Annotated in this window: 58 protein-coding genes (2 of these 58 only partly in view); 33 read left to right on the top strand and 25 right to left on the bottom strand. The window is 53.1% G+C overall.

What is annotated here, in order from left to right; genetic code table 11:
* From phoR to NDQ72_19930, 3 genes are all read left to right on the top strand, one after another.
* Positions 1-97: the 3' portion of a phosphate regulon sensor histidine kinase PhoR gene (phoR, locus tag NDQ72_19940; GenBank protein ID WKD28282.1), read on the top strand. It extends 1,220 nt beyond the left edge of the window; 97 of the gene's 1,317 nt are visible here — the last part of the coding sequence; its start codon lies off the left edge, out of view; the stop codon is at positions 95-97.
* Positions 98-397: 300 nt separating this feature from the next.
* Positions 398-700, top strand: a complete 303-nt coding sequence (locus tag NDQ72_19935; protein WKD28281.1) for a hypothetical protein — start codon at positions 398-400, stop codon at positions 698-700.
* Positions 701-1,094: 394 nt separating this feature from the next.
* The gene (locus tag NDQ72_19930; GenBank protein ID WKD28280.1) at positions 1,095-1,415 is read left to right on the top strand and encodes a hypothetical protein; all 321 of its coding nucleotides are present in this window, start codon (positions 1,095-1,097) and stop codon (positions 1,413-1,415) included.
* 98 nt (positions 1,416-1,513) lie between these two features.
* On the opposite strand, the gene NDQ72_19925 is transcribed toward NDQ72_19930, so the two are convergent.
* The 7 genes from NDQ72_19925 to NDQ72_19895 all read right to left on the bottom strand — a co-directional run bounded on the left by NDQ72_19925 (position 1,514) and on the right by NDQ72_19895 (position 8,079).
* Entirely contained in the window at positions 1,514-1,993 is a 480-nt protein-coding gene (locus NDQ72_19925; GenBank protein WKD28279.1) for a copper chaperone PCu(A)C, read from the bottom strand.
* A gap of 125 nt (positions 1,994-2,118) precedes the next feature.
* Positions 2,119-2,853: a sulfate transporter CysZ gene (gene cysZ / locus NDQ72_19920; protein ID WKD28278.1), complete on the bottom strand. Its 735-nt coding sequence runs from the start codon at positions 2,851-2,853 to the stop codon at positions 2,119-2,121.
* 68 nt (positions 2,854-2,921) lie between these two features.
* Positions 2,922-3,647, bottom strand: coding sequence for a phosphate signaling complex protein PhoU (gene phoU, locus NDQ72_19915; GenBank protein WKD28277.1), 726 nt, complete (start codon positions 3,645-3,647; stop codon positions 2,922-2,924).
* Positions 3,648-3,677: 30 nt separating this feature from the next.
* Positions 3,678-4,493, bottom strand: a complete 816-nt coding sequence (pstB, locus tag NDQ72_19910; protein WKD28276.1) for a phosphate ABC transporter ATP-binding protein PstB — start codon at positions 4,491-4,493, stop codon at positions 3,678-3,680.
* Positions 4,487-5,911 carry a phosphate ABC transporter permease PstA gene (gene pstA / locus NDQ72_19905; GenBank protein WKD28275.1) on the bottom strand — a complete coding sequence of 475 codons (1,425 nt, stop codon included), beginning with the start codon at positions 5,909-5,911 and terminating at the stop codon, positions 4,487-4,489. The genes pstB and pstA overlap by 7 nt, the downstream gene beginning before the upstream one ends.
* Positions 5,911-7,029, bottom strand: a complete 1,119-nt coding sequence (locus NDQ72_19900; protein WKD28274.1) for an ABC transporter permease subunit — start codon at positions 7,027-7,029, stop codon at positions 5,911-5,913. Before NDQ72_19900 ends, pstA begins: the two co-directional genes overlap by 1 nt.
* 96 nt (positions 7,030-7,125) lie before the next feature.
* Positions 7,126-8,079, bottom strand: coding sequence for a phosphate ABC transporter substrate-binding protein (locus NDQ72_19895; protein WKD28273.1), 954 nt, complete (start codon positions 8,077-8,079; stop codon positions 7,126-7,128).
* Between the two features lie 84 nt (positions 8,080-8,163).
* Between NDQ72_19895 and NDQ72_19890 the strand changes: the two genes are divergently transcribed.
* A complete protein-coding gene (locus tag NDQ72_19890; protein ID WKD28272.1) occupies positions 8,164-8,577 on the top strand; it encodes an acyl-CoA thioesterase in 414 nt (137 codons plus the stop codon).
* A gap of 79 nt (positions 8,578-8,656) precedes the next feature.
* Here the strand turns inward: NDQ72_19890 and NDQ72_19885 are convergent, their stop codons facing one another.
* The 3 genes from NDQ72_19885 to hexR form a co-directional block, all read right to left on the bottom strand.
* Positions 8,657-9,745, bottom strand: coding sequence for a TRAP transporter substrate-binding protein (locus NDQ72_19885; GenBank protein WKD28271.1), 1,089 nt, complete (start codon positions 9,743-9,745; stop codon positions 8,657-8,659).
* A gap of 136 nt (positions 9,746-9,881) precedes the next feature.
* Positions 9,882-12,080 carry a DNA helicase II gene (gene uvrD, locus NDQ72_19880; GenBank protein ID WKD28270.1) on the bottom strand — a complete coding sequence of 733 codons (2,199 nt, stop codon included), beginning with the start codon at positions 12,078-12,080 and terminating at the stop codon, positions 9,882-9,884.
* Positions 12,081-12,161: 81 nt separating this feature from the next.
* On the bottom strand, positions 12,162-13,016 hold the full coding sequence (gene hexR / locus NDQ72_19875) for a transcriptional regulator HexR (GenBank protein WKD28269.1): 855 nt from the start codon (positions 13,014-13,016) through the stop codon (positions 12,162-12,164).
* A 217-nt stretch (positions 13,017-13,233) separates the two neighbouring features.
* On the opposite strand from hexR, the gene NDQ72_19870 reads away from it, so the two are divergent.
* Positions 13,234-13,446: a hypothetical protein gene (locus NDQ72_19870; protein WKD28268.1), complete on the top strand. Its 213-nt coding sequence runs from the start codon at positions 13,234-13,236 to the stop codon at positions 13,444-13,446.
* Between the two features lie 114 nt (positions 13,447-13,560).
* Here the strand turns inward: NDQ72_19870 and NDQ72_19865 are convergent, their stop codons facing one another.
* The 6 genes from NDQ72_19865 to hemC form a co-directional block, all read right to left on the bottom strand.
* Positions 13,561-14,904 (bottom strand): sodium-dependent transporter, encoded by a 1,344-nt coding sequence (locus NDQ72_19865; GenBank protein ID WKD28267.1) that lies wholly within the window; start codon positions 14,902-14,904, stop codon positions 13,561-13,563.
* 153 nt (positions 14,905-15,057) lie between these two features.
* Complete coding sequence (locus tag NDQ72_19860; GenBank protein WKD28266.1) at positions 15,058-15,912, bottom strand: DUF72 domain-containing protein; 855 nt, start codon at positions 15,910-15,912, stop codon at positions 15,058-15,060.
* A 293-nt stretch (positions 15,913-16,205) separates the two neighbouring features.
* Complete coding sequence (locus NDQ72_19855; protein WKD28265.1) at positions 16,206-17,471, bottom strand: tetratricopeptide repeat protein; 1,266 nt, start codon at positions 17,469-17,471, stop codon at positions 16,206-16,208.
* Positions 17,468-18,946, bottom strand: coding sequence for a uroporphyrinogen-III C-methyltransferase (locus NDQ72_19850; GenBank protein ID WKD28264.1), 1,479 nt, complete (start codon positions 18,944-18,946; stop codon positions 17,468-17,470). Before NDQ72_19850 ends, NDQ72_19855 begins: the two co-directional genes overlap by 4 nt.
* Before the next feature lie 16 nt (positions 18,947-18,962).
* Positions 18,963-19,742 carry a uroporphyrinogen-III synthase gene (locus tag NDQ72_19845; GenBank protein ID WKD28263.1) on the bottom strand — a complete coding sequence of 260 codons (780 nt, stop codon included), beginning with the start codon at positions 19,740-19,742 and terminating at the stop codon, positions 18,963-18,965.
* Positions 19,739-20,683, bottom strand: coding sequence for a hydroxymethylbilane synthase (hemC, locus tag NDQ72_19840; protein WKD28262.1), 945 nt, complete (start codon positions 20,681-20,683; stop codon positions 19,739-19,741). Before hemC ends, NDQ72_19845 begins: the two co-directional genes overlap by 4 nt.
* Positions 20,684-20,820: 137 nt before the next feature.
* Between hemC and NDQ72_19835 the strand changes: the two genes are divergently transcribed.
* The 8 genes from NDQ72_19835 to NDQ72_19800 all read left to right on the top strand — a co-directional run bounded on the left by NDQ72_19835 (position 20,821) and on the right by NDQ72_19800 (position 29,389).
* Positions 20,821-23,271 carry an EAL domain-containing protein gene (locus NDQ72_19835; GenBank protein WKD28261.1) on the top strand — a complete coding sequence of 817 codons (2,451 nt, stop codon included), beginning with the start codon at positions 20,821-20,823 and terminating at the stop codon, positions 23,269-23,271.
* A gap of 114 nt (positions 23,272-23,385) precedes the next feature.
* Complete coding sequence (argH, locus tag NDQ72_19830; protein WKD28260.1) at positions 23,386-24,789, top strand: argininosuccinate lyase; 1,404 nt, start codon at positions 23,386-23,388, stop codon at positions 24,787-24,789.
* Positions 24,786-24,917, top strand: coding sequence for a lipoprotein (locus NDQ72_19825; GenBank protein ID WKD28259.1), 132 nt, complete (start codon positions 24,786-24,788; stop codon positions 24,915-24,917). The genes argH and NDQ72_19825 overlap by 4 nt, the downstream gene beginning before the upstream one ends.
* Positions 24,917-26,188: a diaminopimelate decarboxylase gene (lysA, locus tag NDQ72_19820; GenBank protein WKD28258.1), complete on the top strand. Its 1,272-nt coding sequence runs from the start codon at positions 24,917-24,919 to the stop codon at positions 26,186-26,188. The genes NDQ72_19825 and lysA overlap by 1 nt, the downstream gene beginning before the upstream one ends.
* A complete protein-coding gene (dapF, locus tag NDQ72_19815; protein WKD28257.1) occupies positions 26,188-27,021 on the top strand; it encodes a diaminopimelate epimerase in 834 nt (277 codons plus the stop codon). The genes lysA and dapF overlap by 1 nt, the downstream gene beginning before the upstream one ends.
* A 16-nt stretch (positions 27,022-27,037) precedes the next feature.
* Positions 27,038-27,748, top strand: a complete 711-nt coding sequence (locus tag NDQ72_19810; protein ID WKD28256.1) for a DUF484 family protein — start codon at positions 27,038-27,040, stop codon at positions 27,746-27,748.
* Positions 27,741-28,649, top strand: coding sequence for a tyrosine recombinase XerC (locus tag NDQ72_19805; GenBank protein ID WKD28255.1), 909 nt, complete (start codon positions 27,741-27,743; stop codon positions 28,647-28,649). Before NDQ72_19810 ends, NDQ72_19805 begins: the two co-directional genes overlap by 8 nt.
* Positions 28,650-28,651: 2 nt before the next feature.
* Entirely contained in the window at positions 28,652-29,389 is a 738-nt protein-coding gene (locus NDQ72_19800) for an HAD family hydrolase (protein WKD28254.1), read from the top strand.
* 85 nt (positions 29,390-29,474) lie between these two features.
* On the opposite strand, the gene yihA is transcribed toward NDQ72_19800, so the two are convergent.
* On the bottom strand, positions 29,475-30,110 hold the full coding sequence (gene yihA, locus NDQ72_19795) for a ribosome biogenesis GTP-binding protein YihA/YsxC (protein WKD28253.1): 636 nt from the start codon (positions 30,108-30,110) through the stop codon (positions 29,475-29,477).
* A gap of 310 nt (positions 30,111-30,420) precedes the next feature.
* On the opposite strand from yihA, the gene NDQ72_19790 reads away from it, so the two are divergent.
* The 9 genes from NDQ72_19790 (at position 30,421) to dtd (ending at position 38,544) form a co-directional block, all read left to right on the top strand.
* Positions 30,421-31,050 carry a cytochrome c4 gene (locus tag NDQ72_19790; GenBank protein WKD28252.1) on the top strand — a complete coding sequence of 210 codons (630 nt, stop codon included), beginning with the start codon at positions 30,421-30,423 and terminating at the stop codon, positions 31,048-31,050.
* A gap of 109 nt (positions 31,051-31,159) precedes the next feature.
* Positions 31,160-31,792, top strand: a complete 633-nt coding sequence (locus tag NDQ72_19785) for a thiol:disulfide interchange protein DsbA/DsbL (protein ID WKD28251.1) — start codon at positions 31,160-31,162, stop codon at positions 31,790-31,792.
* 47 nt (positions 31,793-31,839) lie between these two features.
* Positions 31,840-32,625, top strand: a complete 786-nt coding sequence (locus tag NDQ72_19780; GenBank protein WKD28250.1) for an endonuclease/exonuclease/phosphatase family protein — start codon at positions 31,840-31,842, stop codon at positions 32,623-32,625.
* Between the two features lie 101 nt (positions 32,626-32,726).
* Positions 32,727-33,287, top strand: a complete 561-nt coding sequence (locus tag NDQ72_19775) for a TRAP transporter small permease subunit (protein WKD28249.1) — start codon at positions 32,727-32,729, stop codon at positions 33,285-33,287.
* Positions 33,287-34,690: a TRAP transporter large permease subunit gene (locus NDQ72_19770; GenBank protein WKD28248.1), complete on the top strand. Its 1,404-nt coding sequence runs from the start codon at positions 33,287-33,289 to the stop codon at positions 34,688-34,690. Before NDQ72_19775 ends, NDQ72_19770 begins: the two co-directional genes overlap by 1 nt.
* Before the next feature lie 185 nt (positions 34,691-34,875).
* On the top strand, positions 34,876-35,985 hold the full coding sequence (locus tag NDQ72_19765) for a TRAP transporter substrate-binding protein (protein WKD28247.1): 1,110 nt from the start codon (positions 34,876-34,878) through the stop codon (positions 35,983-35,985).
* 156 nt (positions 35,986-36,141) lie between these two features.
* Positions 36,142-36,972 (top strand): bifunctional hydroxymethylpyrimidine kinase/phosphomethylpyrimidine kinase, encoded by an 831-nt coding sequence (gene thiD / locus NDQ72_19760; GenBank protein ID WKD28246.1) that lies wholly within the window; start codon positions 36,142-36,144, stop codon positions 36,970-36,972.
* Positions 36,973-37,129: 157 nt separating this feature from the next.
* On the top strand, positions 37,130-37,975 hold the full coding sequence (locus NDQ72_19755) for a universal stress protein (protein ID WKD28245.1): 846 nt from the start codon (positions 37,130-37,132) through the stop codon (positions 37,973-37,975).
* Positions 37,976-38,106: 131 nt separating this feature from the next.
* Positions 38,107-38,544, top strand: coding sequence for a D-aminoacyl-tRNA deacylase (gene dtd / locus NDQ72_19750; GenBank protein ID WKD28244.1), 438 nt, complete (start codon positions 38,107-38,109; stop codon positions 38,542-38,544).
* Between the two features lie 50 nt (positions 38,545-38,594).
* On the opposite strand, the gene NDQ72_19745 is transcribed toward dtd, so the two are convergent.
* Positions 38,595-40,541, bottom strand: coding sequence for an ATP-binding cassette domain-containing protein (locus tag NDQ72_19745; protein WKD28243.1), 1,947 nt, complete (start codon positions 40,539-40,541; stop codon positions 38,595-38,597).
* Here NDQ72_19745 and NDQ72_19740 point away from each other — a divergent pair.
* From NDQ72_19740 to NDQ72_19710, 7 genes are all read left to right on the top strand, one after another.
* Complete coding sequence (locus tag NDQ72_19740) at positions 40,540-41,142, top strand: TIGR02444 family protein (GenBank protein WKD28242.1); 603 nt, start codon at positions 40,540-40,542, stop codon at positions 41,140-41,142. The genes NDQ72_19745 and NDQ72_19740 overlap by 2 nt on opposite strands.
* 227 nt (positions 41,143-41,369) lie before the next feature.
* Complete coding sequence (gene dctP, locus NDQ72_19735) at positions 41,370-42,416, top strand: TRAP transporter substrate-binding protein DctP (GenBank protein WKD28241.1); 1,047 nt, start codon at positions 41,370-41,372, stop codon at positions 42,414-42,416.
* Positions 42,417-42,711: 295 nt separating this feature from the next.
* Positions 42,712-43,290, top strand: a complete 579-nt coding sequence (locus NDQ72_19730; GenBank protein ID WKD28240.1) for a TRAP transporter small permease — start codon at positions 42,712-42,714, stop codon at positions 43,288-43,290.
* Positions 43,291-43,318: 28 nt separating this feature from the next.
* Complete coding sequence (locus NDQ72_19725) at positions 43,319-44,602, top strand: TRAP transporter large permease (GenBank protein WKD28239.1); 1,284 nt, start codon at positions 43,319-43,321, stop codon at positions 44,600-44,602.
* A 21-nt stretch (positions 44,603-44,623) separates the two neighbouring features.
* Positions 44,624-45,067: a universal stress protein gene (locus NDQ72_19720; protein ID WKD28238.1), complete on the top strand. Its 444-nt coding sequence runs from the start codon at positions 44,624-44,626 to the stop codon at positions 45,065-45,067.
* Between the two features lie 135 nt (positions 45,068-45,202).
* Entirely contained in the window at positions 45,203-45,883 is a 681-nt protein-coding gene (locus tag NDQ72_19715) for an FKBP-type peptidyl-prolyl cis-trans isomerase (protein ID WKD28237.1), read from the top strand.
* The gene (locus tag NDQ72_19710; GenBank protein ID WKD28236.1) at positions 45,884-46,933 is read left to right on the top strand and encodes an alpha/beta hydrolase-fold protein; all 1,050 of its coding nucleotides are present in this window, start codon (positions 45,884-45,886) and stop codon (positions 46,931-46,933) included.
* A 42-nt stretch (positions 46,934-46,975) separates the two neighbouring features.
* On the opposite strand, the gene NDQ72_19705 is transcribed toward NDQ72_19710, so the two are convergent.
* On the bottom strand, positions 46,976-47,584 hold the full coding sequence (locus NDQ72_19705) for an SCO family protein (protein WKD28235.1): 609 nt from the start codon (positions 47,582-47,584) through the stop codon (positions 46,976-46,978).
* A gap of 5 nt (positions 47,585-47,589) precedes the next feature.
* Positions 47,590-48,093, bottom strand: coding sequence for a hypothetical protein (locus NDQ72_19700; protein WKD28234.1), 504 nt, complete (start codon positions 48,091-48,093; stop codon positions 47,590-47,592).
* Between the two features lie 106 nt (positions 48,094-48,199).
* On the opposite strand from NDQ72_19700, the gene NDQ72_19695 reads away from it, so the two are divergent.
* Positions 48,200-49,114 carry an AEC family transporter gene (locus NDQ72_19695; protein WKD28233.1) on the top strand — a complete coding sequence of 305 codons (915 nt, stop codon included), beginning with the start codon at positions 48,200-48,202 and terminating at the stop codon, positions 49,112-49,114.
* A gap of 444 nt (positions 49,115-49,558) precedes the next feature.
* Positions 49,559-50,560 carry a 2-hydroxyacid dehydrogenase gene (locus tag NDQ72_19690; protein ID WKD28232.1) on the top strand — a complete coding sequence of 334 codons (1,002 nt, stop codon included), beginning with the start codon at positions 49,559-49,561 and terminating at the stop codon, positions 50,558-50,560.
* A gap of 30 nt (positions 50,561-50,590) precedes the next feature.
* Here NDQ72_19690 and trmB read toward each other — a convergent pair whose 3' ends face one another.
* Genes trmB through thiS form a run of 3 tightly spaced genes read right to left on the bottom strand, consistent with a single transcriptional unit; the run spans position 50,591 to position 52,429 of the window.
* Positions 50,591-51,361 (bottom strand): tRNA (guanosine(46)-N7)-methyltransferase TrmB, encoded by a 771-nt coding sequence (gene trmB / locus NDQ72_19685; protein ID WKD28231.1) that lies wholly within the window; start codon positions 51,359-51,361, stop codon positions 50,591-50,593.
* Positions 51,362-51,373: 12 nt separating this feature from the next.
* A complete protein-coding gene (locus NDQ72_19680) occupies positions 51,374-52,168 on the bottom strand; it encodes a thiazole synthase (protein ID WKD28230.1) in 795 nt (264 codons plus the stop codon).
* 39 nt (positions 52,169-52,207) lie between these two features.
* Entirely contained in the window at positions 52,208-52,429 is a 222-nt protein-coding gene (gene thiS / locus NDQ72_19675; protein ID WKD28229.1) for a sulfur carrier protein ThiS, read from the bottom strand.
* A gap of 203 nt (positions 52,430-52,632) precedes the next feature.
* On the opposite strand from thiS, the gene NDQ72_19670 reads away from it, so the two are divergent.
* On the top strand, positions 52,633-53,010 hold the full coding sequence (locus NDQ72_19670) for a DUF423 domain-containing protein (GenBank protein WKD28228.1): 378 nt from the start codon (positions 52,633-52,635) through the stop codon (positions 53,008-53,010).
* Between the two features lie 8 nt (positions 53,011-53,018).
* Here NDQ72_19670 and NDQ72_19665 read toward each other — a convergent pair whose 3' ends face one another.
* Positions 53,019-53,441 (bottom strand): PaaI family thioesterase, encoded by a 423-nt coding sequence (locus NDQ72_19665; protein WKD28227.1) that lies wholly within the window; start codon positions 53,439-53,441, stop codon positions 53,019-53,021.
* Positions 53,442-53,508: 67 nt separating this feature from the next.
* The gene (locus NDQ72_19660) at positions 53,509-55,683 is read right to left on the bottom strand and encodes a malate synthase G (protein WKD28226.1); all 2,175 of its coding nucleotides are present in this window, start codon (positions 55,681-55,683) and stop codon (positions 53,509-53,511) included.
* Between the two features lie 206 nt (positions 55,684-55,889).
* Between NDQ72_19660 and NDQ72_19655 the strand changes: the two genes are divergently transcribed.
* On the top strand, positions 55,890-56,650 hold the 5' portion of the coding sequence (locus NDQ72_19655; GenBank protein ID WKD28225.1) for an alpha/beta hydrolase. It continues 220 nt past the right edge of the window; 761 of the gene's 981 nt are visible here — the first part of the coding sequence; the start codon lies at positions 55,890-55,892; its stop codon lies beyond the right edge, outside the window.

Here is a 56,650-nt window from a genome sequence, read left to right as displayed (position 1 = left end):
AATTGAATCTCGCCCTGGCGAAGGAGCCCTCTTTCGCTGTGTTTTTCCGTCTTCACGTGTTGTCAAAAGCGAGTCCGCCTCGCGCAATTCTGTTTAAGTACAAGTGATGTATAGGTGTGTCATGCTTGTCATACAAGTATGGTCACATAATACTCATGTGCCATTTCTAACCACTTTCCCTGCTTGATCTGCAAACGCTTTAAGCGCCCTTTCTATTATTTTTTATTGACTAAGTGTTTGTTTTGTTTGATTTTTTATATAATTTTTGATTTTTTGGCACATCGTCTGCAAGTGTCTTGGTACTTGGTAAGAGAGAAAACCATAGGATTTGGTAAGCCGAAAGGCCGTCTTTCTTACTATTTAAGCAGTACCTGAACAGCGATCTAGGAGACGGAACATGATGTCCAAGGAACTACTCAAGAAAGCTGGTATTTTAAGTGTAGCGTTCGGTTTAGTGGCTAGCCCTGCAGCATTCGCTCAAGAGCCAGCAGACCCCGCGAACAATATTTCCCCTGACGAGCAGCCTGTTGAGACTCAATCCGAAAGTACAACAGATTCAAGTGATTATGATAGCCAAGAGCTGACTCATGACGAAGGCGATAACGCCAGCGACATGGAACCTAGTTCAACTAGCCAGGACGATTCAGAGTCTGGCTATGACAGCACAGATGAGTTGCCTGAAGAAAATAGCGGAATGTAACATTAACTTTGGTTACTTATCTTTTCAAAAGGTACTATAACTCTTACGCTTACGGATGAGCTATTCAGAGGCATGGATGTCAAATTGCATGGATGCTCCTAGATTCAAGGATTGAATCTTTCGACGGTCAACACGCTAGTTAGGGTTAATTCCAAGGCTGGAGCCCCTCAAACGGATAGGAAGCTAGTGTTACGTATCGCGATACTAAGAGTGCTCAAGACCCCACTTCGGTGGGGTCTAATTTTTTGTGTATAGTATAATCATTGTTACGTTGCCCACTGTTTCTTGGTGTTAAAAATGCAATTATTCAGATGACACGTTTTGCGATTGGCAAAAGAAGGTACCTTGTATCATTGCATTGTCGGTTGCTCCATATAGCAAGGAGTTTTTATTTATGTTGTTGAAATCATTTGTTAAAAGCACTGTGGTTGTAGGCTTATCGTTGGGGCTTATCGCAAGTCCATTAGCGTTTGCACACTCTTCCATTGAGCTGAATCAAGGACGTGCTGAGAACCAAGAAATTATTCAACCTCAATCTCGTAACACATCGGGCCCTGCAACCTATTCAGCTAAAGATTTGATCAATGATAATGAGAATACTCTGATATATGCTCCTTCAAGCCGTGCCAGTGACGCTGATGATGACTCTAAAGAGCGAGCAGGTTATCGCGCTGAAGAACTCAACCGTGAAGAAGGTAGCAGTACACGCTGGTAAAGAGGGCGATGGTTAAACGTGTGTGACAAATAAGTTTTATAGCAAAAACCCCGCTTCGGCGGGGTTTTTGTGGTTAAGACGGTGATCGATTGATCCTGTTAATGCTGGTGATGGCGGTCAGCGGCGGTGCTTCCTTCTTGGGCGCTTTGAACCCAAACTTCTATTTCAATAGCGTCTTGCTGGGCAAATTCGAGCGTGATGGGAAACCGGTCACCTTCTGCCAATGGCTGATGTAATCCCATTAGCATTAAGTGATAGCCGCCACCTGGGCGCATTGTTAGCGTTTCATCTTTAGCGATTTCGATAGCACTGACGTGGCGCATTTTCATCATATCGCCTTCCATCTGCATATCATGTAGCTCAACACTTTCGCTCACAGGTGTCTGCGCGCTGACCAGTGTGACGGACTCTGTATGAGCCGTAATATCCAGATAAGCGGCACCATTTGCCACACCGGGGGGAGTTGGCGTGGCAAAAGGATGAGCGATCCTTAACTGGTCGGTTTGAACGTCGTGAGCCGACGCGAAAGAGATTGAGCCAGTGAGGAGAGCCGTCAACCAGAGTGCGCGGGTCAGCATGGTCGTATTCCTTGTAGGGGCCTTATCTTCTTAACAAGGCTTATGCTTAATCTTGAGAATAATAGTGAAGCCAAACAACCTTAAGGTAACAAATAGGTTGTGTCAGCGTTATAGCGATTAAGCCATCAGCGATGAGGCGTAATGTCGCGCGTGCCGCGGTAGTGGTCGTCCCACATTAAGACGGCACCTGCCACCGCGCCGGGAATTAAGAACAGGTTGGCGAGAGGAATCCAGGTCACTAACATGATCAACCCGCCGTAGGTGAGGCTTGGCCACCACCGTTGCGATAATCGTGTACGCATATCGCGAAACGTAACCTTATTGTTATCCATAGGATAATCTAAATAAGTGATTGCCATGATCCACGCGGAAAAAAGGATCCACAAAATAGGCGCTATCAGGTTCAGGCCAGGTATCCAGCTAATGATAAACAGTATCACCATGCGTGGCAGAATATAACCGAGTTTGACTAGCTCACGACCCAAGGCATCGACGGCGGTTTTAGCGAGTCCGCGGTCATCCAGGGGTTCACGTCCTGTTGCTTGGCGCTCTACCTTCGCGGCTAAAAAACCATAGAAAGGTGCGGCGATTAAGTGGGTGACCAGGGTGAAGGTAAAAAAGATCACCAGCAGTAGGCTGATAAAGAACAGTGGCCAGATTAGCCATGAGAGCCACTCAAGCCAGCTTGGCACCATTGTCATCGCACTGTCTAGCCAGCCAGAAAAGCGGCTGACCACGAAACTGAGCATGCTGGCATAAACGATTATATTGACCACGATAGGTAGGAAAATATAGCGCCGCAGACCTTTCTGGTAGACCAAGCGAGTGCCTCGACTCAGCGCTGTCATCGCATCCAACATGTTTGCTCCTTAGAAAAAACGCCCAGAGGGGATATCTGGGCGTATTGCAGGAGGAATCGCGTGCTAGGTCAAGATTTTTTAAGTACCTGCGGGTCGATCGTGTCGGGATCGCTATGGCGAATATCTAACCCTTTGACCAAGTAGACAACGTACTCCGCCAGGTTGTTGGCATGATCACCCACGCGTTCTAAGGCACGTAGCACCCACATAATGCTAAGTACGGAGCTAATCGAACGTGAGTCTTCCATCATAAAGGTCATCAGCGAACGCATGGCGCTACCATACTCATCGTCAACGAACTCATCTTCGCGCACAACTTGCATTGCAAGATCAGTATCAAAACGCGCAAAAGCGGTAAGTGAATCGCGAAGCATTTTACGCACGTGCTCGCTGATATGGCGTACTTCGACTAAACCACGAATACTGCCGCTACTTTCGCTCAACAGTAGTGCATTTCGAGCAATTTTGCTGGCTTCATCGCCGATACGCTCAAGGTCAGAAGTTGCGCGAATAACCGCCAGCACTAAGCGCAAATCGGAAGCTGCGGGCTGACGACGCGCTAATACCCGCGTACATTCATCGTCAATTTGCAGCTGCAGGTCGTTCACTTGGCGGTCATTGTCGCGCACTTTCTCAGCAAGACGGCTATCACCTTCCAGTAGCGCAAAAACAGCATCTTGCACTTGTTTTTCCACCAGACCGCCCATGGCCATCAGGTGGGTTTTTAGCTCCTCCAGCTCTTGGTTGAACTGGCGAGAGATATGTTGGCTGTGGCTATCGCTCGTAATATCCATTGAGCACTCCTGACGTGATGTCTTTGGGGCCTAGGTGATGCGGCCGGTGATGTAGTTTTCGGTGCGTTGTAAACGCGGGTTGGTGAACACTTGATCCGTTGGCCCGTACTCAACGAGTTCACCGTGCTGCAAAAAAGCCGTGTAGTCAGAAACCCGCGCGGCTTGCTGCATATTGTGGGTAACCAGCACTAGCGTTAGCTGTGATTTAAGGTTACGAATCAGCTCTTCAATTTTCAGCGTTGAGATCGGGTCTAAGGCTGACGCTGGTTCATCAAGTAGCAGTACATCCGGCTGTACGGCAAGCGTACGAGCAATGACCAAGCGCTGCTGCTGGCCGCCAGATAGCTGCCAGGCCGATCGGTGCAGACGATCTTTAACCTCATCCCACAGTGCTGCCGATGTCAGTGCCCATTCGATAATGTCGTCTCGCTTCCGCTTGGGTAAGCGTTGCTGTAAACGCAGGCCAAAGGCCACGTTTTCATAAATCGACATAGGGAAAGGGTTGGGTGTTTGAAACACCATCCCAACGCGCCGTCGCAACTCGGTAACATTCATGTCCGGGGCATGAATATCCTGACCTTCAAGCTGAATATGGCCACTGTGTGTTACCGATTCATTAAGGTCGTGCAGTCGGTTAATCGCGCGTAGCAGCGTTGACTTTCCACAGCCTGAAGGGCCAATAAAGGCCGTTACACGGTGGCGTGGTAGGTCTAATGTTAGATCGCGCAACGCCATTTTCCCCGCATAAGCGAGGTGAAACTTTGCAATGCTCAAGCAGCGCTGTTCGGCAGAAAAACGCGCCACGGGTGCGAGAGCCGCATTGTTGGACGATAAAGACGCTAACATTCGTTTCCTCGCTGACGCCTCAGATAATGACGCAGAAATATGGCAGTTAGATTAAGCACGAGTACGATTAATACCAGCAGCAGCGCAGTGGCGAAAACCAGCGGAATGGCGGCCTGCACATCTTCACCATGAAAGGCGGTATCAAATAAATGATAGCCGAGGTGCATAAACTTGCGCTCTAGATGAAGGTAGGGAAACTCACCATCTACAGGCATTTGCGGCGCTAGCTTGGCAACGCCCACTAGCATTAGCGGCGCCACTTCGCCTGCGGCTCTGGCGACGGCTAAAATCATCCCCGTTAGCATGGCGGGCGTTGCCATGGGCAACACCACCCGCGTTAACATTTCTAAACGTGTCGCCCCCAGTGCAACGGCACCTTCCCGCTGGGCATCGGGTATGCGTGCTAGCCCTTCTTCGGTAGCGACAATCACCACAGGTAACGTGAGCAAGGCAAGTGTTAGCGAGGCCCAAAGAAGGCCGCCGGTTCCAAATGTGGGTGAGGGCAGTTCATCGCTAAAAAACCAGCTGTCGATAGAGCCGCCTACTCCGTATACAAATACCCCAAGGCCAAACACGCCATAAACGATTGAGGGCACACCTGCCAGGTTGCGTACGCCAATGCGAACTAAGCGCGTTAAGCGGTTTTGGTGAGCGATTTCGTTTAAGTAAATGGCAGCGAGAACCCCAAACGGAGTAACGATTACTGACATCAGAATGACCATTAAGACAGTGCCAAAAATGGCTGGCCAGACACCTCCGCCAGTATTTGCGGCGCGTGGCCCTTCACTTAGAAATTGCCAGATGCGTTGCCCCCAGGCGATGGTTTTTTGTCCCCATGACATAGCATTTGGTGATTGAAAGTAGGTAACACTTGCCAGCGGCTGGCGAAGTATTTGACCATCGGCGGTGGCTAGCACTAACGTGCCAGGGGGCCGCTGGTTGACGGGCAAGGCAAGCGCATCCTGGATGAAGGCCCAGGCAGCTTGTTCTGTTAACCGTTGATCGCCACTCTCCAGCGTCATTAAGCGACCTATAAAATCACCCCATGGGGTGCGCGTTAAGCGGATAAGGTCGGTTGGCTCGGCCTGTTGGCTAATCTCATCAATGGCAATCCACTGCCAGTTGCTTCCTGTAATATCCTGATTACCAGTGAAATAGAGCCGTTCTGACCCTGCTCCTTTGGGCAGCGTCGTTTCACGAACTGACTGCCCAATGACGATGTCGCCTGACTTGAGGGTAACTTCCTCTAACGGCGCTGGCCAAAAATGCCCTAACCCCCGAATCGTCAGCAGCGTTAATAATGCTGCCAACATTAATAACGAAAGCGCCACACAGGCAGCACAAAGCCAAGGCCAGAGCCCGCTGCCGCTCATTTTTAAAAAATCAACGTTTGAAAAAACAGCCCGCTGCCAACGCATTAGAGTGTGCTCCCTAAGCGTTGATAGCGTCGGCGCAAGCGCTGTCTGACAATTTCAGCCAGGGTGTTCACCACAAAGGTAAAAATGAACAAGGCCAACGCCGCCAGTATCAGTAAGTGATAGGTCAGCCCACCTGGAGATGCCTCGGGAAGCTCAATGGCGATAGAGGCTGATAGCGAACGCAGCCCTTCAAACGGACTGGCACTCAAGAGCGCGGTGTTACCGCTGGCCATTAACACAATCATGGTTTCGCCCACGGCGCGGCCAGCGCCAATCATCACCGCTGAAAAGACCCCAGGACCTGCCGTGGGTAGGGCAACTTTCCACAGTGCTTGCCAGCGACTAGCGCCTAGCGCTTGAGCACCTTCCATTAAGGTAGGGGGCACATCGGCAAGTGCATCTTCCGCGAGTGAATAAATACTGGGAATCACCGCAAATCCCATCGCAATGCCTACAATCAATGCATTTCGAGTGGCGTAATCAAGACCATAACGTTGATCCAGCAAGCGTCGCAGGTCGCCGCCAAGCCAGTGTTGTTCAATGATGGGAGCAATCCATATAGCCAGTACAGCCATGCCAGCCAACCAGGGGATCAGCCATAAGCCTGCCCAAGAAAGCGGTAGTCGTTGACGAACGTGGGCGGCCGTCCGATACCATAGATATCCCGCTAAGGCTGCGCTAAGAGGTAGCCAAATAATGATCATCAAGGCACTAGCCAGGTTTCGTTCCACCCAGGGGGCGAGTAATAAACCGGCAATGAAACCGATGACAACGCCAGGCACTGCTTCCATCAACTCAAGCGTTGGCTTCAAACGGCTACGGAGTCGTGCTGACATGAATAGTGCAGAGTACATTGCCGCGCCCAGGGCAATAGGCGTTGCGAATAGCATGGCCGCCAGTGCCGCTTTTAACGTTCCCCAGGCAAGGGGCGAGAGTTTAGCGAGGCTGAACGTGTCGCCAAAGGCGAGCAAGGGTAGCGTTTCCCAAAAAAGGAACACACCAATCGCTAAAATTGCCAACAAAACACCGATGCCACCGGCGGTGATAAGCCCGGTAGCAAGTCGGTCTTGTATATGGCGCAGCGGCTGACGCGAGAAGGGTAGCCGAGGAGGAATCATGTCGACATCATAGAAAAGCGAAAGCCATCACGAAAATAAGCATGCATGGTCAAGTCTCCTTACCCTATCGTTTGTTTATGACAATTAAATGACAGTTCACAGGTGTTGGCGCTGAGCATCACGCAGGTGATTGGGCAGCGGCACAAAGCCAGCTGCTTTGACAATTTGCTGACCCTCTTCGGAAAAGATAAGTGTCAGGAAGGCTTGCTCCACAGGTGGCAATGACTCGCCGGGTGGCAGGTTAACGTAAAGATAGAGATCGCGTGATAATGGGTACTTTCCTTGCTGAATAGAGCGTTCGTTGGGCGCAACGGCAGCGCCGGATTCATCGACTAGGCGCAGTGCGCGCACCATTGGGTTTAAATGGTTGTAGCCTGCATAGCCCATGGCATTGAAGGACTCTCCTACCGCAGCAATGACCGCCGATGAGCCTGGGTGTTCACTGATATCTAGGCGGAACTCGCCATCGCACAGGGCTCTTGCCTGAAAGAGGCCATGAGTACCTGACGCTAGGTTACGGCCATGCAGGGCTATTTGGCCATAGGGCCAATCCGTCGCCGGGATCAGCGTACTCCAGCGCCGGATGGGGTGGGGGGCACCGCAAGCGAGGCTAGTTGAAAAAATCGCATCGACTTGTTGGAGTGTCAGGGTATCCAATGGGTTATGGCGATGTACCGCCACGACTAATGCGTCCCGAGCAACACGAAGTTCAAGCGGTGGGTAACCGTAGCGGTCAATAAACTGCTGGCGTTCTGCATGGGTCATGGGACGTGACATCGGCCCTAGGCGAGTGGTGCCAGCCACTAAGGCAGTTGGCGCGCTGGCTGAGCCGCCGGCCTGAAATTGCAGGTTGATATCCGGGTGGCGGGCGCTTAAGGCTTCGCCCCAGCGCAGCACTAAGCCTGCCATGGTGTCAGAACCGACGGCACCTAACGTGCCGCTCACCGAAGTTGGCTGCCCCCAGGCAAGCGTGCCTGCCATTAAAAGCCAGCCAGTCAGAAGCAGTAGCAGTTGATGTTTGCTCACACGTCGTAAATTGTAACGCTTCAAACGACACCCCTCTTGTGATTAACTATTACCAGCCTATTGCGATGCAGCAACATCACAACAATAACCTTTTGAAGCGACCACCTTATGACACCGCTGGACACCGATTTGGACGATGTACCTGCTCCGCAGGGGCAGCTCACCTTAAAGTTACTGGCTTCTCGGCAAGATACCAATCTCTATGGTGATATTCCGGGGGGTTGGTTAGTCAATCAGATGGATCAAGCCGCCGAATTAGCCGCGGGCCGAGAGGCAGGCGGTCGCACAGCGACCGTGGCTATCGAAGCGATGGATTTTTTAAGCCCGGTACGCGTGGGTTCTATGGTAAGTGTCTATACCTGCGTGCGGGAAATAGGCCATAGCTCAATTAAGATTGATGTTGAGGTATGGGTGCGTCCACCTCAGGGTCGCCATTTGGAAGAGCGGCAGAAAGTCACCGAAGCGCGTTTTGTGATGGTAGCGTTGGATGATAATGGGCGTATCCGTGCGGTGCATAGCTGAGAGATTGGTTGACCATTAACATCGCAAAAGGGCGCCTTGGCGCCCTTTGTTGTGTCGCTACTAAAAGTTGGCGAAATTCCTAGACGCCGACATTGTCGCGGTTTTTCAGGTAGGCGTATTCGCCGACATCGCTGAATGGGCGCAGTAATTTCTGGAAGGCTGAGTAAGAGTCATAAACACGGCGAGACTCTTCGTCACTGTCTACTTGGCGCTGGATCGCGGCTTTTGAAGATTCATACAGCGCTGCCATCACGTCGTCTGGGAAGGTACGCAGTTGAACACCATGTTCATCGACCAGCGTTTCCAATGCCTGAGCGTTACGGAAGGCAAATTCGCTGATCATGGCGAGGTTAGAGGCGCGCGCAGCCTCACGGATAACGTCTTGCAGATCTTCTGGCAGGGAATTCCAAGCGTCTAAATTGACCGTGCCTTCCAGTACGGCTGTCGGCTCGTTCCAGGCGGAGGTGTAGTAGTAATCCGCTACTTGGTGAAGGCCAAACGCCATATCATTGTAAGGCCCGACCCAGTCCGCTGCATCAAGTGCGCCGGTTTGCAGCGAGGTGAAGATTTCTGAGCCCGCCATAGTGACGGTACTGACGCCAATGCCGTTCATCGCTTCGCCAGCAAGGCCTGGCAGGCGAAGTTTTAGGCCCTGCATATCGTCTAGGGAGTTAATCTCTTTTTTGAACCAGCCGCCCATTTGCGTGCCGGTATTACCGACAGCGAAAGGCTTCAGGTTGTGGTTGGCGTAGATTTCATCCCACAGTTCCTGGCCGCCACCGTTATACAGCCACGCATTCATTTCGGTGGTGTTCATGCCAAACGGCACAGCAGTGAAAAACTGTGAGGCCGCGACCTTGCCGCGCCAGTAGTAGGATGCGGAATGCCCCATCTCTGCGGTACCCGCAGCGACCGCATCGAACACCTCAAGTGCAGGCACAAGCTCACCAGCACCGTGTACACGAATGCGCATGCGGCCATTGGAGAGCTGCTCGACCCGACGCGCGAAGTCATTGGCACCTGTGCCAAGCGCTGGGAAGTTTTTCGGCCAGGAGGTCACCATATCCCAGGTGTAGGTTTCGTTGGCGCTAGCAGTGGAAACAAAAGGCGCAGCAGCGACACCGGCGGCACCGAAGCCGGCGGTTTTTAGAAATTGGCGGCGTTGCATGGCGGGCATAACTCCGAAATTATCTGATGTTTTTTTATTAACGCGCAGTGAGCGCAGTGTCCATCAGCCAGTATGCGCTAAGCAGGTTTTAATCGGCAAGTACCCGCCTACAGCTTTACGCTTACGTTAACACCGCTCAAAGTGGGGTGAGTTTGGCAAACCCTAGTACGAGCCATTTCACCCCTTCACCTTCAAAGCTGACCTGTACACGGGCGCGGGCACCTTCACCTTCCGCGTTTAAAATGATGCCTTCGCCAAACACCGGATGCATTACCCGCTGGCCAACATGCAGGGCAGGTAGGTCGCCGTCGCTTTCAACCCGCTGTTGCGCAAAACTTGAGCGTGAAGCGGTAACGGGGCGGGAAATATGGCCACGTAGGCGGACTTCTTCCAATAAATGGGGGGGAAGTTCGCGTAGAAAGCGCGATGGCCTGGGGAATACTTCTTTGCCATGCAGGCGGCGGGTTTCGGCATGGGTCAGGTAGAGTTTCTGCATCGCGCGGGTAACGCCGACATAGCAAAGTCGTCTTTCCTCTTCGAGCCGCCCTGGCTCTTCGATCGACATTTTATGAGGAAACAGGCCCTCTTCAACGCCGGCAATAAACACCACGGGAAACTCCAAGCCCTTAGCAGAGTGCAGGGTCATCAGCTGCACGCTGTCTTCAAACTCATCGGCTTCATGGTCGCCGGCATTAAGTGCCGCTTCGGAAAGAAATGCTTCCAGCGCTGCCATGCCTTCGCCTGCCTCAGGGGTCTCGAAGGCATCGCCATGGGTAAAGGCGCGCGCAGCTGTCACCAGCTCTTCCAGGTTTTCCACGCGCGCTTGGCCTTTTTCGCCGCGCTCGCTCTTGTGATGCTCGATCAGGCCGGTATGCGTGGTGATGTGGTCGATAATTTCATGCAGCGGCAGGCCAGATGCATCGTTGTCTAATTGCTCAATGAGGTTGGCAAATGTCTGCACCGCGTTGGCTGCACGGCCTTTTAGCGAGCCGTCTTGAATGGCATCGTGCAGCGCCTGCCACAGAGAAATGCTTTGTTCTCGGGCACGGTGGCGCACAATCTCTACCGTACGGGTGCCTATCCCGCGGGTAGGCACGTTAATCACGCGCTCCAGAGAGGCGTCGTCATCACGATTAAGCAGTAGGCGCAGGTACGCTAGGGCATTTTTGATCTCTAAGCGCTCATAAAAGCGGTGCCCCCCGTAAATACGGTAGGGCATACCTTGGCGGATCAGCGTCTCTTCCAGTAAGCGCGATTGAGCATTGGAGCGGTAAAGAATGGCAACATCGCGGCGATTAAACCCTTCATCGACCTTTTCTTTGATGGTATCGACGATATAGCGGGCTTCTTCTAAGTCGTTAAACCCGGCGTAAACAGAAATAGGGTCGCCTTCGACACCGTCAGTCCATAGGTTTTTACCCAGCCGCTCACTGTTATGACTGATCAGCGTGTTAGCGGCCTCCAGAATCGCGCTTGTGGAGCGGTAGTTCTGCTCTAGGCGTACGGTGTGAGTGTTAGGGAACTCCTCCTCAAAGCGGCGAATATTTTCCACTTTGGCGCCGCGCCAACCGTAAATTGACTGGTCATCGTCACCGACGGCGGTCATCGGTGTTTGTAGCCCAGTGAGTAGTTTTAACCACGCGTATTGCAGCGTATTGGTGTCCTGAAACTCATCGACCAATACATGACCAAAGCGCTCGCGGTAATGATTTAGCAACGGCGGGTTGTCACGCAACAGTTCTAGGCTGCGCAGTAGCAGTTCACCGAAGTCCACTAAGCCGCCGCGTTCGCAGATAAATTGGTAGCGCTCATAAAGCTCTACCATCTGGCCAAGATAACCATCGCCGTCCACGTTGACTTGGTGGGGGCGAAGTCCTTCCTCTTTGCAGCCAGAGATAAAGCCTTGCACCTGGCGGGGCGGGAAGCGCTCATCATCGATGGAATAATCTTTGAGCATCCGTTTTACCAGCCGTAACTGGTCATCGGAGTCGATGATTTGGAAGTGCTGTGGCAGCCGGGCATCCTGCCAGTGAGTGCGCAGTAGGCGATGAGCAATAGAGTGAAACGTGCCAACCCATACATGGCGCATGGAGATGCTCAGCAGGGCTTCCAGACGAGTGCGCATTTCCCGCGCGGCCTTGTTGGTAAACGTGACCGCCAGCAGGGCATACGGCGAAAGCCCTTCGGCCTGCATTAGCCAAGCAATGCGATGAACCAGCACGCGGGTTTTACCGGATCCGGCACCCGCCAGTACCAGTAAGTTACCCTGGGGTGCGCTTACTGCCTCGCGCTGGGCAGGGTTGAGCTGATCAAGTATCGCCGTGACGTCGTCCATATAAGCCGCTGCCGGTTCGAAAAATGGGCGGCCAGTTTAGCACAGCCAGTGAACTGGCTGTGCATACAGTCGAATGGACAGCTACGGTTCTTCAGGGTAACGCAGCGTATTCAGGCTCTTTTTGACGGCTTTTAGCTGCTCAGCAAGCCTCGGGCCGCGCGTTTTGGCAACGCCAACGGCGAGGACGTCGATAAGCACCAAATGGGCGATTCGTGAGCTAAGCGGCGTGTAGATTTCGGTATCTTCATGCACATCGATATACAACGGCAGGCTCACTTCGCCGGCCAGCGGTGAGTCACTCGGGCACAGGCCAATAACGGTAGCGCCTGCTTCGCGCGCTAAGCGAACGCTAGCGACCAGTGCTTTAGTGCGGCCAGTTTGTGAGATGGCGACCACCACATCACCCTCTTTTAGCGTGACCGCCGACATATTTTGCATATGCGGGTCCGCATAAGCGGAGGTCGATATCTGCAGGCGGAAGAACTTGTGCTGGGCATCGAAAGCCACGGCACCGGAGGCCCCAAAGCCATAGAACTCAACGCGGTTTGCCATGGCGAGAGCGTTGACTGCACGCCCGAGGGCATCATTATCAAGCCGGTCGCGCACCGATAAAAGTGTGCCCACGGTGGAGTCGAAAATGCTATGGGAAAATTCGGCAACCGAGTCGCTATCGTTCATCGAGAACTGGGCAAACTGACTACCACTGGCCAGCATCTGGGCAAGTTGGAGTTTAAAGTCCTGAAACCCATTACAGCCGAGTGCGCGACAGAAGCGCACGACGGTGGGCTCGCTAACTTTAGCCTCTGTTGCGAGGTCGACAATCCGCATATGGATGACCTCGTCTGGGTTGCGCAGTACGAACCGCGCAACCTTTTGCTCGGAGCGACGAAAGTGCTCCATGCGGCGTCTCATTTCATCGAACAGGGCGCGGCTCACATTAAGCTCCTTAAATTCTCTTTAGTACTTATGCAGACACAGTATAAATGCGATTGACTCATGCGTTTAAATGCCGTTAGGGCATTTCAGCTGGATTCGTCATCATTTTGTCAAGTAGGTTATAGTAAGAAGTGAAGTGCCGCACTGCATCATTTAAATAAACAGTCGTCACGGATGCAGGTGGACGTAGGCATATTCACCTGGAGGAACGTCGATTATGAGAAACGTCGAACGAATCACCTCGGTAAAAAGCGAACTGCTCGACATCTTTATGAGTATGGAAGTGGATGAGCATGTTGAGCGTCGGCGCAGTGCCGCCCAGCGCAGCCTAAGGGCGCGTAGGGGCATCGAGCTGCATCGGGAATTTCAGAAGTTATCGCGGGATATCGCCCCCTTGGCAGATGATGAGCAAGAGAGCGAATTGCACTAAGGTAAGGGCGGGTAAGTAAAGCGCTAACTAGCTGACGATAACCCTGGGCAAGCCAGGGCTATCTCGTGCTGGTTAGACATTACTGCCTAGAACTTGATGCTTAGAACTTGATGCTTAGAAGAAGCCTGCTAGGAAAACCACGGCTACCCCGATGGGGGCGACGTATTTAGCCAGCAGATTCCAGAGGCTATAGTCATAAACATCCATGCGTAGCTCTTTGCGTGACTCTTCTTTATCCAAGCAGGTCGCGAAGAACACAATCGCGCCTAGCCCTGTCAGCGGCAGCAAAATCTTACTGGTGAAGGTATCCAGTAGATCAAAGATGTTAAGCCCAAAGAACAGCACCTCAGACCACACGTTGAACGACAGCAGTGCGGCAACCCCTAACGCCCACACGGCGATGCCGCTAACGAATGTTGCCGCTAGGCGCGACAACGATGTGCGCTCTTCTAACGTTTCTACGACGGGCTCTAACAACGAAATCGCCGATGTTAACGCCGCGAAGGTAAGCAGCAGGAAGAACATCAGACCCAGCACCGTACCGCCTGCCATATTGCCGAAGGCCAACGGCAGCGTAACGAAAATCAAGCCTGGGCCTTCTCCCGCGCTGAGCCCATTAGCAAATACGATCGGGAAGATTGCTAAGCCCGCCAACAGCGCGATCGCCGTATCCAGAATAATAACGGTGCGTGCGGTACTGATCAGGTTAACGTCTTCGCCTAGGTAGGAACCGTAGGCCATCATAATGCCCATGCCCAGCGATAGGGTGAAGAACGCTTGTCCCATCGCGGCGAGTACAACACCACCGTCAAGTGCATCCCAGTCCGGGCTGAACATAAAGGCTAGCGCTTCGCCAAAATGGCCGCTGGTCATACCATAGCCCACTAATACTAGCATCAGTACCACTAGTGCGGGCATCATGATGCGTGCTGCGCTTTCCAGGCCTTTGGTCACGCCACGAGCGACGATGCCGATGACGAGGATTATAAAGGCCGTATGCCAAAGCAGCAGAGTCGTTGGGCTAGCCAGCATGCCGCCAAAAAGGCCGCTAATGGCGTCAGCATCTTGGCCGTTAAACGTTCCAATGACGGAACTAAGGGTGTAGTTCAGCGACCAACCGCCAATGACACTGTAAAAAGACAGAATCAGGAACGCCGCTAATACGCCACTCACACCGACTAACGCCCACGCCTTGGATTTACCATGATTGGCTGCAAGGTCAGCCATGGTGTTAATTGGATTTTTCTGGCCACGGCGGCCAATCATCCATTCAGCCACCAATATGGGTAGGCCCACCAACGCCACGCAAGCAAGGTAGACAAGCACGAAAGCTGCCCCACCACTGTCGCCCACCATGTAAGAAAAGCGCCAAATGTTGCCAAGACCAACGGCTGAACCAGCGGCCGCCAGCACAAACCCCATGCGCGATGACCACTGTGCATGTGCAAGTTTTGCCATGAAATCACCTGTTTCGTTAATTGTAATAAGGCGTTATTAGCCTAATGTGCCGATTTTCGGAAAAGAGAAATGTTCTAACGTTATTTTCCGAAAGTACGCGCAATTTATCCGATCGTGGTGGGGGTTGCCAGTCAGTTAGCCTAAAAAGATCGGTCAAAACAGTTGGCTCTGCTTCTCGTCGGCGAATGACGCAAGCGCTGGCAAAGTGATGCGTTGTTGAACTTCATGGTACAAACAGCGCGCCAGTTCTGGTGACGCTCGATTATCAGCAGTATGCACAAATAAGAAAGGGGTTTTCCCCTGACTTATCCACAGAATGAGCCTGTCTATCCACGGCGTGAAATAGTCCCTATTAATTGTTTTGTCAATATGGCCAATAAAGCGAATGACTGGATAATTTGCTGTGGAAAGCACGTGTAGCGGGAGTTTCGGCTTTTCTTGCTGAGCATGCGCTAAGCCAGGATGGTCATTGACGGGCGTTGAAAACAGCGGACGAACATCGAGCATCACGCGGTTAGCTGAATAAGTTATTAACAAGCGGTTCAGGGCTTTTTCTGCCTCCCCTTTGAGGAAAAAAGCGGGGTGGCGTACCTCCACTGCACACGGTAAGTCGGCCGGCCATTGAGCAAGTAGTGCTTCTAACTGGGGGAGCTCCGAAGGACCAAAATCACGTGGTAGCTGAACCATGGTAGGACCAAGACGATCATGCAGTGGCGTGAGTGCTTCGAGAAACGCCCAGGCATTTTCTGGCTGGGTTAAACGCTGGTCATGGGTGACTATGGCAGGAAGTTTAAAGCAGAAACGAAAATGAGGCGGTATTTGCCGCGCCCACGCGGCCACCGTTTCTGCCTTTGGTGCGCCGCTATAAAACGTTGTGTTGCCCTCAACGCTTGAAAAGACCGCCGCATAATCGCTTAACAGATCCGTTTTGGCATGCCTTGGATAAAGAGTGCCAAGCCAATCCTGATTGGCCCACATGGGCAGACCAAGGTAAGGCGGTAGCGTCATGTTAAGGCCTTTCGTGGTTATCTTTATACTAGTGTAACTGTTTCATAGAAGCGTTTAGGCGCTTTTCTAGGGCATTGTTTTTAGAACATTGTTACGACGATTAAATAGATAAGAAATGAAGGTTTGTATGATACTAGTACACTCTTTTGAACTTGGATGAGTGTTAGTACTAGTTGCCCCCATCGAACAGGCGCTGGCAGTGTTGGTATCGTTGGCAAAAAAACGCGTTAATACGTAACGAAAAAGGGTGCCCATGATGGGCACCCTTTTTCATTAGCGGCTTGCTAACGACGTTAAGCGCTTTGTTTAACGTCTTTTTTGGGCTCACTTTGTTTGCTGTCATTGGCATCGCTTGGTTGTGGAAGCGAGGGCAGTGATTTAGCGAGCATATCGACACTATGTCGGTAGTAGAGCTGGCTCTTGTTATGTTCGCCAAGGCTTGCATAGAGGCGAGCAAGCTCAGCGCATACTTCACCGCTGGGGCGTTGACGTTGGCTGGCTTCAAAGTACTCCAGCGCTTTTTCCCACTTACCAGTACGCAGCGATAGGCGGCCACAGGTCAGCAATAGTTCGGGGTCGTTGGGGCGTTCTTGCAGCCACTTTTCCGCTTTTGCTAGTTGGCGCGCAGCGTCTACATTTAGTAGGCCGTAGCGTTTTACTAAGCGCGCATCCCAGTGGTTGTCCAGTGAGTGATTAAGCAAGCGCTCAGCAATAGGCTCTTCGTTGGCCTGTAAAAGCGCCTCGGTATAGAGCACGATTAGCTCGGTATTGCCGCGTAGATAGTCCGGCATATCGGCCCATAGTCCGCGTACACGCTCGATATTCGTGGGGTTTTTGGCCTCAAAAATAATCAATTCACGGTATGCTTTGAATTCCAGTTGCTCACGCTCTTGCTGAGTGATCAGCTTTTGCGCTGCCAAACGGGGTATTAATTGGCGTAAGCCTTCCCAGTCGTTAACGCTTAGGTGCACTTGCTTAAGCAGCTTGAGTACTTGCGGGTGGTTGGGCAGCTTCTTATCCAGGCGATTCAGAATGGCCAGCGCCTCTTCAGGTTGCTGACGATCAATCATCAGTTGAGCTTGCATCAGGCCAATCGCCGTATCGGCTCCCTCGGTAGTGAGCTGAGCCTGATTTAAATGCTCCTGAGACATTTCGTGGTGACCCTGGTAATGCGCCGCCAGTGCCGCAGAAAGATAGTTCACAAGAGGTGTGCTGGAATCGTCAGCTGCTCGCACCAGTGTTTTCTCGGCTTTTTTCCAACGGCCTTCGGTTAAGGCAACCAAACCGCGAACGGTACGTTTCATGGCGCGACGATTGCGGGCACGGCTATTCCAGGTGCGAAAACGTCCGACCGGGCGAATAATGCCGCTGAGCAAGCGTAATGCAAAGTGTAAGACGATGAAGGCACCCAGTAGCAGCACCAAGCCGAACCAGAACGACGTTTGTACCGAGGTGTCACCAACGCGTATTAACCAGTAGCCGGGCACCGACATCATCAGGTGCCCGAACAGTGCGCCGACCGCTAAGCCGGCAACAATTAAGAGAATTAGCTTTCTCATGCATCACCTCCACCTTGGCGACGCGACTCAAAGCGGTTTTCAATGAAGCCCGCTAGTGCCTGTTGCGAAGCACTGATGTCTGGTAACTCAGGCTGCACCTGAGTTTGCTTCAGTTCTTGCAGGCGAGCAATTACGCTTTGCGTCTCTTCTCGTTCGGTATCGTAGTAGCCGTTGAGCAGCGCCAGTGCCTTATCGATGCTTGCCTCAAAAAGCGCTTGCTCTTCTTTAAGCAGTGCCAGCTGAGACTGTTCAAGAATCAGGCGTAGGCTTTGACGCAGATAGGACTCTTGCTCGGGTGTAATCAGTGTTTCTAACGCTTCGTCATGCTGACGGATCACCACAAGATCTTTTAGCTCTTCCCCAAAGCGAGCCAATTGACGCTGGAAGGTGCCCGTGGGTGGCTGTTCAATGCTAGAGGTAACGGCGCGCTCTTCGATCTCTTGTGACAGGCGTAGGCCAGCAATACGCTCTTGTTGAGCGTTCAATGCAAGATAAATACCTGTGCGATCAACCTGTGGTACGGCGTCTAGAGCGGCAAGTTCGTTAGCAATTTCACGACGTACTGGCGTTAATGCAGGGTTGTCGGCATCGACCAAACGAGCATCGGCGGTACGCAGCAGGGCGGCAGCACCTCCAACGTCACCTTCCAGTTGCAGGCGCTGGTTGGCTAACCGTAGCAGGTAGGCGGCTTCAGCGTGAAGCCAGTCTCGCTCGTCGGTCTCCTGCTCTTGAGAAAGCTGAGCTAGCACGTTGTCTAATGTGCTGTTGACCTCGCCACGGTAGCTGTCCAGCTCGCTACGCAGTTCGCTCATCGTGCTATCCAGCGCTTGGGTGCGCTCGGCTTCGCTACTTTCAATACGTGATGCTAGGTCGCTAACCTCTTGCTGCGAAGCACTGCTTTGCGTTTGCTGGGCCAACTCGTCTATACGCTGCTGCTGATTATCCAAGCGCTGCCAGCCTTGCCAAGCAGCAAACGCGACGGCAAGTGCCAGGATAATCACCAGCGCAATGGCGATACCACTGCCTTTGCCACCACCACTGTTCGTGGTGCTGTTCTTAGAAGAGGGCGGGACATGCGCAGCATTGCCAGACGTGCTATTGCCACTGCTCGTTGGCTTGGCGCTTGCCGTCTGCTTGGTACCTGCTGACGGCTTAGTATCTGCAGAGGATTTAGTATCTGCAGAAGATTTAGCATCAGCTGTCTGTTTGGGCGCGTCGCTTGGTTGGGACGAGGCTTGGTCATTATTGACGTTCGCTGAGGCGGTGCTGGCACTGGGCGTGCTAGAGCCCGCTTTATTACGGCGACGCGAGCGGCTGTTTTTAGCGGCGTAAGAAGATGCTGCCGTATTGCCTGCTGTTGACGTTTCGCCGCCCGACGCGGCTGACGCGGAGGTGTCGCTCGGTTTAGCGTCGTTTTGAGTTGTATCGGCAGACGCGTTGTGTACGCCTTCCTGATCATTTGGTTGTTTGCTCATCTGTCGCTAGCCCTTATTAAGTTCCTTGATCGACATCGGCACCCTTCGGGTTGCAGGACCGATCCAACGCCGCTGCCAGTGCAGCTGGTGTTGCTCCCGACGCCACCTTGAGGTCACGAAAACCCAGTTTACCGGCCAGTTTAGCTAAACGGTGACTGGAAACGATTAGCGGTTGGTTCAACGCTGCTTGTTCACACCATCTTGCCAGATGTTGAAGCAGTTCGCCGCTGGTAGCGATTAACGCTCGATAATCGCCGGTTAATAGACGTTGTTGCAGGGCAGGCGTTGGCGCTTGATATACACGTCGATACACGGCGATGCGGGTCACGTTGGCCCCACGTGCGCTCAATGTATCGGCTAATAATGAGCGACCACCTTCACCAGCCACTAGCAATATACGCTGATGCGTAAGCGTTTTGAGTGAGGCAAGTGACAACAGCGCCTCGCTCGTGTCTTCTCCGTAGTCAGGCGAAGGAATATGGACACGCACACCCAGTTGCTCATAGAGCATGCTTGCCGTCGCACGGCCTACGCTATAGTAATCAATGCCCACAGGCAGCTGTGGCCAATAGCGATCGAGCGCCTCGCTTAAACAGTAAGCGGCAAAGGGGCTGACCACCACTATTTTATGGTACTGATCAATATCTAACCACACGCTACGTTGAACGTGGTCCTCGGGCAGCGCTTCTAAGTGCATAACATTGAGGTGCTCTACAGAAGCTCCCTCAGCACGCAGCGAGTCTGCTAGGGCTTCACCCCGCTCACCGGGGCGGCAGATCAGTACCGGTTGACTCATACGTTGCGGCCATACACCTCGGCTAATATATCGCCTGCCCCTTGATCCAGCAGCTCCTCGGCGATTCGGATACCTAGGGCTTCGGGCTCATGAATGGAACCGCTGCCTTCTGCACGCAATACCTCTGTACCTTCTGGGTTGCCAACCAAACCGCGCAGCCAAATAGTATCGCCTGCCTTATCAAGCACGGCATGGCCTGCGATAGGCACTTGGCAACCGCCTTCCAGACGGGTGTTCATGGCGCGCTCGGCACGCACACGGGTGGCCGTGTCGGGGTCATCCAATGGGGCTAATAAGCCGATTAACTCGGGGTCATGGAGACGACACTCGATGCCGAGTGCCCCTTGTCCACAGGCAGGAAGGCATATTTCAGGCGGCAGTGCTTGGGCAATTCGTTCATCGAGACCTAAGCGTTTCAAGCCTGAGGTGGCGAGAATGATGGCATCAAATTCGCCCGCATCTAATTTGGCTAAGCGAGTTTGTACGTTTCCGCGTAGATTAAGAATCTGCAGATCAGGGCGCGCTTCACGTATTTGCAAGCCGCGACGTAGACTAGCGGTACCGATACGAGCACTCTTTGGTAGCTCGTCGATGCTGGTATAGTGGTTAGAAACAAACGCATCGGTCGGATCGGCGCCTTCCAAAATGACAGAAAGACCGAGCCCTTCGGGAAAGTGCATAGGAACATCTTTCATTGAATGAACGGCGATATCTGCACGCCCATCGAGCATGGCATCTTCTAGCTCTTTCACAAAGAGCCCTTTACCGCCAATCTTGGAAAGTGGTGTGTCGAGAATTTTATCGCCCTTAGTGGAGAGCGCAATAAGTTCGACTTCCAGACCGCTGTGTGCCGCCATCAAGCGGTCGCGGACGTGCTCGGCTTGCCACATAGCAAGCTGGCTTTTACGCGTGGCAATGCGCAGTTTTGTGATGGATGACACGTGGTTCTCCCTTTGTCGCTGACAGGTCGCGACGAACTATGATAAGTCTCATCATAAAGCACCCAGCCACACAGTAAAAATAACCGGCTGAATTTAAGGCCAGTGTTGTCAGGCAAACCACATATTTAGGTAATGCCATGCCCCTTGCTAAATCTCAAGGCAAGTTAGACCAGTTTTTTTTATTATCACAAGACTTATTCTTTAGTATTGATTTCGCAGGCATTTTACTTAACGTCAACCCTATGTTTGAAACCTTGCTGGGCTATTCCGCTAGCGCATGGATAGGCAAGCCATGCAGCAAGGTAGTGGACCGTCGCGATATCCCGGTTGTCGAGGAAGCATTGGCGCGTCTCCAGTCCCAAAAGAGAGTACCTCCGTTTGACGTTCGAGCGCTGACGGCCGAGGGACAAGTGGTGTGGCTGGAAGTTACCCCCGTGGTGGGGGAAGGGGTCATTTACGTGGTCGCCCGTGATATTTCGCGACGAAAAGCCATCGAGAAACAGCTCATCCGTAATCAGAGGCTCTTCCAAATAGTTGGCGAGACAGCGCTGATTGGTGGCTGGTATGTTGATATGTCCGAAAGACTGCCTATTTGGTCGAACGAGGTGTGTCGTCTGCATGGTGTTTCGCCCGGGTTTCAACCCACTGTTGAGGAGGCGATTGACTTCTACGCGCCGAGCTCCCGGTCACGTATCCGTGAGGTTTTTGAAGCCTGTTGCGAGCACGGGATCAGCTTTGATGAAGAGCTAGAGATCATCACTCGACAAGAAGTAAGGTTATGGGTAAGAGTGATTGGAAAAGCCGTACGAGACGAGCAGGGGCACGTTGTTCAAGTTCAGGGCTCAACCCAAGATATCACTGAGCGCAAAGCGACGGAACGGCAGCTCACACTGCTAGAGAGGAGCGTTGAATCAAGTATTAATGGCGTCATCATTGTTGATGCTCAGCGGCATGATTTGCCAATAGTTTATGTGAACGCAGCATTTGAGCGAATTACCGGCTACTCCCGGGATACGGTGCTAGGGCAAAACTGCCGCTTTTTGCAGGGCGAAGAGACGGATCCCACCACGCTGGATCAGCTGCGTAGAGGGATTCGTGCTCAGCAAGACGTTCATGTCGTGATGCGCAATTACCGTCGTAACGGAGTGCCATTTTGGAATGATCTATATGTTTCCCCTGTGCGCGATACTGCTGGCGCTGTAACGCACTTCATTGGTGTGCAGAATGACATTACTGCCCAGCGCGAATACCAAGCGCAGCTTCGGCATAACGCTTGCCACGATGCATTAACAGGCTTGCCTAATCGATTGTTACTCGACCAGCGACTGGCACAGGGCTGCCAGCTGGCTAAGCGGTATCACCGCTACATAGCCGCGCTATTTGTCGATTTGGATGACTTTAAACCGATCAATGACACGCTTGGTCACGAGGTAGGCGACTATATGTTAATTGAGGTCGCCAAGCGCCTTGAAGAAGAGCTGCGCCCTTGGGATACCGTGGCGCGTTTTGGGGGAGACGAGTTTATCGTTCTATTGCCTGATTTAGCCCATGAAAAAGATGTCATGCAGGTCGTTGAGCGACTGCTCGCTCGCCTCTCTGCGCCCTACTGGTATCGAGGCAGCGAGCTACGTATTACTGCCAGTATAGGAATTGCCACTGATGATGGAATGATTAGCGAACCGCGCCAGCTTATACAGCAGGCGGATCTGGCGATGTATAAAGCCAAGCGGCAAGGGCGTAATACCTATCAGTGGTATACCGATGAGCTAAATCGTAAAGTTTCTGAACGGGTTAATTTACGTCATGCGTTGCAACAAGCCATAGAACAGTCGCAATTTGAGCTGCATTACCAACCGCAAATACATGGCTCCCCTGGTCGAGTTTCTGGCGTAGAGGCGCTGATTCGCTGGTATCACCCTGAGCGTGGCAACATTGCTCCTGGACAGTTTATTAGTTTGGCAGAAGATACCGGACAGATTATGCCGATCAGCGAGTGGGTGTTGGAGAGGGCGTGTCGTGATGCTGTCAGATTGAACGCGAGCGCAAATGTGCCTATTACCATGGCGGTGAATATTTCGCCCATGCAGTTTCAGCGCGCGGGATTTTTGTTATCTATTGAACGGGTGCTTGAGCAGACAGGCTTGGCACCCGAATTATTAGAGCTAGAGCTTACCGAAGGCGTACTGATGGACAGTACGGAGCACGTCATACAAACACTGCAGGATCTGCGCTCGCTGGGTGTGCATGTTGCGCTGGATGATTTCGGAACCGGCTTTTCCAGCCTTAGCTATCTCAAACACTTGCCGATTAACAAGCTTAAAATTGATCGATCATTTGTTCGAGATGTGGTCAACGACACTCGGGATGCTGCGATTGTTGATGGCGTGGTAACCATGGCGGCCAAGCTTGGTCTTGAGGTATTAATCGAAGGCGTAGAGACGGCAGAGCAGTATGCATATCTCAGCGCACGTCATAGCACGCATTTTCAGGGCTTCTACTTTGCTCGTCCGATGCCATTTTCAGCCATACGTACCTTATTACACGAATCTCCTTATCCGTTTAGTGACGCTGAGCCCTCGCCGACATGAAAAACGACTATAAAACGGCATGCCGCTGAGTGCGGCGACTCTGGTACACTTTCTGATAACGATGACTTTAGTTTTTAACGACTCCTTCAGTTTTGTCAGCAGGATATGCCTCCGATGAGCCAAGCTACGAACCAGTCTTGGGGCGGTCGCTTTAGCGAGCCCACCGATGCTTTTGTCGCACGCTTCACCGCGTCTGTGACTTTCGACCAACGCCTGGCGCGCCAGGATATTCAGGGCTCGATTGCCCACGCCACCATGCTAGCGCGAGTCGGTGTACTGACCGATGAAGAGCGTGACACCATTATTAATGGTCTCACTGAGATTCAAGGTGAAATCGAGCGAGGCGAGTTTAACTGGTCGGTCCCGCTTGAAGATGTGCACATGAATATCGAAGCACGGTTGACCGACAAAATTGGTATTACTGGCAAAAAATTGCACACCGGCCGTTCACGTAACGACCAAGTAGCGACCGATATTCGCTTGTTCATGCGTGATGAGATCGATGTGATCGAAGCGGAGTTGGTGCGTCTGCGCGAAGGCATGATTGAGCTTGCTGACCGTGAGGCCGATACCATTATGCCCGGCTTCACTCATTTGCAAACGGCGCAGCCGGTGACCTTTGGCCACCATCTATTGGCATGGCAAGAGATGCTAACCCGTGACCACGAGCGCTTACTGGACTGCCGCAAGCGGGTGAACGTGATGCCTCTTGGCGCCGCGGCGTTAGCGGGTACCACGTACCCCATCGATCGCCATGTCACTGCCGAATTACTCGGCTTTGATCGCCCTGCAGAAAACTCGCTGGACGCCGTCTCTGATCGTGACTTCGCTATCGAATTCACCAGCTTTGCCAGCATTCTACTCATGCACCTGTCGCGGATGAGTGAAGAGCTGGTGCTATGGACCAGCGCTCAATTTGATTTTATCGACTTGCCTGACCGCTTCTGCACCGGCTCTTCGATTATGCCGCAGAAGAAAAACCCTGATGTTCCCGAACTGGTTCGCGGTAAAACGGGCCGTGTGTATGGTCATTTAATGGCGCTGTTAACGCTGATGAAGTCTCAGCCCCTGGCCTACAACAAAGACAACCAGGAAGATAAAGAGCCGCTGTTTGATGCCGTTGATACCGTGCGCGATTGCTTAAAAGCCTTTGCTGACATGGTGCCTGCTATTGAGCCGAAAAAAGACAGCATGTATGAAGCCGCACGACGTGGCTTCTCAACCGCCACGGACCTTGCTGATTACTTGGTTCGCAAGGGTGTCGCCTTCCGCGATGCTCATGAAATTGTCGGTCAATCGGTGGCTTACGGTTTGAAGACTAAGAAAGATCTGTCTGAAATGACCCTTGAAGAGTTGCAGCAGTTCTCTGCCACGATTGAGCAGGATGTGTTTGAGGTGCTTACGTTAGAAGGCTCCGTGGCCGCCCGTAACCATATCGGTGGCACCGCGCCTGACCAAGTGCGCGCCGCTGCTAGCCGTGCCCGCGAGGCGTTAGCCGCGCTTAAAGGTGATGCATGAAACGTTGTGTTACCACCTTGAGTGCGATGCTGCTGATCGCGCTGCTATTAGTGGGTTGCGGTCAGAAAGGGCCGCTCTATTTACCTGACGAAGACACCCATGGTTCGGCTGCCGAGCAGGAGGGGTAATGGATCACTTTAACTACCGCGATGGCGTGCTTTATGCCGAAGACGTCCCGCTTACCCAGGTCGCCGCTGAACTGGGCACGCCCTGTTATGTTTATTCGAAAGCGACGTTAGAACGCCATTTTCGTGCTTATACCGAAGCCTTGGGTGGTCATCCCCATTTAATTTGTTATGCGGTGAAGGCTAACTCTAATTTGGCCGTATTGGGTCTGCTTGCTCGATTGGGCGCTGGGTTTGATATTGTTTCGATTGGTGAGCTTGAACGCGTGCTGAAAGCGGGTGGTGATCCGCGAAAAGTCGTGTTTTCAGGCGTTGCCAAGCAGCCTCATGAAATGGCCCGTGCGCTAGACGTTGGCATTAAGTGCTTCAATGTTGAATCCCGTCCCGAGCTTGAGCGATTGAACGCTGTTGCGGCGGAGCTGGGCAAGGTGGCACCGGTATCGCTGCGGGTAAACCCGGATGTGGATGCTGGCACTCATCCCTATATTTCCACTGGGCTGAAAGACAACAAGTTCGGTATTCCAGTCGACGAAGCGCTGGATGTTTACACGCTGGCTGACAGCTTACCCAACTTGCGCGTCACCGGACTAGACTGCCATATTGGCTCTCAGCTCACTGAAACGGCACCCTTTTTAGATGCTCTTGAGCGGCTCTTAATGTTGATGGAGCGGTTGCGTGAGCGCGGCATCGAGATTGACCATTTGGATTTAGGTGGCGGGCTAGGTGTCCCTTATCGTGATGAAAAACCACCTCAGCCGTTTGATTATGCGAGCCAATTGCTGGCACGCCTTTCTCGCTGGGAGGGCGGTGAAGCGCTTACGTTGCTATTTGAGCCGGGCCGCTCTATTGCCGCTAACGCAGGTTTAATGCTAACCCGGGTAGAGTTCTTAAAGCCCGGCGAAACCAAAAATTTCGCGATTGTTGATGCCGCCATGAATGACCTGATCCGCCCTGCGTTGTACCAGGCATGGCAGGCGATTGTGCCGGTGGATACCCGCCAGCAGCGTGAGCGTGCAGTCTATGATGTGGTAGGTCCTGTCTGTGAAACCGGCGATTTCCTCGGTAAAGAGCGCGATCTGGCAATTGCTGAGGGCGATTTACTGGCCGTTCGCTCAGCCGGTGCTTACGGCTTTGTGATGGCATCGAACTACAACAGCCGCCCGCGGCCCCCGGAAGTAATGGTCGATGGCAGCCGCTATTATGTGGTTCGCGCTCGGGAAAGCCTGGAAAGCCTGTGGGCCGGTGAAGCTCTGCTGCCGGAAGGGGAGCACTGATGCTGTTGCACTTCACCAAAATGCATGGTCTGGGTAATGATTTTATGGTGGTGGATCTGGTGACTCAGCGAGCGCGTTTGCGTGATGAGCAGATTCGTCAGCTAGCAGACCGGCGCTTTGGTATTGGCTTCGACCAATTATTGGTGGTTGAGCCGCCCCGTGACCCAGAGATGGACTTTCGCTACCGTATTTTTAATGCGGATGGCAGCGAAGTTGAAAATTGCGGCAATGGCGCGCGCTGCTTTGCACGTTTTGTTCGCGACCAGCGCCTGACACATAAGCATGAAATTCATGTGGAAACTGCCGGTGGGCCACTGGTACTTAATGTTCAGCACGACGGTATGGTGCGTGTTGACATGGGGAGGCCGCGTTTTAATCCCGCCACGTTGCCGTTTGAGGCACCGGGGGACCAACCCTTACACACTGTCGAGGTCGACGGTGATACGCTGGAGTTGGGAGTTGTCTCGATGGGCAATCCCCATGCCGTGCTGCAGGTGGAAAGTGTTGATAGTGCACCGGTTGAGCATCTTGGTCCATTGCTTGAGTCTCACCCTCGCTTTCCGAAGCGGGTGAATGTGGGATTTATGCAGGTTGTGTCGCCCAGCGAAATTCGCCTGCGAGTGTATGAGCGTGGCAGCGGCGAGACGCTTGCTTGTGGCACCGGCGCCTGCGCTGCTGTGGCTAGTGGTATTCGCCAGGGGTTATTGAAAAGCCCGGTCACCGTTCATTTGCCGGGTGGTCAGTTAAGCATTGAGTGGCCCGATCCCGAAGCGCCGTTGGTGATGGTGGGCCCTGCTACACGCGTCTTCGACGGTCGTGTCACACTCAACTAATTCGAGGAGAACGGCGATGTCTCAAGCCCCCGAGCCGCGCAAAACGCTCGACCCTGATCAAGTGGCGTTTTGGCTGGCCCGTCACCCCGATTTTTTTGTTGGTCGTGAAGGCTTGCTGCAGCAACTTAAGGTACCGCACCCTCACATTGATGGGGCGGTATCGCTGCTAGAGCGCTTGGTAATCGATTTACGTCAGCGTGCTGAAACAGCAGAGGGGCGGCTTGAGCATCTTCTAGAAACAGCACGGCATAATGAAGCCCAATATCGTCGACTGCGTGAGACGCTACTCAGTCTGGTGGGAGCAGAAGATCGTGATGCCTTGGCCCAAGCGCTCGCTGTTCAGTTAAGCGAGCACTTTCAAACGCCTGCAATGGCGCTCTGGTGCCCATCCTCATTGAGTGACGATGAGCCAACGCCGCCTCAACCGCCACGTCATGTGTTGGACCAGCATGCCAGTGCTCGTTTGGCTGCGCTGCTAGATGGGCGCACCAGCCGTTGTGCCAAGCTCAGCGTTAGCGACTGGAAATGTCTGTTGCCGCATACTAAGGCCCCCCGGCGCGCCGGTTCCTGCGCCATTTCGCGTCTTTCGGCGGGCGAGCAACTGGGGTATTTGCTGCTCGCAAGTCCTGACCCCGACTGTTACCGCGCTAGTATGGATACGCTGTTTACAGAGTATCTGAGCGATATCGTGGCACGGCTACTGCTGCGCCTAGAACACCATGGATAGCCCGAGCTCATTGACGACGCAGGTCGAGGCGTATTTACGTAAGCTTGCTACCCACGCAAGCCCTGCCACGGTGGCTGCGTATCGTCAGGATTTAACCGCCCTGCAGCGTTTTTCTGAGCAACGTGGCGTCACCGAGGCGGCGACGTTAGACACTACATTTCTGCGCGCCTTTTTAGGCGCGGAGCGCAGCCGCGGCCTTGCACCGAGAAGTTTAGCCCGCCGCCGCGCTGCGCTATCACGTTTTGCTGACTATCTTGTGCAACATCACGTGCTTGCCGACAATCCGGTGGGACTACTACGCACGCCAAAGCAGCCAAGCCACTTGCCCAGACCGCTTGATGTGGATGCACTCTCGCGCTTTTTAGACACGCCGCACGATGGCACACCGCTGGCAATACGCGACCAAGCCATGCTCGAGTTGTTTTACTCCAGCGGCCTACGCTTAGCGGAACTTGCTGCGCTGGATTTGGATCACTTAAATGCCCAGCATGTGCGGGTGATGGGTAAAGGCAGTAAGCCCCGCCAAGTGCCCGTTGGTCAGCGTGCAGATCAGGCGATTAAGGCGTGGTTGTCGTGTCGGCCTGAGCTGGCGGCAACGAGCGAAATGGCGTTATTTGTCGGTCAGCGTGGGCAGCGGCTGGGGCACCGCGGTATTCAAAAGCGTTTGGCGCAACTTTCTATTGTGCGTGGTTTGCCTGAACACCTCCATCCCCATCGCCTGCGTCACTCGTTTGCAAGTCATTTGTTGGAGTCCAGCCAAGATCTGCGGGCGGTGCAGGAATTGCTGGGCCACGCTAATTTATCGACGACTCAAGTCTACACCCGCCTGGATTGGCAGCACTTGGCCGAAAGCTATGATGCCGCTCACCCCCGCGCAAAACGCCGCACGACACGGAGTTAACCATGGCTTCTCTGCAAGCGATTACGTTTGATCTTGACGATACGCTATGGGACAACCAAGGCGTGATGTTAAAAACGGAAGAGGGCCACTATCGTTGGCTAATTGAAGCGCTGGCGACGTGGCGCAAAGCACGCCATGAAACGCCATTAGCGCTAAGTTACCAGCAGGGACTGGCTGATTATCTGGAGCGCCGCCAAGAGTGGGCCAAGCGGGTGCCAGAACGGCGTGGCGATTTTACCTGGCTGCGTTTGCGGGCGTTAGAAGCACAGCTGGAAGCCCAAGGCTTAGCACGCAGTAGTGCGTTGCTATGGGCTGCCGCTGCTATGAATGAGTTTCATCGTCTGCGGGTACAAGTAACGCCGCACCCCGAAGCCGCGGGGCTATTATCTGCGTTGAGCGAACGTTACCAGCTAGCCGCTATTACCAATGGCAATATTCACCTTAAACGTCAGCCGTTAGCGGCGTACTTTCCAGTGGCTATTGCTGCAGGCGAATTACTGGCACCAAAACCAGACCCTAAGCCGTTTCTCACTGCCCTGGAGCGTCTGAATGTTGTGCCGCACCGTGCCATGCATGTAGGTGATTCCTGGCAAGAGGACATATTACCTGCCCAGCTGCTGGGCATGCACGCCGTATGGATCGCCGCGCAAGGCGACCAAACCTTGCCAGCACGCACCCACCGCATTGCCCACGTGAAAGAATTGCCCGAGCTGATCGAGTGGTTGGAGCGACGCTCGTGAAAAAGCGGCTTGTTTAAGAAGACTGAGTTTGTTTGGCAAGATTCCGTTTAATGGTGAAAGCTTGGCTTGTTCGGCGATCCTTGGTTTACTCAGGAGTATGCAGCCACTGGTCGAGCTTTTGAGAAAGCGTATCTACGCCGTCGCGCTTGAGCGATGAGAAGAGCTGAACGGAGACTAAGTCTTCCCACTCTTTAAGACGAGAACGGACTTTTTGCAGCGCGGCACTCGCAGGGCCTTTTTTTAATTTATCGGACTTAGTAAGCAGAATGTGCACAGGCATTTCGCGCTTATCTGCATAGTTGAGCATCATTTGGTCAAACTCGGTTAGCGGGTGGCGCACGTCCATTAGCAGTACAAGGCCACGTAGGCTGAAGCGGCCACGCAGATAGTCCGACAGGTGCTGCTGCCACTCTAGTTTTACCGCTTCGGGCACTTTGGCGTAGCCGTAGCCGGGCAAGTCGACTAAGCGGCGCGATTCGTCGTTCATGACGCTGAAAAAGTTGATCAACTGAGTGCGGCCTGGCGTACGCGAGGTGCGGGCAAGGGCGTTTTGTTGAGTAAGTGCGTTAATCGCGCTTGATTTACCCGCATTTGAGCGCCCAGCAAACGCGACTTCTGCGCCGGTATCGTCTGGACACAGAGCAAGCGTTGGCGCGCTGATCATAAAACGCGCTGTGGGGTAGTTCAGTCGAACGACTGGGTGATCATTAGCAGTAGACATGGTGTTAATCCTGAAAAACAGACGTATAAGACGGCCCGTTTCACCACGTTAACGTGAGTAAATGACGGTACCGCGACGAATTACCCCAAAAGCAGACCTGGACTTGCATTCCCGCCGCTAGGGTGATTCGTTATAATGCAAGCGGTTTATAACTGCGACCTGGGGCGCTAGTGTACCATCGCGCTCTAGCCAGCAGCGACCAACACGGCATGTTGTTCGTTTTGGCGGAGCTGACCCTGGTAAAGTGCTGAACCTGGGCAGCGCCCGGGATGCGTACCAGTCAATAATCAAACGGCATAGTGGAATAGCAATGAGAAAGTTACTGGCAAGCCTGGCAATTACCATGGGTGCCGTTGGCACCGTACACGCTCAAACCGACCACCAAGCTGACGCGGATGCGGCGGCAGGTCGTGAACTGGCTCAAACCTGTGCGGCCTGTCATGGTCAGCAAGGTATCAGCGCAGTGGGTACTTTCCCTAATCTGGCAGGGCAGCAGATGTCCTATCTGGCCAAGCAAATCATGGATATTCGCGACGGCAACCGCTTGGTTCCCACCATGGCTGGTCAAGTCGATGCATTCTCTGATCAAGACGCTTGGGATGTTGCGGCTCACTTTGCAGGCCAAAACGCAAATCTTGGCCAAACTAACGATGAAGACTCAGAGTTTTTAGCGCGCGGTGAAGAGCTGTACCGGGCGGGTGATATGTCCAAAGGTATTCCTGCTTGCAGTGCTTGTCATACACCTACGGGGGCTGGTATTGGCAGCGCGGTATATCCAGCGCTTTCAGGTCAGCACACAGAGTATATGGTGTCTACATTGCAAGACTTTGCTTCCGGTGAGCGTGCTAACAGCCCGAATAACATTATGGGCGATATTGCTTCCAAAATGAGTGATAACGACATGGAAGCTGTAGCGAATTATCTATTAGGCTTGAACTAGTCGCTGATGATAAATAAAGGTGCCCTATCTCACTGGTAATTAAAGAGATGGGGAACCTCTATGCACGTCCTGCAGTCATAGCCTCGCTCATTCTTGGAGAATTCTCGCTATGTTGAAAACGTTAATGGTCGCGATTGCTGGCTTAGGTTTATCTGCGGCAGTAAGCGCTCAGGAGTTGGTCGAGGGCCAGCACTACACACTGCTTGAGTCGCCAGTGGAGACACAGGTCGACGAGGGGCAGATTGAAGTGACCGAAGCGTTTTGGTTTGGCTGCCCGCATTGCTACCGGCTGCAAACACCCGTAAATGAGTGGTACGAAACGCTTGAAGACGACGTTAGCATTGTTCATATGCCGGCTACCATGGGTGGTGCTTGGAACACACACGCGACGGCGTTTTATGCAGCAGAATCTCTGGGCATCGAAGATGAACTTCACGCTGATTTCTTTGAGGCCATTCATGAAGATGGTCGCTCACTGACAGATGAGGATGAAATCGCCGAGTTTTTCTCTAATTACGGTGTAAGTGAAGAAGAAGCTAAGCAGGCGTTAAAGGCATTTGGCGTTCGTAGCGAAGTCAATAAAGCCAACAGCCGCATGCGTGAAATGCGCTTAATGGGCGTGCCGGCGCTTATTGTTGATGGCCGCTACGTTGTGTCGCCAAGCACAGCAGGTAGCTTGGAAAATATGCCGCAAATTGCGGATGCGCTTGTCGAGCGCGTGCGTAATGAGCGTGCACAATAACGGTGTTAGAGCATGGTCACGCAGGTGGGCAAGTAGGCTCGTCTGCGTTGTCTTTGGTTGAACGTGGCCATATCCGCTTACTGACATTTAATTTGCAGGTAGGTATTCAAACGTCGGCGTATCACCACTACCTCACGCGTAGTTGGCAGCATGTTTTGCCGCACCCTCAGCGTCTGGAACGCTTGGCGCAAATGGGTAATGTGCTAGAGCCATTTGATGTGGTGGGCCTGCAAGAGGTTGATGGCGGTAGTTTTCGTTCCGGTCGCGTAAACCAAGTTGAATACCTTGCCGCTAAAGCACGCTTTCCCCACTACTTTCAGCAGCTAAATCGTAATTTAGGGCAGTTTGCTCAGCACAGTAATGGGCTATTGTCACGTATCGTGCCTAGCCACATCGAAGAGCACCGTCTGCCAGGGATGTTGCCAGGGCGTGGTGCAATTCACGCACGCTATGGTGAGGGACCAGATGCACTGCATATCTTTGTCGCCCACTTGGCGCTGAGCCAGCGCGGGCGTGTGCGTCAGCTGAATTATTTAAGCAATATTATTGAGCCGCTGCGCCATGTGGTGGTCATGGGTGATTTAAATTGCACGCCTGACCAGCTTCATGCTCATGAACGTTTTAGTACCTCGTTGCCACTGCACCCGGTTAAGCCGCTGCTTAGTTATCCATCCTGGCAGCCTCGGCGCGCCCTGGATCACATCCTGCTTTCCCAGACACTTGAAGTCGCAGATGTCCATGTACTGGACCATCTATTTTCTGACCATTTACCGATTGCTGTCGATTTACCGTTACCTCCAGCCTGCCTAGCGGCGATTCGCCAAAGCGTTTAATAATAAGCTTGCTAGGCGGTTTATGGGCGCTGCATTGTCTGCGTATATGCGCTATTGTCTGGGGCGCTGACCCCCTTAGTCGTTTTACGCGAGACACTTCCATGTCAGATACAACACAACTACCTGCGTTTATCGCTGCGCTGGACCGCGCTTCGGAGTGGTTCGGACGTAGCCTTGCGTGGCTGATCATCATTATGATGTTGATTCAGTTCGCGATTGTACTGCTTCGTTATATTTTCAGCGTTAACAGTATTTTTATGCAAGAGCTGGTGATGTACATGCACGCCAGTGTCTTTATGCTCGCTGCGGCCTACACCTTTCGCCACGATGGCCATGTGCGTGTCGATATCTTCTATCGTGGAATGACGCCCCGTCGCCAAGCGCTGGTTAACATCGTGGGTATTATCACGTTGTTGATGCCTGTGATGGTTTTTGTCATCGCTTCCAGCTTGGGCTACGTTGCTAACTCCTGGCGTATTATGGAAACCTCCTCCGATTATGGTGGCATTCCAGCCGTCTTTGCACTGAAAACGTTAATACCGCTCTTTGCCATGCTAATGATACTGCAAGGTGTCATTGAAGTAGTGCGCAATGGCTATGTATTTACTGGCCGGATACCCCCATCTGTTGGTGATGACAACCACCTTGAGGAGCGCGTTTGATGCTGGAATTTATGCCGCTTGTTTTATTTGCCACCATTTGCATTGTGCTGATGTTTGGCTTTCCTGTAGCGCTTTCATTAGCAGGTACCGCGCTACTGTTTGCAGGGATGGGCCTAGGCCTTGAGACCATCGGCGTAGACGCCAATTTCGATAGTGGTTATCTCGCCGCTTTGCCCAACCGGCTTTACGGCATTATGACCAATCAAACGTTATTGGCAGTGCCATTATTTGTCTTAATGGGCGTTTTATTGGAGAAGTCCAAAGTAGCTGAAACACTGCTGGATGCGATGGCGCTGCTGTTTGGTGCCATGCGTGGCGGTTTAGGTATTTCAGTGACATTGGTGGGTATGTTGATGGCAGCATCTACCGGCATTGTGGGGGCCACCGTGGTGACCATGGGGCTTATGTCGCTACCTACCATGCTAAAGCGCGGCTATAGCACTTCGCTGGCGACCGGCACCATTTGTGCGACCGGCACGCTTGGCCAAATCATCCCGCCCTCCATTGCATTGGTACTGCTTGGCGATGTGCTGTCGTCCGCTTACCAGCAGGCACAGCTCTCGATGGGTATTTTTAGTCCTAAAACGGTCTCTGTAGGCGATCTGTTTATGGGCGCGCTGGTGCCGGGGTTACTCCTGGTCGTTATGTACATGATTTACGTGGCCCTGGTCGCGTGGTTGCGCCCGCAAATGGCGCCTGCCGCAGACCGTGAAGAGCTCATGGCAGAGCTTGGGCATACTTCCGGCCTGGGGATGCTGCTGTTGAAAGGCTTAGTGCCGCCCGTGGTGCTAATTGTGGCAGTGCTTGGCTCGATTTTAAGCGGCTTTGCAACGCCTACCGAAGCGTCGGCTGTCGGTGCCTTTGGTGCCCTGGTGCTGGCTCTTGCTTATCGTCAACTGGATTGGGCAACGCTGAAGGACGTGCTGCGTTCAACCACCCATGTGACGACTATGGTGTTTATGATTTTGATTGGTGCGGCGCTGTTTTCGCTGGTCTTCCGGGCCTATGGCGGCGAACACATGGTCACCGAACTGTTCGAAGGTATGCCTGGTGGCGTGGTGGGGGCGACCATTATCGTAATGCTGGTCATCTTCCTACTTGGCTTTATTCTCGACTTTATCGAAATCACGTTTGTGGTGGTGCCCATCGTTGGGCCGATTCTGCTGGCCATGGGACTTGACCCAATTTGGCTGGGCATCATGATCGCTATTAACCTGCAAACGTCATTCTTAACCCCGCCGTTTGGTTTTGCGCTGTTTTATCTGCGCGGCGTAGCGCCACCCTCGGTGCCGACCTCGGCAATTTACCGTGGGGTTATCCCGTTTATCCTGATGCAGCTTGGCATGTTGCTGATGCTAACGTTTTTCCCGCAGCTGGCCACATGGCTACCTACTCAATTTTAGGCTAAGTCATTTTGATTAGTGGCGAGTTGAAAGCTATCGTGACTATCAACGCAACTAAGTGGCAACCTTAATCAAAAGCAGCCAAGCTGCATAAACTAACGGCTTGTAACAAACCGCCTAGCCAATTGGGCTAGGCGGCCTTCTCCTACCTATAACAGTAATAATAGAAGCAAGAGGGTTAATGTATGAAAGCCAATGCTTTACCTGTCGCCATTGCGATGACAACCGCTCTATCCACTAGTTTGCTGGTGGTTTCAAGTTTTGATAATCAAGCTCAGGCACAAGAAAATTTCCGTTGGAAAATGGTCACTTCCTGGCCGAAGAACTTCCCAGGTGTGGGGCAGGGGCCTGAGCGGCTCGCGCAACTGGTGGAAGAGATGTCCGATGGTCGCCTGACCATTGAGGTGTTTGGCGCTGGCCAGTTGGTACCTGGGTTTGAGGTCTTTGATGCTGTGTCTGACGGCACTGCTGAGCTTGGCCACTCTGCTTCTTATTACTGGAAGGGCAAAGCCCCTGAAGCTCAGTTCTTCGCTGCCGTGCCGTTTGGCATGAACGCACAAGAAATGAATGCCTGGCTGCATTTTGGCGGTGGCATGGAGTTGTGGAACGAGGTTTATGAACCTTTTGGTGTGGATGTCATGGTGGCGGGTGCTTCTGGCGTTCAAATGGGTGGCTGGTATAACAAGGAAATCAATTCGATTGAGGACCTTGATGGCCTGAAAATGCGTATGCCAGGCTTAGGTGGTGAAGTGATGAGCCGTATGGGCGTCGCGATTGTGAACATGCCGGGTGGTGAAATCTTCACATCACTTCAGTCAGGTGCCATTGATGCGACGGAATGGATTGGCCCCTATAATGATTTAGCGTTCGGTCTGCATCAGGCTGCCGATTATTACTACTATCCTGGCTGGCACGAGCCGACGGTGATGTTTGAAACCATCGTCAACGAAGAAGCCTTAGCCGAATTGCCCGCTGATTTGCAGGCTATTTTGACGACCGCAGTGCGCGATATTAATGCCAACGTGCTTGATGAATACACCGCGCGTAATAACGATGCGTTGGAGACGTTGGTCAACGAGCATGAGGTTGAACTGCGCCGTATTCCTGACGACGTGCTGGCTCAGGCCCGTGAGCATTCACAAGACGTTATTGCTGAATTGGCTGAATCAAGCGAGCTGGGCACACGGATTTATGAGTCATACCGTACCTTCCAGGATAAGGTCGGAAACTATCATGCGATTTCTGAACAGGCATACTACAACGCACGTAATCCAGAGGGTGACACAACGCAGTAACGGCTCAATAGCGATGTAGCTATACTATTAGCATTCTGCTCTCGTTGAACACGCAATGGCTGCCTCTTAGGCGGCCATTGTTTTGGTTAAGAAGCCCTGTTTGGCGTTGTATTTGGGTATTTTAGAACACGACTGAACCGTTAATTAAGGAGCACCATGTCCAACGATTCCCGCCTTCGCAATGTACTGACCATCGCAGGATCTGACCCCTCTGGTGGTGCTGGCTTGCAGGGTGATCTGAAAACTTTTTCGGCGCTGGGTGTCTACGGCACCAATGTCATCACTGCTGTCATCGCTCAAAATACTTGTGGTGTGGCTTCCGTGTATCCAGTTTCGCCTCACGCTATTCGCGAGCAGTTAGAAAACCTGACAAATGATGTGGCATTAGATGCCGTTAAAATTGGCATGGTCGCCAGCCGCGAGGTTGCCGAAGTAATCGCTGAAGTATTGCGGCAAAACCGCCCCCGCTGGATCGTGCTGGACCCGGTAATGGTGGCCAAAAGCGGTGATATTCTGGTCGATGACGCAGGCATTCGTGCCGTGCGCGATATATTGGTACCGTTGGCGGACGTAATTACGCCCAATTTGCCTGAAGCTGCTGTGCTCTTAGATGCCGAATCACCGGATTCGCTGGATGACATGGAGGCGATGCTGCCAGCGTTGGTTGAGTTGGGCGCGCCGTATGTGGTGCTGAAAGGTGGGCACCTCCGTGGAGATACCTGTCCTGACTTACTGGCAACCCCGGACGGCCACACATGGCTTCCTGCCTCGCGTATTGACACTGACAACCTGCACGGCACGGGCTGTGCTCTCTCGTCTGCGATCACTGCGTGTCTAGCAAAACTACCCGCCGATGCGGCGCCAAACGCACCTAAGCAAGCGATTGGTGAAGCCAAGTTGTGGCTGCATGCTGCATTAGAAGCGAGCACTCGGCTAAGTGTCGGTCATGGGCGTGGGCCGGTGCACCACTTTCATGCGTGGTGGTGATGTCAATGACCTAGCGCCATAAAGGTGCAGAGCAGCAGTGGAAAAAGCAACACACACCTTGCAGTATGCGCCAACGGACACCATGCTGAACATTGCCTGTTTGGCTATCTCACGTGTCTACTGACGGTGCCGACTTGATCGGCCAGGGAGTTGTGCCATGTCTCGCACGCTGCTGTTTGCCACGGACCTTTCTCAGGATAACCGCGCTGCGTTTGCTCGCGCTCTTCGGCTGGCCTATACCCAAGGGGCGCAGCTCGACATTCTTCACGTCCTTGACCCTTACTTACCCCACCGTGTTCTTCACGACGTTGAAAGCGCGGTTAACGAAGATATCAGTGCCACATTGACCGACCTGCGCGAAGATTACGCGCTGGAAGCGCCTTCGCTGCTTATTCAAACCGTTGTGGGGGAGCCTCATGTTGAAATTGTGCGAGAAGCCCACGAACGCAATGCCTCGTTAATTATTATGGGCATGCACCGTAAGCGCGGTCAGAAAGATCTTCTTTTGGGTACCACTGTGATGCGCGTGATGAGAAGTGCGCCTTGTCCGGTGGTGGTTGCCTCTTATCTACCGACGCAGCCTTGGCAACATATCCTGGTGCCGATCGATTTTTCGCTGACTGCTCGGCAAACACTCAGGGAGGCACTCATTCGCTTTCCAGAAGCGACGTTGACGCTACTGCATGCCTGGAGCTTACCTGGTGAGCGTGAGCTTGGCTCCCAGGCTAATTTTGCGCACTGGCGAGATCACGAAGTAGAACGTTTACGCAGAACGCTGGATAACGAGATTGAGAGCTTGATGCGAGATCTTGACGGTGTCCCCGATATCGAGCTGGTGCTCGAACCAGGGCAACCCTGTGACGTACTTCAAGATTATATGAAGCGACACACTCCCGATTTGGTGATTATTGGTAGCCGTGGCCAGCCACAACACACCAGCCAGGTGACTGAAATGTTGTTAGGTGAACCTCACTGCGACCTCATGCTGTGCCGCTCCTGGTAGCTGTCGTAGGGACCCTTTGTTGAGGCGTTTTTTGCGATACGTTGCTGGGCTAAATCCAAACAAAGCTTTGTCTCTAGCCTATGCCAGCGATTACACTGCTTCTTGTTGGAATGATATTGCAAGGGGCGAGAGTGAAAGCACTGATTCAGCGGGTAAAAAACGCCAGCGTTACGGTTGAAGGTAAGATGGTCGGGGCCATTGATCATGGCCTACTGGCGTTAGTGGGCGTTGAAAAGGGCGACACTGAGGCCGATGCTGAAAAACTACTGCATAAACTGCTGCACTACCGCGTATTCAGTGACCAAGCAGGCAAAATGAACCATAACCTTCAGCAGGCTAACGGGGGCTTACTGCTGGTATCACAGTTTACGTTGGCCGCTGATACTCGCAAAGGTTTGCGCCCCAGCTTTTCGAGCGCGGCACCGCCTGATGAAGGCGAGCGCCTGTTTGACTCTTTGGTGACTAAGGCATGCGCGGCCTGGCCCAACGTTGCAACCGGCCAATTTGGCGCTGATATGCAAGTGGCGTTAGTTAACGATGGGCCGGTAACGTTCATGCTTGAGAGCTAAGCGACTTAATTCGACTAGATTCAAAGCAGCCCGAATTGGTTAGTCTAGGATTAGGCATCTTCGCTGGCTAATAACTCTGCTTCCATTGTTTCCAGCGCTTCCTCGGCGGCGAGCCACTGCTGCTCGCTGGTGTCCAAGCAGCTTTTGATTTTCGCCTGTTGGGCAAGTGCTTCGGTCAGCTCCGCTTTACGAGCGCTGTCGGTATAAAGCGTCGGGTCAGCCAGAATAGCTTCTACTTCTTCAAGTGCTTGCTGAGTTTTCTCCATGGCTTTTTCAGCTTGATCGCGCGCTTTTTTCAGCGGCCGCAGCTTCTCGCGCAGCTCCGCCGCTGCTTTGCGAGCGGCTTTTCGATCACCGCTAGGCTGCTGGCTTTGGCGTTCACTTTTTTCGCTACGCGCATCGCGGCGGCCCTCTTCCAAACGCGCCTTTAACCATGCCCGGTAATCATCGAGATCGCCATCAAAGGGCTCAACACGATGGTCAGCCACCCGCCAGAATTCATCAACCGTGGCGCGTAATAGATGTCGGTCGTGCGACACCAGAATAACCGTGCCCTCAAAACTTGCCAGCGCCTCGGTGAGCGCCTCGCGCATTTCCAAGTCCAAGTGGTTGGTTGGCTCATCGAGCAGCAGTAGGTTGGGCTTCTGCCAGGCGACCAGCGCGAGCGCTAAGCGCGCTTTTTCACCGCCAGAGTAAGTACCAACTTCGCCAAAGGCGTCATCGCCTTTAAAGCCAAAGCCACCTAGGAAATTGCGAATTTCCTGGTCACTCGCCGTGGGAGAGAGCCGTTGCACATGTACAAATGGCGTCGTCGTCACGTCCAAGCTTTCCAGCTGGTGCTGGGCAAAATAGCCAATGGCTAAATGCTCGCCTGGCACGCGCTTGCCCTCTAGCAGCGCCAGTTCGCCGGTCAGTGATTTGATCAATGTCGACTTGCCCGCGCCGTTGGGGCCTAACAGGCCGATGCGGCTACCAGGTAATAACGTAATGTTGACCTTCTCTAACTGCGCGACATCGCCTGCTTCGCTGCGATAGCCAAGGGTAGCTTGGTCAAGCACGAGTAGGGGGTGTGAGGTCTTATCTGCGGCAGGCAGCGTGAAGTGAAAAGGCGAATCTGTATGAGCAACAGCGATATCCCCCATACGCTCCAGCATTTTTACACGACTTTGCGCTTGCTTTGCTTTTGTCGCCTGGGCGCGAAAACGCGCTATAAAGCGCTCAATTTCTTCGCGGCGAGCCTGCTGTTTGGCTGCTTCTGCTTGCTGTAGAGCGAGTTTTTCAGCCCGCGTGCGCTCAAAGCGAGAGTAGTTGCCGCGGTAAAGCTCGAGTGTTTGGTGATGCATATGCACAATGTGATCACACACGGCATCGAGAAAGTCGCGGTCATGAGAAATCAGCAGTAATGTGCCTGGGTAGCGGGTTAGCCACTGTTCTAGCCAAAGCAGGGCATCGAGATCCAGGTGGTTGGTCGGCTCATCAAGCAGTAGTAAGTCGGAAGGCATAAACAGCGTGCGGGCTAGGTTCACCCGCATACGCCAGCCCCCGGAGAAGTCTGACAAAGGCCGCTTAAGATCCGTTTGCACAAATCCGAGCCCTACCAGCAACTGCGATGCCCGCGATTCTGCCGTGTAGCCATCCAGGGTTTCGATAAGCCCATGCAACTCGGCTTCCCGATGTGCATCGTCTGCTTTGCGTGCGGCGAGTAGATCAGCTTCCGCTTGCCGCAGCGCGTAATCGCCATCCAGCACGTACTCCACAATGGGGCGATCCAGCGCTTCAACTTCCTGGGCCATGTGGGCTATCCGCTGGCCGCCGCTCATCTCAACGTCGCCCTGGTCGGGGCCGAGCTCGCCTAGCAGAAGTTTGAATAAGCTCGACTTACCGGCGCCGTTTGCCCCGATAATGCCTGCCTTTATACCGCTGTGGAGCGTAAGGTCAGCGTTATCGAGTAGCGTTTGTGTACCCCGTTGCAGGGCGACTTGGCGCAGTGCGATCATGCATTCTCCCGAAAAAGTGGGTAAATCAATGTTCGATTCTAACCGATTCCAGCGCTTACAGCAGGCTCCACTATGGGATTTTGCGCTGACATTTTATGCCCAGCCCGGGGTCGAGCAAGCATGCCTTGTTCTGCAAGACAGTGCAGGGGTGGATGTGTGTGAGCTGCTAGTGCATAGCTGGCTCTACCACTACGGTCTTCAGGTAACGCCTAGTGCGCTGTCAATGGAGCGCAAAGCGCGGGAGTGTTGGCAGCAATCGGTCACCGCTGTTTTGCGGCAGTTGCGTCGTGATCTTAAGCCACAAGCAGCAGAAAGTGAGGGCATTGCCCAGTTGCGAAAGACGCTTCAGCAGGCCGAACTTCAAGCTGAGCGTGAGAACCTTCAACGCTGGCAGCACTGGATATTGCAAACGTCTGAACTTAACCAGCGGTTAACAAACTGCGCTATAAGTAAGCAAGATGTTGCACAATGGCTGCAAAGTAAGCTGTTTTCTGATGGCCTTGCGTTTGATCAAGTAGTTGTGTCACCCGAGCGCGAGAACGTTAGAGAGGCGATTACCATACTTGCGACACGGCTTGACCGCTACGAGCGACCGCGCTAGCCTGAAATTAAGCTATTTTTGAATAACGCGTGTTTTAAGGTTGTTATTGCTTGTGTAACTGTTTCTAAACGTATTCAAAAAGATAGGCATTATGAATGATGATTTTATGAATAGTTACTCTAAAGCCACTGACAACTAACAGAGCGTTTAAGAGCGGCACGCATTATACAAAAATTAAATATTGGCGCACTCGCATAGCGCGCTTACCACTGCTAGGGGAACTCTGCATGAAGGCAAGCAAGTTAATTTCGACTCGTTCAGTAACGACTAAGTTAATGACGACGGCGAGCATTGGTGCACTACTATTTGGTCTCAGCGCAGCCGCTCAAGCAGATAACTGGCGTTACGCCCACGAAGAGTACGAAGGCGATGTCCAGGATGTATTCGCTCACGCGTTCAAAGACTATATTGAAGAGAATTCCGATCACAGCGTCCAGGTTTACCGCTTTGGTGAGTTAGGTGAATCTGACGACATCATGGAGCAGACCCAAAACGGCATTCTTCAGTTCGTAAACCAGTCACCTGGTTTCACGGGTTCTCTTATTCCAGAAGCGCAAATCTTCTTTATCCCTTACCTGTTACCAACAGATGAAGAAACCGTCCTGACTTTCTTCGATGAGAGTAAGGCCATCAACGAGATGTTCCCTGAGCTCTACGCCGAGCAAGGCCTTGAGCTCCTGAAGATGTACCCTGAAGGTGAAATGGTCGTTACCACCGACGAGCCGATCAGCTCGCCGGAAGATATGAATAACAAGAAAATTCGTACCATGACGAATCCATTGCTTTCAGAAACTTATGATGCCTTTGGTGCAACCCCGACGCCGCTGCCGTGGGGCGAAGTATATGGTGGTCTGCAAACCGGCATTATCGATGGTCAAGAAAATCCGATTTTCTGGATCGAGTCTGGCGGTTTATATGAAGTGTCGCCGCACCTTACCTTCACAGGCCATGGCTGGTTTACTACCGCGATGATGGCGAACCAAGACTTCTATGATGGTTTGTCTGATGAGGATAAGGAGCTCGTGCAGGAAGCGTCTGATGCTGCCTATGATCACACAATCGAGCACATTAAAGGGCTCGCCGATGAGGCATTAGCTAAAATCCAGGAAGCTTCGGATGAAGTTACTGTGACACGTTTGGATGAAGAACAAATCCAGGCTTTCCGTGACCGTGCTCCGCAAGTTGAAGAAGCCTTCTTAGAAATGACGGGTGATAAAGGTGCTGAGCTGCTGGAACAGTTTAAAGCAGATCTCGAAGCTGTAACGAACGAGTAACTCACCGTTTAGTACGCTCGTCTTTAACGGTAAATCACCTAGGGGGTAGCCAGCGCTGCCCCTTTTTTATTTTTATACGCTGCCCGGTGCTGACAGCCACTTAACAAAAAAAAGCGCGTTACCTTGCGTAAAACACAGAAAAACTTACGTACATCCAGCGTTGAAGCGGAAAGAGTTATTAACCGTTACGCTACAAAATGAGTAAGGCTGGACACGCTCCGTTCGGTGGTCAGTGAAAGAAGAGGCGCTAGGTTTTTAATCGTTAGCTGCCACGCTGCATAAGAGGAGATCGGCCATGACCGAAGAAGAATCCGAAAAGAATTACAGCTCTGGTTTGCCCGGCATACTAGGCGTGATCGACACTGCAATTAGCAAAATCGAGTCAGTCATACTGGCAATGGGGGTTTTGCTAATGGCGCTGAATACGGTCACTAATGTTATTGCCCGCTTTGTATTTGGCAATAGCATTATGTTTTCAGGAGAATTAAACCGTATTTTGATCATTATGATTACCTTTGCGGGTATCGGCTACGCTGCTCGACATGGGCGCCATATTCGTATGTCAGCCATCTACGATGCTTTGCCCGTCGGGGGACGTAAGGTGCTGATGATAGGTATTTCTTTCTTTACCTCCCTCGTTATGTTTTTCCTGCTGTACTACTCCGTGGTGTATATCCTCGACCTTCAAAGCAAGGGGCGCGTGTTGCCGTCACTCGGGCTACCTATTTGGATCATTTATATCTGGGTACCTATAGGTTTTCTCATTACGGGCATTCAGTACCTGTTAACGGCAATTAAAAACCTTACCTCTCGGGATGTATATCTCTCGACAGGGGTAGTTGACGGTTACAAAGACACCGAAACAGAAGTGTAAAGCAGGGCTTGCACTCTAGGGGAACGCTATGACGACGATAATGGTAGTCACCATGATTGCCCTGCTGCTGCTGGGCTTTCCTATGATGATCCCGCTGATTACAGCAGCGGTGATCGGCTTTTATATGATGTTTAACGGCTTCGGCCAAATGGATACGCTTATTCAACAGATGATGGCGGGTATCCGGCCTGCTTCGCTGATTGCGGTGCCGATGTTTATTCTGGCGGCAGATATTATGACGCGTGGCCAGTCGGCTAATCGCTTAATTGATATGGTGATGTCCTTTATCGGTCATATCAAAGGCGGTCTTGCGGTCAGTACGGCAGCCTCCTGTACGCTGTTTGGCGCAGTTTCTGGTTCTACCCAGGCAACCGTAGTCGCGGTGGGCTCTCCGCTGCGGCCCAAGATGCTAAAAGCGGGCTACTCTGACCCATTTACACTGGCGCTGATTATCAACGCGAGTGATATTGCCTTTTTGATACCCCCAAGTATTGGCATGATCATCTACGGGGTTATTTCAGGAACATCTATTGGCGAGCTGTTTATTGCGGGTATTGGGCCAGGGCTTCTGATTCTGTTTATGTTCTCAGTTTATTGCATCGTTTACGCTGTGGTAAAAGGCGTGCCTACCGAACCCCGCGCTAGCTGGAAAGAGCGTGCTGTAGCGGTGCAAAAAGCACTGTGGCCGCTAGGCTTTCCGGTCATTATCGTTGGCGGTATCTACGGAGGTATTTTTAGCCCGACAGAAGCCGCTGCAGCCTGTGTGCTATATGCCGTATTGCTTGAGTTTGTGGTATTCCGTTCGCTCAAAATGAACGATATTTATGCGATTGCTAAATCCACCGGCTTAATTACCGCAGTGGTGTTTATATTGGTCGCTGTTGGTAATGGGTTCTCCTGGATAATTTCGTTCGCGCAGATTCCACAAATGATTTTGGAAGCGGTAGGTGTCAATGAAGCTGGGCCTACAGGGGTACTGATTGCAATCTGTATCTCTTTCTTTGTCGCTTGCATGTTTGTTGATCCGATTGTGGTCATTCTGGTGCTTACGCCCATTTTCGCTCCGGCGATTGCGGCGACCGGTCTGGACCCTGTTCTGGTAGGTATTTTGATTACCCTGCAGGTAGCCATAGGCTCGGCGACCCCACCCTTTGGCTGCGATATATTTACCGCGATTGCGATCTTTAAGCGGCCTTACTGGGAAGTCATCAAAGGCACACCGCCCTTTATCTTTATGCTGATTTTAGCGGCGGCGCTGCTGATCATGTTCCCGCAAATTGCGCTGTTCTTGCGTGATGTTGCCTTCCGCTAAGCAGTCACAAGGAGAACGCGGATGTTTAATCGCATTTTAATTCCCGTAGATGGCTCGAAAGGGGCGATTAACGCACTGGAGAAAGCGGTTGGCCTGCATATGCTCACCGGTGCCGAGCTTTATTTGCTGTGCGTATTTAAGCACCATAGTTTATTGGAGGCATCGCTTTCTATGGTGCGGCCAAATAAACTGGATCTGCCTGATGACGCGCTTAAAGAGTACGCCACGGAAATTGCGGTACACGCTAAAGCCTACGCCATAGAGATGGGCGCAGACAGTACGCGAGTAAGGGCGTTTGTGAAAGGCGGCCGCCCCTCGCGAACTATCGTGCGCTTTGCCCGAAAGAGGGAGTGCGATTTAATCGTGATTGGTGCTCAAGGAACCAACGGCGAGAAAAACCTGCTGTTGGGTAGTGTCTCTCAGCGTGTGGCGGGTGCGGCACACTGTCCCACATTGGTCGTTTAAGACACCAAACTACTGAACTTAATAGCGGTCTTACTAACACCCGCCATCTCAGGTAATGCAGCCTGAGATGGCGGGTGTTAGTCTTTGAGGTACTCAAACATTTGGCGCGTTGCGCCGTTGGATAAGGTTCTTTACATGAAAGCATTGTTTTCTTCCACCGCTTTGGCGAGTTTGTTACTGGTTGCTCCTTTCGCGGCAGCGGCTCCCGAAACCGACGAACAGCGCCTTGCTTATAGCTTAGGCGTTACCCTAGGTGAGAGCATGCAGGTCGATATTGAAGATCTCGACCTTGATGCATTTACGGACGGCATGCGCGATGTCTTTGATGGTAAAGAGTTGGCGTTAAGCGAGGAAGAAATGATGGAGGCGCTGGTCGCTTTCCAGGAGCGTTCCATGGCGGAGCGCGAGCAAGAGGCCGCTGAAATCGCCCAGCTTAATCTAGAGGAAGGTCAAGCTTACCTAGCGGAAAACGCTGAGCGTGAAGAAGTTGAAGTGACGGAGTCTGGCTTGCAGTATGAAGTGCTTGAGTCCGGTGACGGCGCAACGCCTGGCGCTGAAGACACCGTTGAAGTGAACTATGAAGGCATGCTGCTGGACGGCACCGTATTTGACAGTTCCTTTGAGCGTGGTCAGCCGGTGAGTTTCCAGGTAAATCAAGTCATTGAAGGTTGGCAGGAGGCGCTCCAACTGATGAGCGTTGGCGACAGCTGGATGCTATATATCCCTGCTGAGCTGGCTTATGGTGAAGGCGGCCAAGGCCCTATTGGCCCAAATGAAATGCTGACGTTCCGTGTTGAACTGCTAGGCGTTGAGTAAATGATACGTCCCGCCGCTGCTACATCTTGTTTTTTGGGTGCGCTGTTACTGCTGGGCAGCACGGCTGTTCACGCTGAAGCAGATACCGTGCCTGGTGATTTACCTGCACTAAGCGCAGCGAGCGATCACGCGAGCGTGGTCGGTGTCTCTTCTGGCGGTTACATGGCCGCACAGTTGGCGGTTGCTTGGCCTGAGCGCTTTAGTGGTGTAGGTGTATTAGCGGCGGGCCCTTGGAGCTGTGCCCAAGGCGCGCTCAGTTTGGCGCTTAACCAGTGCATGAGCACCCGCCGTGGGTTGCCTTCCTTGGATGAGCTGGACCGTCGGCGCGAGCGTTACGAGTCGCTTGAGCAGGTGGGGGAGCGCGACGCATTAAGCCAGCTGCGTGCCTATGTATGGCACGGTGATGAAGATGACACGGTTTCTCCAGAGCTGGGGAGTTTGTTAGCAGAACAGTGGCAGCGCTGGCTGGCATCTTCAGAACAGCTGCGTTTCGTGCGCAGTGAGCACACAGGCCATGGTTGGCCCATCAAATTGCCGAAGCAAACCAACGCTAGCCCCCAAGCACTTGGCGACTGTCGCCAGGGCGGTGGTAGCTATGTGCTTGCCTGTGATGAGAACGTGGCTAGCGATATGCTCTCATGGCTTTACCCTGAGCGTGAGGCTAATGCTAGCGAGGGCGAAGTGATGGCCTTTGATCAGTCGGAGTTCGCGGTTAAAGGCTTGGCTGATGTGGGGTATCTATTTATTCCTGAGGCGTGTGAAACGGGAGGCTGCCCTGTCACAATCGCGTTGCATGGTTGTCAAATGAGCGTTGATGCCATTGGCGATACGTTTGTACGCCACAGTGGTTTGAACCGTTGGGCAGCAGACCATGGCCAAGTGGTGCTATACCCGCAGGCGGAAAGCAGTATGGCTAATCCTCAGGGGTGCTGGGATTGGTGGGGCTTTGCCGAAAGTACTTGGCAGCTCAACCCGCTGCACGACACACGTGATGGCACTCAAGCTAGAGCGCTAATGGCGATGCTTGAACACCTACAAAGCACGCCTTAGTTCCAAGTACACCCTAAATCCAGACACTTCGTTGTATTCCGGCTAGCTACCTAACTCATTCTCCAGCGCTGACACTAAGCCGTGTGGTGCTGGGGAGTAGAGTACTCTCTGTAAAATCTCACCGTTGCGGTTAACCAAGAAAAGCGAAGCGCTATGGTCAATGGTGTAGGCCATTGCAGAATCGGGAGCCTCTACTCGCCGCCAAATCACGCCATAGCGTGCCGCTACATCTGCAAGCTGCTCTTGACTACCCACCAAGCCGATAAACGTATCACCAAAGAACTGCATATACTCTTCCATACGCGGCAGCGTATCGCGTTCAGGGTCAACCGTTATCATTATCGGCACCACGCGTTCGCGCTGTGCATCGCTTAGCTGGGCCAATGCCTGACGTTTAACGGCCTGATTCATTGGGCAAACATCTGGGCAGTAGGTGTAGCCAAAGGAAACAATCGCAATGTCGTCTTCATCTAACTGGGAGAGAGAGAAATCACCTTGGGTAGACGGCATTTCTATTGGCCCCCCCGTCACGTCATCGCTGTCAGGCTGGAAAGCAAACTGGTAAAGGCCGATAGCCGAAATAGTCAGCAAGACAAGTATTAGCACTAATCCCAGCCAGAGTGCTTTACGATTGTTTGGTTTAGCGGCCATACGTACTAACTCCTAATCACGTCAAAGTCGAACCAACTGCCCAACTTGCCTTCTGGTGTTTCCAGGATAACCCGTGCTCGCCAGGGCATCACGTCTTGCGTGCAGATACCGACTTGCCCTTGGCCATGAAAGTGCCCGGGCGCAGAGGCGGTTAATCCAAAACGGTGTAAGCCCATATCCATATCACGCCCGATAAAGTCGACTGTCACATGGCTTGGGTTGAGGCCCTCGACTTCTACACCCAGTGGCAGAATATCCAGCGCATCGATACGGCCATCGGCATCAACGGTGAGTGTTAGGCGGCCTTTATCGCCCAGAATTGCCGAGCACGTACTGGTGTGTAGGTTGCAGTTGGCATCCGGTGTAAACCAGGCAATATCGCCATCATCGCGCAGCCAGTTGGCAAACACGTACCACGTGCAGGCGGCCAGTGAGATGCCCGTGATGAGGATAAGCACTTTCAGTGCTGGAAAACCCGTAAAGTAGCCAGGTTTAGGCAAGTTCTTCATGGCAGAATGGTCACTACGCAGGCCGTAAGATGGAAGTTAGTTTCATGGTAACAGTAATCGCACGGATGTCGCTGTGCTGGGATGTCGCAGTTAACAAGGAATAACAATGGAGAGTATTACTGGCGCACTTGGGCCACTGTTTTTATTGATTTTACTGGGCGCTGCCATTGGCTATGGCCGTTGGCCAAGTGCTACGTTCTGGCCGCAAATGGAGCGTCTGATCTACTTTGTGCTATTTCCAGCAATGCTGATAGGTACGCTGGCCACTGCTGATGTCAGCCAAGTACCGGTTGGGCGCATCGCGTTGGTATTGCTCGGCACGATGGGGGTTTTGGGTCTGTTGCTATGGCGCTGTCGTGGTTACCTTGGCTTAACGCCTGCGGCGTTCACGTCGGTATTCCAAGGCGCCGTGCGTTTTAACACCTACGTGGGTGTCGCAGGGGCCGCGGCATTGCATGGCAGCATGGGGGCGACTACTGCCGCTGTGGCGGTGGCACTCATGGTACCGGTGGTGAACGTCATGTGCGTCGCAAGCTTTGTCGCGGCAGGGACGCTGGGCAGTGGAAGTCTTGGCCAAAGTGCCCTCGCACTGGCTAAAAATCCGCTGATTTTGTCCTGTCTGGCAGGTATCGGACTCAATCTTTCGGGGGTTGGCTTGCCCGGTTGGAGCGAGGATACCGTCGGGTTGTTGGGTGGCGCGGCGCTGCCGTTAGGGCTCATTGCCGTGGGCGTGGCGCTGCGCCCTGCAGCACTGCTGCGGCTTGATCGTGGCGTGATAGCGACGAATAGCATCAAGCTGCTGTTAATGCCTGCGGTGGTGCTGTTATTAGCGTGGCTGGTGGGGCTGGACCCTATCAGTCGTGATGTGGCGCTGCTGTTTGCAGCGCTGCCTACCGCCACATCTGCTTACATTCTTGCTCGGCAGCTGGGAGGTGATGCAGAACTTATGGCGGCAATTATTACCGGCCAGACGCTGTTAGCGATGCTGACGTTGCCCGTTTGGTTGCAACTGGTGGGCTAGTGTAAAGAAACCGTCTTAAAAATAAATAAAAAGTATTCGCATTTAGGTTGACGTTGTAAATGAGAATGATTATATTGTGATTGTCAGCGTTTAATGAGACGTTGGCAACCACGACAGAAACCGCCAGTTTCCTGTCATGGTTTCTCCCTCTCATTGCTAGTCACGGTCTTTTGCCGCTCCCGCTTGGAGCGGCTTCTTTTTTTTCTAGTGGCCGTGTTTGCTGAAACATTGGCAACCACGACGCTATTGCAAAGATCAGCGCCAGTTTCCTGTCATGGTTCCTCTTTCCTTGCTAGTCACGGTCTTTTGCCGCTCCCTTGGAGCGGCTTTCTTTTTTTCTAGTGGCATCTTTCTTTGATCTCGGTGAATACCTCTTGTGACGTTTGGGCAGACAATAGACGAATTGCCTATGCTGATCATCTATCCAGAGCCAGGAGAAATGCCATGCGCGTTGCCGTTTTTAGCGCTAAGCCTTATGACGAAACCTTCCTTACTCGTGCTAATGCCTCGAATCGACACGAATTAAGCTTTTTTGATGCGCGCTTGACCGTCGATACGGCGCCTCTCGCGAAAGGGTTTGAAGTGGTATGCGCTTTTGTAAATGACCATCTGTATGCGGATGTTTTAGAGCAGCTACACACTAGCGGCATACGATTGGTAGCACTGCGCTCGGCTGGATTTAACCATGTTGACTTGGCGGCAGCCGAACGGTTGGGAATTACCGTGGTGCGGGTGCCCGCTTATTCGCCTTATGCCGTAGCAGAGCACGCGGTGGCCTTAGTGTTAAGCCTGAACCGCATGACCTATCGCGCTTACAACCGAGTGCGCGAGGGCAACTTTGCCCTAGACGGACTGCTGGGGTTCGATCTGCATGGCAAAACCGTGGGCGTGATTGGCACTGGGCAGATTGGCTTGATCTTTGCCAATATCATGCATGGCTTTGGCTGCCGAGTAGTTGCCAGCGATCCTTTTCCAAACCCGAATGCCGAGCCGTTTGTGGAGTACGTGCCGCTGGCGTCGCTTTATGCTCAAGCAGATATTATTTCGCTGCACTGCCCGTTAACACCCGATACTGATCATCTGGTTAACGCCGATGCCATCGCGCAAATGAAGCAGGGTGTCATGCTGATCAACACTGGCCGCGGTCGAGTGGTCGATACCCAAGCGGTGATCGCTGGTCTGAAAAGCGGCAAAATTGGCCGCTTAGGGCTAGATGTTTACGAAGAGGAGGAGCAACTGTTCTTCGAGGATCTATCGCACAAAGTGATCGATGATGACCAGTTCATGCGCCTGACGACCTTTCACAATGTGCTGATTACCGGTCATCAGGCTTTCTTCACTACCGAGGCGCTAACCAATATTGCCGAGACTACACTGGCGAATATTGATGCCTTTGAAAGTGGTAGCGGTACGCTGCATCGCGTCGTTTACGATAAGCGAACGTAAACGACGCTGAGCTATCTTTAGTCGCTGTGTTTAAACGTCACGGCGGTAAATCAAATCCCATACGCCGTGGCCAAGTTTCTCGCCGCGGGCTTCAAACTTAGTTAGCGGGCGAAAGTCTGGGCGTGGAACGTAGGGCGCTGTGTCAGCGCTGGCGGTATTCGCGTAGCCGGGTGCGGCGTCCATGACCTCGGCCATCCACTCGGCATAGGCTTCCCAGTCGGTTGCCATGTGGAAGGTGCCACCAGGTTTTAAGCGCGTACGAATCAGCTCAACAAACGCAGGTTGCACAATACGTCGCTTGTGGTGCTTCTTTTTCGGCCATGGATCGGGGAAAAAGAGCTGTAGCGTGGTTAATGAGTCTTCAGGCAGACACTGCTCCAGCACCGCCAAGGCATCTTCGCGGTAAACGCGCAGGTTGGTTAGGCCGCGTTTATCTACCTCATCTAGCAGCTTGCCCACACCCGGCGCGTGAACCTCGATACCGATAAAGTCAGTATCTGGGTGGCGTTCGGCTTGCTCGATGAGTGAGTTGCCCATACCAAAGCCAATTTCCACCACGCGCGGTGCTTGGCGGCCAAACAGGGTGTCCAGATCCTGACGCCCATCGGCAATCGTTAGGCCTAAACGTGGCCAAACATCTTCTAAACCGCGGCTTTGCGCTGGGGTCATGCGCCCTGCGCGAATCACGTAGCTCTTAATCCCCCGCCGGTGTAGCGGGGCATCAGCATTTTCAGGGCCTGTAGTGTTGCTCTCAGCGCCAGCAGTATTGCTTTCAGGCGTGGTGTCGTTCGTATCGGTCATGGTGTCTCTGTATCAGCCGTTAATTCGGCCTGCAAAAGGCGAAGAGGGATCGGCGCTCTGGCGACGTGGCATACGGCCTGCTAGGAAGGCATCGCGGCCAGCTTCTACGGCCAGCTTCATGGCGTTAGCCATACGCAGCGGGTCGCGGGCGTGAGCGATCGCCGTGTTGAGCAGCACACCGTCACACCCGAGCTCCATTGCCATGGCGGCGTCAGAAGCGGTGCCGATGCCCGCATCGACCAGCACGGGTACACTGCTTTGCTCAACAATCAGGCGTACATTATGCGGGTTTTGAATGCCATGCCCCGAGCCAATCAGCGAACCTAGCGGCATGATGGCGCAGCAGCCCATGGCTTCTAGTTCACGTGCCACAATGGGGTCATCACTGGTGTACACCATGACGTCAAAGCCATCAGCCAGCAGTGTCTCAGCGGCTTTTAGCGTCTCGACCACATTGGGATAGAGGGTGTGATCGTCGCCGAGCACTTCCAGCTTGACCAGGTTATGGCCGTCTAGCAGCTCACGCGCCAAGCGGCAGGTGCGCACAGCGTCTTTGGCGTTGTAGCAGCCAGCGGTGTTGGGCAACAAGGTGTAGCGCTGGGGGGAAATGACATCGAGAAGGTTAGGCGCGTCGGCATCCTGGCCTAAGTTGGTGCGGCGCACAGCAAAGGTGACAATTTCCGCGCCGCTTTGGGCAATGGCCGCGCCGGTCTCGGTAAAGTCTTTGTATTTGCCAGTACCCACCAGTAGGCGGGAGCTGAACTCGCGCCCAGCAACGGTAAACGGTGTATCAATCAGTGGCGTCATAGCGGTTCCTTTTGAAAGCAAAAACGGTGATGGGCTACGCTAGCCGCCGCCGATGGCGTGAACGACTTCTATCTGGTCGCCATTGGCTAAATGCGTTTGAGCAAGCTGGCTTTTGGGCACGATCTGTTCGTTAATTTCCACAGCGATACGGCGCCCGGTCAGGCCTAATTGCTCAATTAGATCAGCGGCGCTAAGGCCAGCTGCCAGCGTATGCGATTCGCCATTGAGCGTCAGTTGTATCGACTCATTAGGAGTAGGCATAACGGTAAGTGTCCCATTCGGTGAGGCAAAACATTGTCTATTGTAGCGGTTTCGCACCGCTCAAGGTATGTGACAACGACAATCATCTCGGTGAAATATCGAGTGCGTATGTCGAGTATTTATCCCAGGTAGTTATCTTACGTACTTATCTCAAGAGCTTATCTCAAGTACTTGTAACGAGTATTTATAAACAGGAGTAATCCATGCAGCGAGCAGACAAACCCTGGTGGTGCCTAGTCGCACTCTCTGGAGCACTAATGGTGATACTCGGGGCCTATGCGGCTCACGGATTGGCATCGCGTACCAGTGCTGCCATGGTCGACATCGTTGAAACTGGCGTGCGTTATCAAGCGTGGCATACGTTGGCCATGTTAGCGGTGCTGGCTTGGCGCAGCCAGTGCCCTCAGCCAGGGCAGCGCATCGTGTTAGCGCTATGGGCGTTGGGTATTACCGCCTTTTCGGGCTCGCTTTACCTAATGGCCCTGGTAGGGCTAAGCGTTGGTATTGTAACGCCCATCGGTGGTTTGCTGCTGATGGCAGGCTGGTTAGGAGTAGCCGTCACTGCGCTGCTCAGCCGTTAGCGTGGTGGTTAGCCAGTTGGGCTGTCTGGCAGCGCATAGCTGGCGGTAATATGCGCAACTGGCTTAGTGTCATCGCTGGCAGAGAAAATCTGCACTTCGCCTACCGCTAAACGGCGGCCTAGCTTGATGAGTTTGGCGTGAGCAACAATATCGTGCTCGCCGGAAGCGGCGCGTAAGAAATGGCAGTTCAAGTCACTGGTGACCGCCATGGCTTCGGGGCCTATTTGCGCCAAAATGGCCACATACAACGCCACATCGGCAAAGCCCATCATGGTCGGACCAGACACCCTGGGGCCAGGGCGAAGGTGTTGCTCACCGATGGTTAATCGCAGGGTGGCACTCATCGCACCAACGCTTTCAATTCTGCCCATCCGCTGGGGAAACACCTCATCAAGAAAGTGCTCAATCTGCTCGGCAGTCATTACGGTCATTATTATTGTCCTTTATAAAAAAGCCCCGAGGCATGCGCCTCGAGGCTGATGATACCGCAAAGCGCGTTTACTTCGCCTTATGTACCTGACGCCACGCGTGAAGTAGCGGTTCGGTGTAGCCAGAAGGCTGTACGCGGCCTTTGAACACCAAGTCAGAGGCTGCTTTAAAGGCAGTTGAGCCTTCGAAGTCAGCGCTCATGGCCGTGTAGGTGGGGTCGCCAGCGTTCTGCTTATCAACCACTTTAGCCATACGCTTAAGCGTTTCTTCCACCCGCGGCGCATCGACAATGCCGTGGTGCAGCCAGTTGGCGATATGTTGGCTGGAAATACGCAGCGTAGCGCGGTCTTCCATTAGGCCAACGTTATGAATGTCCGGCACTTTTGAGCAGCCCACGCCATGTTCAACCCAGCGTACTACGTAGCCCAGAATGCCCTGACAGTTGTTATCCAACTCTTGTTGAATCTCCTCATCCGACCAGTTGGCGTTTTCGGCTACTGGCACGGTGAGCAGGTCATCTAAAAAGTCGGGTTCGCCTTGGGCTTCCAGTTCACGCTGTACGTCCGCTACGTTGACTTGGTGGTAGTGAAGCGCATGTAGCGTAGCCGCTGTTGGAGAAGGCACCCATGCCGTGTTAGCACCCGCTTTCGGGTGGCCAATTTTTTGCTCTAGCATGCTATGCATCAGATCAGGCATCGCCCACATGCCTTTACCGATTTGAGCACGACCACGCAGGCCACAGGCTAAGCCTACCTGCACGTTGTTCTTCTCGTAGGCGGTGATCCACGCAGCGCTCTTCATATCGCCTTTGCGAACCATCGGGCCTGCTTCCATGGCGGTGTGCATTTCGTCACCGGTGCGGTCAAGGAAACCGGTGTTGATGAACACAACCCGAGAAGCCGCTTCAGCAATACACGCCTTCAAGTTGACGGTGGTGCGGCGCTCTTCATCCATGATGCCCATTTTCAGGGTGTCACGGTTCATGCCCAGGATGTCTTCAACGCGACCAAACAGTTCGTTGGCGAACGCCACTTCTTTTGGTCCGTGCATTTTCGGCTTCACGATATACACTGAGCCAGCGCGGGAGTTACGCGGCTGATCGGCGTCTTTCTTCAGGTCGTGCAGTGACAGCAGCGAGGTCACTACCGCGTCCAGAATACCTTCCGGCAGTTCGTTGCCATTTTCGTCCAGAACAGCAGGCGTGGTCATCAGATGGCCAACGTTGCGCACGAACATCAGTGAACGACCTGGCAGGGTCACGGTGCTGCCATCAGTGGTTTGCCAAGTACGATCGGCGTGCAGCGTCCGCTTGAAGGTTTTGCCGCCTTTGTCGATGCTCTCTTCCAGGTCGCCCTTCATCAGGCCAAGCCAGTTGCTGTAAACACCGACTTTATCTTCAGAGTCGACAGCAGCAACGGAGTCTTCACAATCCATAATCGCGGTCAGTGCCGCTTCCACCACCACGTCTTTCACGTGAGCGGGGTCGGTTTTACCGATCGGGTGGCTGTCGTCGATCTGGATTTCCAGGTGCAGGCCGTTGTTGGTGAGCAGGATGGCTTCAGGCGCGGATGCATCGCCGTTAAAGCCGATCAGCTTGCCGGAATCTTTTAGGCCGGTTTCACGACCGCCTTCCAGGCTAACGACCAAGTGGCCATCACGAATAGCGTATTTCACCGCATCGCGGTGAGAGCCGGTGGCCAGTGGGGCAGCACGATCAAGCACACCACGGGCATAAGCGATAACTTTTTGGCCACGCTTCGGGTTGAAACTGGTGCCTTTTTCAGCGCCATCTTGTTCTGAAATCGCATCGGTGCCGTATAGAGCATCGTACAAGCTGCCCCAGCGGGCGTTAGCGGCATTCAACGCATAGCGGGCGTTGCTCACAGGCACCACCAACTGCGGGCCTGCTTGAACAGCCACTTCGCGATCGACATTGGCCGTGGTGGTTTTAACGCTGTTTGGCGCATCCACTAGGTAGCCCGCTTCTTTCAAGAAGCTGCGGTAAGCTGGCATATCGCTAACCGGGCCCGGATTTTCACGGTGCCAGACATCCAGTTTTTCTTGGAGCGTGTCGCGCTCTTCAAGCAGTTGGCGATTTTTCGGTGTCAAATCATGGAACAGGGCGTCAACGCCAGCCCAAAAGGTGTTTTCATCGACACCAGTGCCCGGTAAAGCCTGCTCATTGATGAAGCGGTCCAGGTCTGCTGACACCTGTAAACGGTGACGCGTGATACGCTCGCTCATGGGGTTCTCCTGTAAAGGTGCCCGTGGGATATTATCGTGCCACGGTCAGGGTAAATGTATATTTGTGGAAAATACTTCCACAACTGCGCGGGCATGTAAACAGTCGATGCCGTAAAGCAGCAAAATGCTCGACCAAATGATGAGAGCGGTAGTGGTCTCCGCTATCATTCAGCCAATGGATAGGTGGCGTTCACGGAGAGACGTTAATGCATAATTTCCAACACCTGGAAGGCTTGTTTAGGCAAGCAGCAGGCGAGTCATCGCTCTCTCAGCTTAGGCCGGGCGACACGCTAACGGACGCTGTGCATGACTATTTTCGCCACTACGGTTTAGAAACGCTACTAAACGATACCAGCGAAGTGCACGCGGGATTTATTGATACTGGACGCTTTGCCCTTTGGTGCCAAGTATGGAGCCCGCCTGTTCCTACGGGCACCGCGTTTGTGATTCATGGTTACTTTGACCATTTAGGCCTTTACCGCCATTTGCTCGGCTGCCTGCTGGCCAAAGGGTGGCGAGTGGTGTTGTGGGACCTTCCTGGTCACGGTCTTTCCAGCGGCCCACGCGCCGACATAGAAGATTTTGACGACTATCAGCACTGTCTTGCGCATTTACAGGCGACATTGCAACGCCAAGGCATGGCCCCTACGCCGTGGCTAGGTGTTGGGCAGAGTACGGGGGCGGCCATCTTGGCGACCGACGCGCTCACTCGCCGTGAAATGGCAGGCTGGGCAGGTATTGTGCTGCTAGCGCCATTGGTACGCCCCTGGCGCTGGAGTCAGTCTAGCTGGCTGCACCTGATTGCCAGCCCTTTTTTAAAGGAGCTACCACGTAAGTATCGCCCCAACTCCACGGATGAGCAGTTTACGGCGTTCCTACGCGACCAAGACCCGCTTCAGCCCGAACGGTTAAGCGTTTCGTGGATAACTGCCATGCGACGTTGGATGCCGCGCTTGCTAGCGTTGGC

This window comes from Halomonas sp. KG2, assembly GCA_030440445.1.
In the GTDB taxonomy this organism is placed as follows: Bacteria; Pseudomonadota; Gammaproteobacteria; order Pseudomonadales; family Halomonadaceae; genus Vreelandella.
This window is presented reverse-complemented; position numbering and strand designations above follow the sequence as displayed.

Coding starts and splice junctions, on each gene's coding strand:
- pstB (WKD28276.1), bottom strand. CDS start 4,493: ATGTTAGCGTCTTTATCGTCCAACAATGCGGCTCTCGCACCCGTGGCG.
- NDQ72_19725 (WKD28239.1), top strand. CDS start 43,319: ATGACGACGATAATGGTAGTCACCATGATTGCCCTGCTGCTGCTGGGC.
- pstA (WKD28275.1), bottom strand. CDS start 5,911: ATGCGTTGGCAGCGGGCTGTTTTTTCAAACGTTGATTTTTTAAAAATG.
- NDQ72_19855 (WKD28265.1), bottom strand. CDS start 17,471: ATGAGAAAGCTAATTCTCTTAATTGTTGCCGGCTTAGCGGTCGGCGCA.
- NDQ72_19670 (WKD28228.1), top strand. CDS start 52,633: ATGCAGCGAGCAGACAAACCCTGGTGGTGCCTAGTCGCACTCTCTGGA.
- NDQ72_19765 (WKD28247.1), top strand. CDS start 34,876: ATGAAAGCCAATGCTTTACCTGTCGCCATTGCGATGACAACCGCTCTA.
- yihA (WKD28253.1), bottom strand. CDS start 30,110: ATGTCTACTGCTAATGATCACCCAGTCGTTCGACTGAACTACCCCACA.
- phoU (WKD28277.1), bottom strand. CDS start 3,647: ATGGATATTACGAGCGATAGCCACAGCCAACATATCTCTCGCCAGTTC.
- NDQ72_19900 (WKD28274.1), bottom strand. CDS start 7,029: ATGATTCCTCCTCGGCTACCCTTCTCGCGTCAGCCGCTGCGCCATATA.
- NDQ72_19785 (WKD28251.1), top strand. CDS start 31,160: ATGTTGAAAACGTTAATGGTCGCGATTGCTGGCTTAGGTTTATCTGCG.
- NDQ72_19700 (WKD28234.1), bottom strand. CDS start 48,093: ATGAAGAACTTGCCTAAACCTGGCTACTTTACGGGTTTTCCAGCACTG.
- NDQ72_19790 (WKD28252.1), top strand. CDS start 30,421: ATGAGAAAGTTACTGGCAAGCCTGGCAATTACCATGGGTGCCGTTGGC.
- NDQ72_19800 (WKD28254.1), top strand. CDS start 28,652: ATGGCTTCTCTGCAAGCGATTACGTTTGATCTTGACGATACGCTATGG.
- uvrD (WKD28270.1), bottom strand. CDS start 12,080: ATGGACGACGTCACGGCGATACTTGATCAGCTCAACCCTGCCCAGCGC.
- NDQ72_19870 (WKD28268.1), top strand. CDS start 13,234: ATGAGAAACGTCGAACGAATCACCTCGGTAAAAAGCGAACTGCTCGAC.
- cysZ (WKD28278.1), bottom strand. CDS start 2,853: ATGTTGGATGCGATGACAGCGCTGAGTCGAGGCACTCGCTTGGTCTAC.
- NDQ72_19930 (WKD28280.1), top strand. CDS start 1,095: ATGTTGTTGAAATCATTTGTTAAAAGCACTGTGGTTGTAGGCTTATCG.
- NDQ72_19825 (WKD28259.1), top strand. CDS start 24,786: ATGAAACGTTGTGTTACCACCTTGAGTGCGATGCTGCTGATCGCGCTG.
- NDQ72_19885 (WKD28271.1), bottom strand. CDS start 9,745: ATGCAACGCCGCCAATTTCTAAAAACCGCCGGCTTCGGTGCCGCCGGT.
- NDQ72_19660 (WKD28226.1), bottom strand. CDS start 55,683: ATGAGCGAGCGTATCACGCGTCACCGTTTACAGGTGTCAGCAGACCTG.
- thiS (WKD28229.1), bottom strand. CDS start 52,429: ATGCCTACTCCTAATGAGTCGATACAACTGACGCTCAATGGCGAATCG.
- NDQ72_19745 (WKD28243.1), bottom strand. CDS start 40,541: ATGATCGCACTGCGCCAAGTCGCCCTGCAACGGGGTACACAAACGCTA.
- dctP (WKD28241.1), top strand. CDS start 41,370: ATGAAGGCAAGCAAGTTAATTTCGACTCGTTCAGTAACGACTAAGTTA.
- NDQ72_19890 (WKD28272.1), top strand. CDS start 8,164: ATGACACCGCTGGACACCGATTTGGACGATGTACCTGCTCCGCAGGGG.
- NDQ72_19805 (WKD28255.1), top strand. CDS start 27,741: ATGGATAGCCCGAGCTCATTGACGACGCAGGTCGAGGCGTATTTACGT.
- NDQ72_19810 (WKD28256.1), top strand. CDS start 27,038: ATGTCTCAAGCCCCCGAGCCGCGCAAAACGCTCGACCCTGATCAAGTG.
- NDQ72_19775 (WKD28249.1), top strand. CDS start 32,727: ATGTCAGATACAACACAACTACCTGCGTTTATCGCTGCGCTGGACCGC.
- NDQ72_19770 (WKD28248.1), top strand. CDS start 33,287: ATGCTGGAATTTATGCCGCTTGTTTTATTTGCCACCATTTGCATTGTG.
- NDQ72_19710 (WKD28236.1), top strand. CDS start 45,884: ATGATACGTCCCGCCGCTGCTACATCTTGTTTTTTGGGTGCGCTGTTA.
- NDQ72_19860 (WKD28266.1), bottom strand. CDS start 15,912: ATGACGCTACCGCCTTACCTTGGTCTGCCCATGTGGGCCAATCAGGAT.
- NDQ72_19935 (WKD28281.1), top strand. CDS start 398: ATGATGTCCAAGGAACTACTCAAGAAAGCTGGTATTTTAAGTGTAGCG.
- NDQ72_19835 (WKD28261.1), top strand. CDS start 20,821: ATGCCCCTTGCTAAATCTCAAGGCAAGTTAGACCAGTTTTTTTTATTA.
- NDQ72_19845 (WKD28263.1), bottom strand. CDS start 19,742: ATGAGTCAACCGGTACTGATCTGCCGCCCCGGTGAGCGGGGTGAAGCC.
- NDQ72_19755 (WKD28245.1), top strand. CDS start 37,130: ATGTCTCGCACGCTGCTGTTTGCCACGGACCTTTCTCAGGATAACCGC.
- dapF (WKD28257.1), top strand. CDS start 26,188: ATGCTGTTGCACTTCACCAAAATGCATGGTCTGGGTAATGATTTTATG.
- argH (WKD28260.1), top strand. CDS start 23,386: ATGAGCCAAGCTACGAACCAGTCTTGGGGCGGTCGCTTTAGCGAGCCC.
- thiD (WKD28246.1), top strand. CDS start 36,142: ATGTCCAACGATTCCCGCCTTCGCAATGTACTGACCATCGCAGGATCT.
- NDQ72_19715 (WKD28237.1), top strand. CDS start 45,203: ATGAAAGCATTGTTTTCTTCCACCGCTTTGGCGAGTTTGTTACTGGTT.
- NDQ72_19865 (WKD28267.1), bottom strand. CDS start 14,904: ATGGCAAAACTTGCACATGCACAGTGGTCATCGCGCATGGGGTTTGTG.
- NDQ72_19695 (WKD28233.1), top strand. CDS start 48,200: ATGGAGAGTATTACTGGCGCACTTGGGCCACTGTTTTTATTGATTTTA.
- NDQ72_19705 (WKD28235.1), bottom strand. CDS start 47,584: ATGGCCGCTAAACCAAACAATCGTAAAGCACTCTGGCTGGGATTAGTG.
- lysA (WKD28258.1), top strand. CDS start 24,917: ATGGATCACTTTAACTACCGCGATGGCGTGCTTTATGCCGAAGACGTC.
- NDQ72_19925 (WKD28279.1), bottom strand. CDS start 1,993: ATGCTGACCCGCGCACTCTGGTTGACGGCTCTCCTCACTGGCTCAATC.
- NDQ72_19665 (WKD28227.1), bottom strand. CDS start 53,441: ATGACCGTAATGACTGCCGAGCAGATTGAGCACTTTCTTGATGAGGTG.
- NDQ72_19730 (WKD28240.1), top strand. CDS start 42,712: ATGACCGAAGAAGAATCCGAAAAGAATTACAGCTCTGGTTTGCCCGGC.
- NDQ72_19680 (WKD28230.1), bottom strand. CDS start 52,168: ATGACGCCACTGATTGATACACCGTTTACCGTTGCTGGGCGCGAGTTC.
- NDQ72_19850 (WKD28264.1), bottom strand. CDS start 18,946: ATGAGCAAACAACCAAATGATCAGGAAGGCGTACACAACGCGTCTGCC.
- NDQ72_19720 (WKD28238.1), top strand. CDS start 44,624: ATGTTTAATCGCATTTTAATTCCCGTAGATGGCTCGAAAGGGGCGATT.
- NDQ72_19690 (WKD28232.1), top strand. CDS start 49,559: ATGCGCGTTGCCGTTTTTAGCGCTAAGCCTTATGACGAAACCTTCCTT.
- trmB (WKD28231.1), bottom strand. CDS start 51,361: ATGACCGATACGAACGACACCACGCCTGAAAGCAATACTGCTGGCGCT.
- NDQ72_19740 (WKD28242.1), top strand. CDS start 40,540: ATGCATTCTCCCGAAAAAGTGGGTAAATCAATGTTCGATTCTAACCGA.